The 56,077-nt window shown below is 55.4% G+C and carries 58 protein-coding genes, 1 pseudogene and 1 riboswitch (2 of these 60 only partly in view); of the genes and pseudogenes, 32 read left to right on the forward strand and 27 right to left on the reverse strand.

What is annotated here, in order from left to right; all coding sequences use genetic code 11:
* Together AAC632_RS03785 and serA are read left to right on the forward strand one after the other, a co-directional pair.
* A protein-coding gene (locus AAC632_RS03785; RefSeq protein ID WP_340298034.1) for a phosphoserine transaminase crosses the window boundary here: on the forward strand, positions 1-984 show its 3' portion. It extends 171 nt beyond the left edge of the window; the window shows 984 of its 1,155 coding nt (coding positions 172-1,155); its start codon lies off the left edge, out of view; its stop codon occupies positions 982-984.
* A gap of 78 nt (positions 985-1,062) precedes the next feature.
* A complete protein-coding gene (serA, locus tag AAC632_RS03790; protein ID WP_340298033.1) occupies positions 1,063-2,658 on the forward strand; it encodes a phosphoglycerate dehydrogenase in 1,596 nt (531 codons plus the stop codon).
* A gap of 125 nt (positions 2,659-2,783) precedes the next feature.
* Here serA and AAC632_RS03795 read toward each other — a convergent pair whose 3' ends face one another.
* Entirely contained in the window at positions 2,784-3,806 is a 1,023-nt protein-coding gene (locus AAC632_RS03795) for an asparaginase (RefSeq protein ID WP_340298032.1), read from the reverse strand.
* Between the two features lie 173 nt (positions 3,807-3,979).
* Here AAC632_RS03795 and AAC632_RS03800 point away from each other — a divergent pair, with 173 nt between their 5' ends.
* On the forward strand, positions 3,980-4,510 hold the full coding sequence (locus AAC632_RS03800) for an invasion associated locus B family protein (RefSeq protein WP_317657000.1): 531 nt from the start codon (positions 3,980-3,982) through the stop codon (positions 4,508-4,510).
* A 74-nt stretch (positions 4,511-4,584) separates the two neighbouring features.
* Complete coding sequence (rlmN, locus tag AAC632_RS03805; protein WP_340298031.1) at positions 4,585-5,772, forward strand: 23S rRNA (adenine(2503)-C(2))-methyltransferase RlmN; 1,188 nt, start codon at positions 4,585-4,587, stop codon at positions 5,770-5,772.
* A gap of 64 nt (positions 5,773-5,836) precedes the next feature.
* Here rlmN and AAC632_RS03810 read toward each other — a convergent pair whose 3' ends face one another.
* The 7 genes from AAC632_RS03810 to AAC632_RS03840 form a co-directional block, all read right to left on the reverse strand.
* Positions 5,837-6,016, reverse strand: coding sequence for a hypothetical protein (locus tag AAC632_RS03810; RefSeq protein WP_340298030.1), 180 nt, complete (start codon positions 6,014-6,016; stop codon positions 5,837-5,839).
* Positions 6,017-6,321: 305 nt separating this feature from the next.
* Complete coding sequence (locus AAC632_RS03815; RefSeq protein ID WP_340298029.1) at positions 6,322-6,816, reverse strand: L,D-transpeptidase family protein; 495 nt, start codon at positions 6,814-6,816, stop codon at positions 6,322-6,324.
* Between the two features lie 88 nt (positions 6,817-6,904).
* The gene (locus AAC632_RS03820) at positions 6,905-7,762 is read right to left on the reverse strand and encodes an SDR family oxidoreductase (RefSeq protein WP_340298028.1); all 858 of its coding nucleotides are present in this window, start codon (positions 7,760-7,762) and stop codon (positions 6,905-6,907) included.
* The gene (queG, locus tag AAC632_RS03825; RefSeq protein WP_340298027.1) at positions 7,759-8,793 is read right to left on the reverse strand and encodes a tRNA epoxyqueuosine(34) reductase QueG; all 1,035 of its coding nucleotides are present in this window, start codon (positions 8,791-8,793) and stop codon (positions 7,759-7,761) included. Before queG ends, AAC632_RS03820 begins: the two co-directional genes overlap by 4 nt.
* Positions 8,790-9,461 (reverse strand): FtsZ-binding protein FzlA, encoded by a 672-nt coding sequence (gene fzlA / locus AAC632_RS03830; protein WP_340298026.1) that lies wholly within the window; start codon positions 9,459-9,461, stop codon positions 8,790-8,792. The genes queG and fzlA overlap by 4 nt, the downstream gene beginning before the upstream one ends.
* A gap of 57 nt (positions 9,462-9,518) precedes the next feature.
* Positions 9,519-10,232, reverse strand: coding sequence for a monofunctional biosynthetic peptidoglycan transglycosylase (mtgA, locus tag AAC632_RS03835; protein ID WP_445322657.1), 714 nt, complete (start codon positions 10,230-10,232; stop codon positions 9,519-9,521).
* Positions 10,233-10,330: 98 nt separating this feature from the next.
* Positions 10,331-10,519, reverse strand: coding sequence for a YgaP family membrane protein (locus AAC632_RS03840; protein WP_340262435.1), 189 nt, complete (start codon positions 10,517-10,519; stop codon positions 10,331-10,333).
* Between the two features lie 121 nt (positions 10,520-10,640).
* Here AAC632_RS03840 and AAC632_RS03845 point away from each other — a divergent pair, with 121 nt between their 5' ends.
* Genes AAC632_RS03845 through AAC632_RS03855 form a run of 3 tightly spaced genes read left to right on the forward strand, consistent with a single transcriptional unit; the run spans position 10,641 to position 13,090 of the window.
* Positions 10,641-11,018: a hypothetical protein gene (locus AAC632_RS03845; RefSeq protein WP_340263050.1), complete on the forward strand. Its 378-nt coding sequence runs from the start codon at positions 10,641-10,643 to the stop codon at positions 11,016-11,018.
* On the forward strand, positions 11,015-11,635 hold the full coding sequence (cobO, locus tag AAC632_RS03850) for a cob(I)yrinic acid a,c-diamide adenosyltransferase (RefSeq protein ID WP_340298025.1): 621 nt from the start codon (positions 11,015-11,017) through the stop codon (positions 11,633-11,635). Before AAC632_RS03845 ends, cobO begins: the two co-directional genes overlap by 4 nt.
* 6 nt (positions 11,636-11,641) lie before the next feature.
* Complete coding sequence (locus tag AAC632_RS03855) at positions 11,642-13,090, forward strand: cobyric acid synthase (protein WP_340298024.1); 1,449 nt, start codon at positions 11,642-11,644, stop codon at positions 13,088-13,090.
* Here the strand turns inward: AAC632_RS03855 and AAC632_RS03860 are convergent.
* On the reverse strand, positions 13,087-14,511 hold the full coding sequence (locus AAC632_RS03860) for a Hint domain-containing protein (protein WP_340298023.1): 1,425 nt from the start codon (positions 14,509-14,511) through the stop codon (positions 13,087-13,089). The two genes, AAC632_RS03855 and AAC632_RS03860, sit on opposite strands and share 4 nt — an antisense overlap.
* A complete protein-coding gene (locus tag AAC632_RS03865; RefSeq protein ID WP_340298022.1) occupies positions 14,512-14,643 on the reverse strand; it encodes a hypothetical protein in 132 nt (43 codons plus the stop codon).
* 288 nt (positions 14,644-14,931) lie between these two features.
* Between AAC632_RS03865 and dapE the strand changes: the two genes are divergently transcribed.
* Together dapE and AAC632_RS03875 are read left to right on the forward strand one after the other, a co-directional pair.
* On the forward strand, positions 14,932-16,086 hold the full coding sequence (gene dapE / locus AAC632_RS03870; protein ID WP_340298021.1) for a succinyl-diaminopimelate desuccinylase: 1,155 nt from the start codon (positions 14,932-14,934) through the stop codon (positions 16,084-16,086).
* A gap of 56 nt (positions 16,087-16,142) precedes the next feature.
* Positions 16,143-19,052 (forward strand): error-prone DNA polymerase, encoded by a 2,910-nt coding sequence (locus AAC632_RS03875; protein WP_340298020.1) that lies wholly within the window; start codon positions 16,143-16,145, stop codon positions 19,050-19,052.
* Here the strand turns inward: AAC632_RS03875 and pip are convergent.
* On the reverse strand, positions 19,047-20,036 hold the full coding sequence (pip, locus tag AAC632_RS03880) for a prolyl aminopeptidase (protein WP_340298019.1): 990 nt from the start codon (positions 20,034-20,036) through the stop codon (positions 19,047-19,049). The two genes, AAC632_RS03875 and pip, sit on opposite strands and share 6 nt — an antisense overlap.
* A gap of 70 nt (positions 20,037-20,106) precedes the next feature.
* Here pip and ubiG point away from each other — a divergent pair, with 70 nt between their 5' ends.
* Positions 20,107-20,850: a bifunctional 2-polyprenyl-6-hydroxyphenol methylase/3-demethylubiquinol 3-O-methyltransferase UbiG gene (gene ubiG, locus AAC632_RS03885; protein WP_340262426.1), complete on the forward strand. Its 744-nt coding sequence runs from the start codon at positions 20,107-20,109 to the stop codon at positions 20,848-20,850.
* Here the strand turns inward: ubiG and AAC632_RS03890 are convergent.
* The 3 genes from AAC632_RS03890 to AAC632_RS03900 form a co-directional block, all read right to left on the reverse strand.
* Entirely contained in the window at positions 20,847-21,302 is a 456-nt protein-coding gene (locus tag AAC632_RS03890; protein WP_317656966.1) for a MarR family winged helix-turn-helix transcriptional regulator, read from the reverse strand. The genes ubiG and AAC632_RS03890 overlap by 4 nt on opposite strands.
* A gap of 63 nt (positions 21,303-21,365) precedes the next feature.
* Positions 21,366-21,623: a glutaredoxin 3 gene (gene grxC / locus AAC632_RS03895; RefSeq protein ID WP_340298018.1), complete on the reverse strand. Its 258-nt coding sequence runs from the start codon at positions 21,621-21,623 to the stop codon at positions 21,366-21,368.
* An 18-nt stretch (positions 21,624-21,641) separates the two neighbouring features.
* Positions 21,642-22,397 (reverse strand): ComF family protein, encoded by a 756-nt coding sequence (locus tag AAC632_RS03900; RefSeq protein ID WP_340298017.1) that lies wholly within the window; start codon positions 22,395-22,397, stop codon positions 21,642-21,644.
* A gap of 44 nt (positions 22,398-22,441) precedes the next feature.
* On the opposite strand from AAC632_RS03900, the gene AAC632_RS03905 reads away from it, so the two are divergent.
* On the forward strand, positions 22,442-23,290 hold the full coding sequence (locus AAC632_RS03905) for a methyltransferase domain-containing protein (protein WP_340298016.1): 849 nt from the start codon (positions 22,442-22,444) through the stop codon (positions 23,288-23,290).
* Between the two features lie 69 nt (positions 23,291-23,359).
* A complete protein-coding gene (gene hemH, locus AAC632_RS03910; RefSeq protein WP_445322656.1) occupies positions 23,360-24,418 on the forward strand; it encodes a ferrochelatase in 1,059 nt (352 codons plus the stop codon).
* Here the strand turns inward: hemH and mutT are convergent.
* From mutT to AAC632_RS03925, 3 genes are read right to left on the reverse strand one after another with little or no spacing between them, the layout of a single operon-like run.
* Positions 24,415-24,813 carry an 8-oxo-dGTP diphosphatase MutT gene (gene mutT, locus AAC632_RS03915; protein ID WP_340253229.1) on the reverse strand — a complete coding sequence of 133 codons (399 nt, stop codon included), beginning with the start codon at positions 24,811-24,813 and terminating at the stop codon, positions 24,415-24,417. The genes hemH and mutT overlap by 4 nt on opposite strands.
* A complete protein-coding gene (gene argJ / locus AAC632_RS03920; protein WP_340298015.1) occupies positions 24,810-26,069 on the reverse strand; it encodes a bifunctional glutamate N-acetyltransferase/amino-acid acetyltransferase ArgJ in 1,260 nt (419 codons plus the stop codon). The genes mutT and argJ overlap by 4 nt, the downstream gene beginning before the upstream one ends.
* Positions 26,070-26,091: 22 nt before the next feature.
* A complete protein-coding gene (locus AAC632_RS03925; protein WP_340298014.1) occupies positions 26,092-26,922 on the reverse strand; it encodes a peptidylprolyl isomerase in 831 nt (276 codons plus the stop codon).
* A gap of 209 nt (positions 26,923-27,131) precedes the next feature.
* On the opposite strand from AAC632_RS03925, the gene secA reads away from it, so the two are divergent.
* A complete protein-coding gene (secA, locus tag AAC632_RS03930; protein WP_340298013.1) occupies positions 27,132-29,834 on the forward strand; it encodes a preprotein translocase subunit SecA in 2,703 nt (900 codons plus the stop codon).
* 2 nt (positions 29,835-29,836) lie between these two features.
* Here the strand turns inward: secA and AAC632_RS03935 are convergent, their stop codons facing one another.
* Together AAC632_RS03935 and map are read right to left on the reverse strand one after the other, a co-directional pair.
* Positions 29,837-30,517: a JAB domain-containing protein gene (locus AAC632_RS03935; RefSeq protein WP_340298012.1), complete on the reverse strand. Its 681-nt coding sequence runs from the start codon at positions 30,515-30,517 to the stop codon at positions 29,837-29,839.
* 43 nt (positions 30,518-30,560) lie between these two features.
* Positions 30,561-31,388 carry a type I methionyl aminopeptidase gene (gene map / locus AAC632_RS03940; RefSeq protein WP_340298011.1) on the reverse strand — a complete coding sequence of 276 codons (828 nt, stop codon included), beginning with the start codon at positions 31,386-31,388 and terminating at the stop codon, positions 30,561-30,563.
* A 127-nt stretch (positions 31,389-31,515) separates the two neighbouring features.
* Here map and AAC632_RS03945 point away from each other — a divergent pair, with 127 nt between their 5' ends.
* Together AAC632_RS03945 and AAC632_RS03950 are read left to right on the forward strand one after the other, a co-directional pair.
* The gene (locus AAC632_RS03945) at positions 31,516-32,244 is read left to right on the forward strand and encodes a competence/damage-inducible protein A (protein ID WP_340298010.1); all 729 of its coding nucleotides are present in this window, start codon (positions 31,516-31,518) and stop codon (positions 32,242-32,244) included.
* Entirely contained in the window at positions 32,201-32,995 is a 795-nt protein-coding gene (locus AAC632_RS03950; RefSeq protein ID WP_340298009.1) for a GNAT family N-acetyltransferase, read from the forward strand. The genes AAC632_RS03945 and AAC632_RS03950 overlap by 44 nt, the downstream gene beginning before the upstream one ends.
* Before the next feature lie 8 nt (positions 32,996-33,003).
* Here the strand turns inward: AAC632_RS03950 and AAC632_RS03955 are convergent.
* Positions 33,004-33,909: pseudogene (locus tag AAC632_RS03955) on the reverse strand (LysR family transcriptional regulator).
* A 244-nt stretch (positions 33,910-34,153) separates the two neighbouring features.
* Positions 34,154-34,984, reverse strand: coding sequence for a 2,3,4,5-tetrahydropyridine-2,6-dicarboxylate N-succinyltransferase (gene dapD, locus AAC632_RS03960; RefSeq protein WP_340298007.1), 831 nt, complete (start codon positions 34,982-34,984; stop codon positions 34,154-34,156).
* A 136-nt stretch (positions 34,985-35,120) separates the two neighbouring features.
* On the opposite strand from dapD, the gene AAC632_RS03965 reads away from it, so the two are divergent.
* The gene (locus AAC632_RS03965) at positions 35,121-35,948 is read left to right on the forward strand and encodes an LOG family protein (protein WP_340298006.1); all 828 of its coding nucleotides are present in this window, start codon (positions 35,121-35,123) and stop codon (positions 35,946-35,948) included.
* An 11-nt stretch (positions 35,949-35,959) separates the two neighbouring features.
* Here the strand turns inward: AAC632_RS03965 and mepA are convergent, their stop codons facing one another.
* Together mepA and AAC632_RS03975 are read right to left on the reverse strand one after the other, a co-directional pair.
* Entirely contained in the window at positions 35,960-36,874 is a 915-nt protein-coding gene (gene mepA / locus AAC632_RS03970) for a penicillin-insensitive murein endopeptidase (RefSeq protein ID WP_340298005.1), read from the reverse strand.
* 13 nt (positions 36,875-36,887) lie between these two features.
* On the reverse strand, positions 36,888-38,234 hold the full coding sequence (locus AAC632_RS03975; RefSeq protein WP_340298004.1) for an MFS transporter: 1,347 nt from the start codon (positions 38,232-38,234) through the stop codon (positions 36,888-36,890).
* 183 nt (positions 38,235-38,417) lie between these two features.
* Here AAC632_RS03975 and AAC632_RS03980 point away from each other — a divergent pair, with 183 nt between their 5' ends.
* The 14 genes from AAC632_RS03980 (at position 38,418) to AAC632_RS04045 (ending at position 49,794) form a co-directional block, all read left to right on the forward strand.
* The gene (locus AAC632_RS03980; protein WP_317657298.1) at positions 38,418-38,705 is read left to right on the forward strand and encodes a YggT family protein; all 288 of its coding nucleotides are present in this window, start codon (positions 38,418-38,420) and stop codon (positions 38,703-38,705) included.
* Positions 38,706-38,709: 4 nt separating this feature from the next.
* Positions 38,710-39,963 carry an NAD(P)/FAD-dependent oxidoreductase gene (locus tag AAC632_RS03985; protein WP_340298003.1) on the forward strand — a complete coding sequence of 418 codons (1,254 nt, stop codon included), beginning with the start codon at positions 38,710-38,712 and terminating at the stop codon, positions 39,961-39,963.
* Between the two features lie 57 nt (positions 39,964-40,020).
* Positions 40,021-41,250: a UDP-galactopyranose/dTDP-fucopyranose mutase family protein gene (locus tag AAC632_RS03990; protein ID WP_340298002.1), complete on the forward strand. Its 1,230-nt coding sequence runs from the start codon at positions 40,021-40,023 to the stop codon at positions 41,248-41,250.
* Positions 41,220-42,746 (forward strand): 2,3-bisphosphoglycerate-independent phosphoglycerate mutase, encoded by a 1,527-nt coding sequence (gene gpmI, locus AAC632_RS03995; RefSeq protein ID WP_340298001.1) that lies wholly within the window; start codon positions 41,220-41,222, stop codon positions 42,744-42,746. The genes AAC632_RS03990 and gpmI overlap by 31 nt, the downstream gene beginning before the upstream one ends.
* Positions 42,747-43,125: 379 nt before the next feature.
* The gene (locus tag AAC632_RS04000) at positions 43,126-43,263 is read left to right on the forward strand and encodes a hypothetical protein (protein ID WP_340298000.1); all 138 of its coding nucleotides are present in this window, start codon (positions 43,126-43,128) and stop codon (positions 43,261-43,263) included.
* 27 nt (positions 43,264-43,290) lie between these two features.
* Entirely contained in the window at positions 43,291-43,653 is a 363-nt protein-coding gene (locus tag AAC632_RS04005; RefSeq protein ID WP_340297999.1) for a hypothetical protein, read from the forward strand.
* Entirely contained in the window at positions 43,653-43,871 is a 219-nt protein-coding gene (locus AAC632_RS04010) for a hypothetical protein (protein ID WP_340297997.1), read from the forward strand. Before AAC632_RS04005 ends, AAC632_RS04010 begins: the two co-directional genes overlap by 1 nt.
* Before the next feature lie 41 nt (positions 43,872-43,912).
* Positions 43,913-45,241 (forward strand): S41 family peptidase, encoded by a 1,329-nt coding sequence (locus AAC632_RS04015; protein ID WP_340297996.1) that lies wholly within the window; start codon positions 43,913-43,915, stop codon positions 45,239-45,241.
* On the forward strand, positions 45,238-45,729 hold the full coding sequence (locus AAC632_RS04020; protein ID WP_340297995.1) for an RNA pyrophosphohydrolase: 492 nt from the start codon (positions 45,238-45,240) through the stop codon (positions 45,727-45,729). Before AAC632_RS04015 ends, AAC632_RS04020 begins: the two co-directional genes overlap by 4 nt.
* 19 nt (positions 45,730-45,748) lie before the next feature.
* The gene (locus AAC632_RS04025; protein ID WP_340253181.1) at positions 45,749-46,357 is read left to right on the forward strand and encodes a glutathione S-transferase family protein; all 609 of its coding nucleotides are present in this window, start codon (positions 45,749-45,751) and stop codon (positions 46,355-46,357) included.
* Positions 46,354-46,809 carry a GNAT family N-acetyltransferase gene (locus AAC632_RS04030; RefSeq protein WP_340297994.1) on the forward strand — a complete coding sequence of 152 codons (456 nt, stop codon included), beginning with the start codon at positions 46,354-46,356 and terminating at the stop codon, positions 46,807-46,809. The genes AAC632_RS04025 and AAC632_RS04030 overlap by 4 nt, the downstream gene beginning before the upstream one ends.
* 222 nt (positions 46,810-47,031) lie before the next feature.
* Positions 47,032-47,610, forward strand: coding sequence for a ubiquinol-cytochrome c reductase iron-sulfur subunit (petA, locus tag AAC632_RS04035; protein ID WP_317656923.1), 579 nt, complete (start codon positions 47,032-47,034; stop codon positions 47,608-47,610).
* 15 nt (positions 47,611-47,625) lie between these two features.
* Positions 47,626-48,975, forward strand: coding sequence for a cytochrome b (gene petB, locus AAC632_RS04040; RefSeq protein WP_340297993.1), 1,350 nt, complete (start codon positions 47,626-47,628; stop codon positions 48,973-48,975).
* Between the two features lie 18 nt (positions 48,976-48,993).
* On the forward strand, positions 48,994-49,794 hold the full coding sequence (locus AAC632_RS04045; protein WP_340297992.1) for a cytochrome c1: 801 nt from the start codon (positions 48,994-48,996) through the stop codon (positions 49,792-49,794).
* A 69-nt stretch (positions 49,795-49,863) separates the two neighbouring features.
* Here the strand turns inward: AAC632_RS04045 and AAC632_RS04050 are convergent, their stop codons facing one another.
* Genes AAC632_RS04050 through thiB form a run of 3 tightly spaced genes read right to left on the reverse strand, consistent with a single transcriptional unit; the run spans position 49,864 to position 53,061 of the window.
* Positions 49,864-50,553 (reverse strand): thiamine ABC transporter ATP-binding protein, encoded by a 690-nt coding sequence (locus AAC632_RS04050; RefSeq protein ID WP_340297991.1) that lies wholly within the window; start codon positions 50,551-50,553, stop codon positions 49,864-49,866.
* Positions 50,546-52,099, reverse strand: a complete 1,554-nt coding sequence (locus AAC632_RS04055; protein ID WP_340297990.1) for a thiamine/thiamine pyrophosphate ABC transporter permease ThiP — start codon at positions 52,097-52,099, stop codon at positions 50,546-50,548. The genes AAC632_RS04050 and AAC632_RS04055 overlap by 8 nt, the downstream gene beginning before the upstream one ends.
* Complete coding sequence (thiB, locus tag AAC632_RS04060) at positions 52,075-53,061, reverse strand: thiamine ABC transporter substrate binding subunit (RefSeq protein WP_340297989.1); 987 nt, start codon at positions 53,059-53,061, stop codon at positions 52,075-52,077. The genes AAC632_RS04055 and thiB overlap by 25 nt, the downstream gene beginning before the upstream one ends.
* A gap of 55 nt (positions 53,062-53,116) precedes the next feature.
* Positions 53,117-53,225, reverse strand: a riboswitch (TPP riboswitch).
* 96 nt (positions 53,226-53,321) lie between these two features.
* On the opposite strand from thiB, the gene aroC reads away from it, so the two are divergent.
* Both aroC and AAC632_RS04070 read left to right on the forward strand, forming a co-directional pair.
* Complete coding sequence (gene aroC / locus AAC632_RS04065; protein ID WP_340297988.1) at positions 53,322-54,422, forward strand: chorismate synthase; 1,101 nt, start codon at positions 53,322-53,324, stop codon at positions 54,420-54,422.
* A gap of 166 nt (positions 54,423-54,588) precedes the next feature.
* On the forward strand, positions 54,589-55,227 hold the full coding sequence (locus AAC632_RS04070; RefSeq protein WP_340297987.1) for a hypothetical protein: 639 nt from the start codon (positions 54,589-54,591) through the stop codon (positions 55,225-55,227).
* On the opposite strand, the gene AAC632_RS04075 is transcribed toward AAC632_RS04070, so the two are convergent.
* Positions 55,224-56,077, reverse strand: partial view of a DMT family transporter gene (locus AAC632_RS04075; RefSeq protein WP_340297986.1) — the 3' portion only. It continues 31 nt past the right edge of the window; 854 of the gene's 885 nt are visible here — the last part of the coding sequence; the start codon falls outside the window, past its right edge; the stop codon is at positions 55,224-55,226. The two genes, AAC632_RS04070 and AAC632_RS04075, sit on opposite strands and share 4 nt — an antisense overlap.

Here is a 56,077-nt window from a genome sequence, read left to right on the forward strand (position 1 = left end):
GAAATTCTAGGCGTGCCTGCTGACTATCGCATTGGCATCGTGCCCGCCTCTGACACAGGTGCGGTTGAGATGGCCATGTGGTCGCTCTTGGGTGCGCGCCCCTGCACAATGGTCGCTTGGGAAAGCTTCGGTGCAGGTTGGGTCAGTGATGTCGTCAAACAACTGAAACTCGATGCGACTGTTCTGAACGCAGATTATGGTCAGATCGTTGACATGGGCGCGATCGATTATGACACGGATGTTGTGTTCACATGGAACGGCACCACCTCAGGTGTAAAGATGCCCCATGGTGACATGATCCCTGCCAATCGCGCCGGCTTGACCATTTGCGATGCAACCTCGGCGGCCTTTGCGCAGGAATTGCCGTGGGACAAGCTCGATGTCACCACCTTCTCTTGGCAGAAGGTCATGGGCGGTGAAGCGGCCCATGGCATGTTGATCCTCAGCCCGCGCGCGGTTGAGCGGCTTGAAAGCTACACACCTGCATGGCCATTGCCCAAGATTTTCCGCATGACAAAAAGCGGCAAATTGATTGAGGGCATCTTTAAGGGGGAAACGATCAACACCCCGTCCATGCTCGCCGTTGAAGATTATTTGGTCGCGCTTGATTGGGCCAAATCCATCGGTGGGCTGACTGCCTTGATGGCACGAGCCAACGCGAACGCCCAGGCAATTTTTGATTTCTGCGCGTCTCGCGATTGGATTGACAATCTGGCCGAAGATCCCGCGACACGCTCGAACACGAGCGTATGCCTGAAATTCACGGATTCGCGCATTACGGATGGCGCAGCCTTCGCCAAGGCGGTTGCAAAACGTCTCGAAGGCGAAGGTATCGCGCTCGATATCGGGGCCTACCGAGACGCGCCTGCTGGTCTGCGTATTTGGTGCGGTGCCACGGTGGAAACCGCTGATATCGAAGCCATGCTGCCATGGCTTGATTGGGCGTTTGAAACCGAAATCGCGGAGCTTTCTGCTGCGGCTTAAACACCTTTTTCTGGCCGCAATGCGGGTGTGATCCCTGCGGCCAGACCCTTTCCAATTTCGAACATATGAGGCCCTATCATGGCTCCTAAAGTATTGATTTCCGACAAACTCTCGGATGCAGCCGTTCAGATCTTCAAAGATCGCGGCATTGATGTGACCTTTGACCCAAGCATCGGCAAAGATAAAGACAAGCTGCTTGAGGTCATCGGCCAATATGATGGTTTGGCAATTCGTTCTGCGACCAAAGTTACTGAAAAGATCATCGCGGCTGCAGATAACCTAAAGGTCATTGGCCGCGCAGGGATCGGCGTAGATAATGTGGATATCCCTGAAGCCTCGAAAAAAGGTATCATCGTGATGAATACGCCGTTTGGCAACTCCATCACCACCGCAGAGCATGCGGTTGCGATGATGTTTGCCGTTGCCCGTCAAATCCCTGAGGCCAACGCCTCAACCCATGCTGGCAAATGGGAGAAATCCCGTTTTATGGGGGTTGAGCTGACAGGCAAAACCTTGGGCGTTATTGGCGCGGGCAATATTGGGGCGATCGTCTGCTCACGTGCGCTTGGCCTCAAGATGAAGGTTGTGGCTTATGACCCGTTCCTCTCTGAAGAACGCGCCACGCAAATCGGTGTCACCAAGGTAGAACTGGACGAGCTGTTGGCGCGCGCTGATTTTATCACGCTGCATGTGCCCTTCACCGAAAAGACGGCAAATATCCTATCGGCTGAGAATTTGACCAAAACCAAGAAAGGTGTGCGCATCATCAACTGCGCCCGCGGTGGTTTGGTGGATGAGGCTGCTTTGGCTGAATTGATTAAATCAGGCCATGTGGCAGGCGCCGCCTTCGACGTTTTCAAAGAAGAACCTGCAACCGAGAACCCATTGTTCAATCTTGAAAACGTGGTCGTGACCCCGCATTTGGGCGCTGCCACGACCGAGGCACAGGAAAATGTGGCGCTGCAAGTGGCCGAACAAATGGCGGATTATCTGCTGACAGGTGCCGTAACCAACGCGCTGAACATGCCCTCTGTGACAGCGGAAGAAGCGCGTGTCATGGGGCCATGGTTGAAGCTGGCCGAGCATCTGGGCAGTTTTGTTGGTCAGTTGACTGAAGACGCGATTGAGACAATCGAGATCACCTATAATGGCGTTGTCAAAGATATGAACCTCAAGGCGCTGAATTGTGGCGCGATTGCAGGTGTCATGAAGGCGACCAACCCTGACGTGAATATGGTGTCCGCACCGATTATCGCCAAAGAGCGCGGCATTGAGTTATCGACTGTCACACAGGATAAATCGGGTGTGTTTGACGGCTATATTCGCCTCAATGTGAAATCAGCCTCGAAGGAGCGGTCTATTGCAGGCACGGTGTTCTCGGATGGTAAGCCACGTTTCATTCAGATCAAAGGCATCAACATTGATGCCGAGATCGGTGAACATATGCTCTATACCACCAATGAGGACGTTCCAGGCATCATCGGCACATTGGGCCGCACGATGGGTGAGATGAACGTCAACATCGCTAATTTCACCTTGGGCCGCGCCTCAAAAGGGCATCAGGCGATTGCGATGCTGTATCTGGACGAACAACCCCCCGCTGCTGCGGTTAACGCACTCAAAGCGACTGGGTTGTTTCAACAGGTGCGCCCACTTCGCTTCAGCGCACATTAATCTGCACTGGATATCTGGAAATTTCTGTCCCGCCTCCCGTCTTGGGAGGCGGGTTTTTCAGTAGTTTTTTGTATAAATCTGTACAAACCAACGCAGACCTTTTTACCTAAAAATTTAGCAAAGGCTCAGGATAACCGCCAATCTTTCACGCTTGCGACAGGGCGAATAAAACCTGTTTCGACATCACGGCGATTGGTGATTGGGCCATGGGTTAAGCGCTTTGCAACGGGGCTGGCTGCATTCAACACACCCGCCCCGATCAGCAATTGCGTGATCACGGCTTCTGAGGCGCGGGTGCCACCATCTTCAATTTTCAGGGCAATGCCGATTTTCTTTTCGGGAATGATTGCCACAAAAACGGCCTCGGCCCCTGTTTTCACCGCAACGCGGCCCCCCATCGCCTCCATCAGGGTCGTGCAGGCGCGCCCTTCACCCGCAACCAAAATGGGGTGGGTGGCCATAGCGCGATGCAGTTTTGCCATTGCCGCCTCGCGGGCCGCGCCATCAGGGTTTGCACCTGCATAACGCGCCATCGCCCGACCAAGCCCCAAAAGGGAGCAGGCAAAATTTGGGGCAGAGCAGCCATCAATCCCATAGCCTGCACTGGTTTCGCCTGTCACATCTTCAAAGGCTTCAAGAACCGCTTTTTGCACGGGATGATCAGCTTCAATATATTCGCTGCCGCCGCCCAAATGTTTGTTCAGCGTCAAGAATCCTGAATGTTTGCCCGAGCAATTATTATGCCCCTGATCTGGCGCACAGTCGCATTTGATCAAATCCTCTCGCGCGGTGCGATCATCGGGCATTTGCGGGCCACAGCGCAAATCTGCCTCTTGAAGGCCCAAATGATCCAACCATCCTGCGACCATATCTGTATGCACCTTTGCCCCATTATGGGAGGCACAAGACAAAGCCAGATGCGCTTGGCTCAGGCCAAAGTGATCCGCCGCACCGCTTTCAATGAGAGGTAAGGCTTGGATCATCTTGCTGCTTGAGCGGGGCAAAATAATTTTGGACGGATCGCCCCACGCCCCCAAAATTGTCCCTGCATGATCCACCACAACAGCATGGCCGCGATGTTGGCTTTCGGCAAAAGGGCCGCGATGCAATTCAACGAGAATTTCCGCCGTATCATCTGGCAGGGGCATGAGCGCTTCCTTTTGATCAAGATTTTGGAGTTTCACGCGCGAAGGGCTTTCGCGGGATCGTGATTTCAGGTTATTCTGCGTCCGAGTAATGGTAAAGGCGCAATAGAAGGGATGATGGCGACATACATCTCGCGCTTGAGGCAGTAACAAGCAGATCAGGAGGCGTATCGGCAATGGCTGGTCGTAGAATAGCAGTTTTGGTGGCAGCAGCATTGGCTTTCACGCCCGCAGCCATCGCACAAGAGACATCGGATAACCGTGTTAACGCGCAAACGGATTGGAGTGTCTTTGTCCAATCTGACCCTGCCGTGTGTTGGGTTGTGAGTGCGCCGCGCGAAACCGTCAATACGCGTGACGGAAACCCAGTTTCGGTGAACCGCGGCGAAATTTTGCTGTTTGTCAGTTTCTGGCCGAATCAAGATCGCCGGTTTGAGGTATCCTTTACTGGTGGCTATCCTTTTGCCGAAAATTCCACTGTTGAGATGGAAATTGGCGATGCGTCTTATTCGCTGTTTACCCAAGGGGAGATGGCATGGGCCGCGTCCCCGCAGGATGACCAATCCATTGTGACCGCTATGAAGCGTGGCGCAGAAGCGGTTTTGACCGCTCGCTCTAGCCGCGGCACGCAGACAGAGGATACATTCTCGCTCTTGGGCTTTACCGCTGCGGTTGAGGATGCTGAAACACGCTGCCAAGGCAATTAAGCCAAACATGTTCTTTGATTTGCTTTGAGGCGGATTTGCGGCTATGTGTGCCGCCGCCTCAAAGGACAATGAAGATGACCCAAGCCAGCGCCCCGATCACGCAGGATGTTTTGACAATTCCGCGCAAACTGCCCGAAACAGGCCTGACAAATATCGTTGGCCTCAGCCGTGATGCATTGCGCGCGGCCCTAATCGCAGGAGGCACGCCCGAGAAACAGGCCAAGATGCGGGTTAATCAAATCTGGCAATGGGTCTATGTCTGGGGCGCGCGGGATTTTGACGGGATGACCAATCTCGCCAAGTCCTATCGCGCTGAATTGGCAGAAAATTTTTACATTGGCCTGCCTGAAATGGTCAGCCGCCAAATCTCAAGCGATGGCACGCGGAAATATCTGGCGCGGATTGCGGGCGGCCATGAGGTTGAGGTCGTCTATATCCCCGAAGAAGATCGCGGCACATTGTGTATTTCAAGCCAAGTTGGCTGCACCCTGACATGTTCTTTCTGTCACACGGGCACGCAGAAACTGGTGCGCAATCTGACGGCGGCTGAGATTGTCGGGCAGATCATGATGGCGCGCGATGATTTGGATGATTGGCCGCGTCCAGGCGAGGCCTATGGCGAGCGGCCGCGTTTGATCTCAAATATCGTGCTGATGGGCATGGGTGAGCCGCTCTATAATTTCAATGCGGTGCGCGATGCGATGAAAATCGCAATGGACGGCGAGGGGATCAGCCTCAGCCGCCGCCGCATTACCCTTTCGACCAGTGGCGTTGTGCCAGAAATTGCACGCTGTGCCGAGGAAATCGGCTGTATGTTGGCCATCAGCTTTCATGCAACGACAGACGAGGTGCGCGATCGTCTTGTTCCGATTAACAAGAAATGGCCTATCGCGGAGTTGCTTGAGGCCTTGCGGCAATATCCAAAGGCCTCAAATTCTGAGCGGATCACGTTTGAATATGTGATGCTCAAGGATGTGAACGACAGTGATGAAGATGCGCACCGGTTGATCAAGCTGATCAAAGGCATCCCCGCGAAGATCAATTTGATCCCGTTCAACGAATGGCCTGGCGCACCTTATCAGCGGTCAGATTGGGCGCGGATTAAGCGGTTTGCAGATATTATTTACAAGGCGGGCTATGCCAGCCCCATTCGCACGCCCCGTGGTGAAGACATCATGGCGGCCTGTGGTCAGTTGAAATCTGCAACTGAACGCGCGCGCAAATCACGCGCTGAAATTGCCGCCGAGATTGGCGAAGCCTAAGGCACAAAAAAAAGACGGCTCCCTGACCAGGAAGCCGTCCTTTGTTCTGCAGCCGAAGGCAAAATTAGTTTGAAGCTGCTGCTGCAAGCAAAATCAGAGAAAGAACTGGAACGAGAACGCCACCAGCAGAAGACGAAGTGTCATTCGCAATAGCTCGAGGGTCCATTGATGGAGCGGAAGTACTATTTGCAACAGCGCCACCTGCAACAAATAAGAGAAATGCTGCGAATGCGAGTTTTGTCATATTATGTTCAAACTTACGCTTAAATGGGTGTTGTGACGCATCAGACCTGTTATTAACGCTAATTCCAGCGTTATACGTACATGAACACACATAATTATCAATGTAATTTTGGCAAAAAACCGCCTATAGTGTTGCGCGTCGTCAAATTAGCAACAGCGTTTTCAATAGAGTGTCAATTTGACCTGTGTTTCAAGTTTTCCTGGTTAGACCGTTTGAGTGTTAGGGGGGCGGAAGTATCAGAGATGACATTTTCGATCTATGGCGCCCCTGCATGCCACTAAACCAACACATAAATGGTTCTTGCCTCAACGGAGGATATCAATTGGCGTGCGCAAGTTCACCATTGAGTAAATCTCGCGCATTTCAGCGTTTGAGACAGCAATACACCCCGCCGTCCAATCATTGCGAAACATCACGCCCGCTGGGGTTCCGTGGATGAAGATATCGCCCCCAGGTGATCGGCCACGCGCGCGCGCGAAGGCGCGGTCTTGGGCGTTCGGATAACTTAGCCCGATTGACAGGTAAAAGGCTGAATTGGGATTACGGCGATCGATGTAATATCGCCCTTCTGGCGTGCGACCATCGCCTTCGAATTGCTTATGCCCTTCGGGTGCAAAGCCCAGTTCCACATCATAGCTGCGCAGCACTTGGTCATTATGGAACAGCGTCAATTCGCGCTCGTTTTTGTCGAGCACAATGCGCGTTACCTTAGGGCCTGTATAAGTCGGAATTGATTTTGACACACACCCGCTCAGGGCAGTGGCAAAGACAAACACGATAAAACCGCGGCGTATACTCATGACGGGCCTGAAATATGAAAAGCTGCTCTTGTGGCTGCGCATACTTGAATTTGGGCGCTCGCAAAACTGAAATTTTGCGCGCTAAAGATTACCCCCCCGCCGCAAGAATGGCCTTTAGCCCTGATTTATAGTCGGGATAAAGCCATGAAAGGCCAAGATCAGTTTTGACATGGTCATTCTTGACCCGCTTATTTTCTGAATAAAAACTGGCTGCCATCGGCCCCAAATCGGCGTGTTCAAACGCGATTGCAGGTGGAATTGGCAGGCCCAGTAACTCGGCGCCATAGGCAATCACATCTTCGGGAGGGCCGGGCATGTCATCGCATATATTGTAAACAGCCCCACGCTTTTGCGCCGTCATCGAGGCCTCTAGCGCCATCGCGATATCCTCAACATGGATCCGTGAAAACACTTGTCCCTCTTTGATAATGCGCCGCGCTGTACCGTTTCGCAGTTTTTCAAACGGGCCACGATGGGGGCCGTAAATTCCTGCAAGACGGAAAATATGTAACGGCGCCTTGGTTTGGCGGCAAACGGCGGCCCATTCGCTTTCCGCCACAACGCGGGCGCGTCCGCGATCCGTGTTGGGGGTGAGCGGGCTGGTTTCATCCACCCACGCCCCCCCGTGATCGCCATAAACGCCCGTGGTCGACAGATACCCAATCCATGCTTTTCCATCCAAGCAAGGTGCAAGCGCCCCGCCCCATGCGCCCAAAACAGGATCTCGACCTCCCTCAGGGGCAATGGATGATAGAATATGAGTAGCACGCGCGATATCGCCAGAGAGATCATCGTGCCCCCAAACCCGAGCAGATAACCCCCGCGCGCGCAGTGCCTCTGCCTTTTTGGGGTCGCGGGTCGTGGCGATAATCTCCCAGCCTTGTGGCAGCAATCGTCGTTCAAGCGCGCTTGCGCTATAGCCGTGGCCAAAAGACAAGAGGATCATGGTCGTTGCTCCAAAGCCCATTTGGCGGCATCCGATACGGCCGCGTCAGGATCATCCACCAAACTGCGCGCCATTTCAATCAGGCCTGCATCGCCGCTATTGCCAATTGCATAAAGCACATTGCGCACAAACCGATCCCGCCCAATGCGTTTAATCGGTGATCCTGAAAACCTATCGCGGAACCCTTGATCATCGAGCTGCACCAACTCCGCTAAATTGGGCGCGCGCAGATCATCGCGCGGGGCATAGCGCATCTCGGTCGCCGTTTGAGCAAATTTATTCCAAGGGCAAACGGCCAGACAATCATCGCAGCCATAAATACGATTTCCCAAAGCTGATCTCAGGTCAGGATCAATCGGGCCTTTATGTTCGATTGTTAGGTAAGAAATGCACCGCCGCGCATCCAATTGGTAGGGCGCGGGGAAGGCCTGTGTTGGGCAAATATCAAGGCAGGCTGTGCAACTTCCGCAATGGCTGACGTCTGGGCTGTCTGGTTCGAGAGGAACCGTTGTGAAAATCGCACCCAAGAAAAAGAAATTGCCCAAATCCCGCGCCAAGAGATTGGTATGTTTGCCCTGCCACCCCAGCCCTGCAGCCTGCGCAAGGGGTTTCTCCATCACGGGGGCCGTATCAACAAATACCTTGATCTGATGGTCTTCGCCTGCTTGCTCCAGCAGCCACCGCCCGAGGCGTTTGAGCCGTTTCTTGACGGCATCATGATAGTCTTTGTTTTGCGCATAGACCGAAATCGCAGCGCGAGATTTCTCTTGCAAAATCGCAAGTGGGTCATGGTTTGGCGTGTAAAGATCAGCCAACATGATCATCGATTTCGCTTCGGGCCAAAGCGCGCTTGGATCAGAACGCCACTCAATGCGATCCGCCAACCATTCCATTTGGCCATGATGCCCTGCCGCCACAAACGCGTGCAACCGCGCCCCTGCTTCAGCGATATCTGTGGGTCGACAAACACCAATTTTGGCAAAACCTATGGCTTTGGCCTCGGTCGTTAGGGTCTGCTTCAGCGCGCTCAAAAGTCCAAATTCGCGTAATGGGGCGGCTGCGGGAAACCCGAGATTTGATCCGCCAAAATGGAACGAAATGCAGGCCGCGATTTGACCTTTGCATACCAGTCTTTGACGATCTCAGATCGGTTCCAATCCACATCGGAGATGTAATCAAGACAAGATAGGTGCGCCGCTGCGGTGAAATCGGCCAAGGTCATGCGATCTCCCGCCAACCAACGGCGATGATCTAGCAGCCATGCCATGTAATCCAGATGGAATTTGATCTGGCTTGCGCCAGTTTTGACCGCCCGCCCATCAGGGTATCCCGCGCGCATCAGCTTTTTGTTCACGCGTTCATAGACGAGGTTCTTGGTCACATCATGGTGGAATTTATCATCAAACCAGAAACACAGGCGGCGCACTTCGGCGCGGGCTTTGATGTCTTTTGGGATCAGTTCTGGCTCAGGATGTTTTTCCTCGAGATATTCGCAAATGGCTTGGCTTTCACTCAGGAAGACGCCGTCAATCTTGAGAACGGGCACCTTACCTGCAGGGTTGCGGCGCAGGTGATCCGGCGAGCCTTCCCAATAGCGTTCTTCCACCAATTCGACTTCGATTTTTTTCTCCGCCAGAACCAAGCGCACTTTGCGGCAAAAGGGCGATAGGGCGAAGTGGTAGAGGCGCGGCGTGTTCATTTGGGTTTTGCTCTAACTCATTGGTTGCGAAGGTTTTGCCCTGTCTGGGTGGGGAATTCAATTCGCAAAGCAATCATCGCGCCCATCATTGGCGATGGTCGCCGCCCCATCGGCAATGCGTGCAGCGCGCTCCAACAGCCATGGGGAGGGGTTTGCAGCAGATCGATCCTTTGGTGCTGGCAGCGCCGCTGCGAGGCGCGCGGCTTGTGCCAATGTCAAATCAGCGGCACTCACCCCAAAATAATGCTGTGCGGCGGCCTCTGCCCCGAAAATGCCCGCATCAAATTCCGCGATATTGAGATAGACCTCTAACACCCGCGATTTTGGCCAGATCAGCTCGACCACGGGGGTCAGCGCCGCTTCTAGCGCCTTGCGCCCCCAATTTCGGCCATGCCACAAAAACGCATTTTTCACAGTTTGTTGGCTGAGCGTGGATGCGCCGCGCTGTGCGCCATCTGAAATTGCGTCACGAATTGCGCTCATGTCGAACCCCCAATGGGCGCAAAAATTTGCATCCTCTGCCGCGACCACGGCCCGTTGTAAATTTGGGGAAATCTCTTCTAGCGGACGCCATGTCTGGTCGATTGTACCGATGCGCCGCGCCTCACTGAGCATATAGGCCGTGGTTGGCACAGGAAGAAAGCGATAGGCAATGATCCACAGCAGCACTAGGGCGACCGCCCAAAACCCGACACGCCACAAAACGCGACCCACGCGCCGCGTCAGGCCACGATCTTCGTGGGATTTTTTATCTTTGCGTTTGCGGGCCAACCTGCTTGCTCTGCCAATTTATCTGGTTTTGGGCAAACTACGCGGATCAGCCCGCAAGGTAAAACAATTTTACCGTGTCCCGTCTGGCGGAAAACGCCCTAGCAGGCCTTACAGGTCTTGATGCCCAAGATCGTATAAAGAGGGCAATTGCCCACCAAACCTGTCAAGAGAGGTACCAGACCCACCCAACCCCAAGCGGTTTGCGGGCCAACAAATACAATGGCAATAAGAGCCACGCCTACGATCACGCGAAGCGCGCGGTCGATCATCCCAGCATTGCGAGTCATATATAAACTCCTTTCTATAGCCGACGCGAGATCATCGCATACTGGCCCCTGATGGTCTGTGACCATGTCACATGCGCTGGTTTGCTTGACTTGTTCTGTGAAATCAGGCCATGCCGCAGCCATGAGCAAAGAAAATACACCAAAGCCAAGCAAAGATGCCGCTGCCAAGCCTAAGCGCGCGCAGGATGTTTATACGCTTGTTGTTGAACTAGGTCGCCGCGAGGGGGATGGCCTGCCTGCCAGCGCAACGGGGGCGGGGCTGTTGTGCTATGCGTCAGGCGTGGACGAGGCCGAAGCGGTGCGCGAGACGGTTGCAGTGCTGAAAACGGCGGATATGAACCCGCTTGAGGTCACGGGCTATGGCACCTTGACCGAACGCGAGGCGCAGGGGCTTGAGATTGATGAAGAAGAACGCGCTTTGATGATGCGCGCTTTGGAAGAAAACTCGGTCATAGTCGCGCAGATGACACCTTATTTTGCCGAGGATGATGAGACATGAGCGAGGAAGACCTTAACGCGCGCCACAAGGCAAAGATGCAGAAGATTAAGGCCGCGCGCGATCGTATGATGGCGAAGAAAAAGCGCGAGAAGAAAGGTCTGGTGATTGTTCATACAGGCAATGGCAAGGGCAAAAGCTCGTCTGCTTTTGGGATGATTATGCGCTGTATCGCCCATGGGATGCCTTGCGGTGTCGTGCAATTCATCAAAGGCACATGGGTGACAGGCGAAAAGGAATTCCTACGCAAACATTTCGCGAATGAATGCAAGTTTGTTGTGTCGGGCGAAGGATTTACGTGGGACACCCAAGACCGCGAGCGCGATATTGCAGCGGCGCGTGCGGGTTGGGAAGAAGCCAAAGCGATGATCAAAGACCCCAATATGTCATTGGTTGTTCTAGACGAGATCAATATCGCTCTGCGCTATGATTATCTTCCGATCCTAGAGGTGGTAGAGTTTTTGGTCACGGAGAAGCCAGAAATGACCCATGTTGTTTTGACGGGTCGCAATGCCAAGCCCGAATTGATTGAGATTGCCGATCTTGTGACCGAGATGACCGAGGTCAAGCATCCATTCCGTGAGCAAGGCATTGTTGCGCAAAAAGGCGTGGAGTTCTAAGGTCTTATGCCCGCTGTCATGATCCAAGGCACAGGGTCGAATGTGGGCAAATCATTGCTTGTTGCGGGGCTGTGCCGTGCTGCGCGCAAGCGCGGCATCAATGTTGCGCCGTTTAAGCCACAAAATATGTCGAACAATGCGGCTGTCTGCCCTGAAGGGGGCGAGATTGGTCGCGCACAGGCGGTGCAGGCTGAGGCGGCAGGTCTTGCGCCTCATGTTGATATGAACCCTGTTCTGATCAAACCCGAAAGCAGCACAGGCGCGCAGATTGTGGTGCAAGGCGCGCGTCTGACCCGCGCCGAGGCGCAGGATTACCAAGGGTTGAAGCCGCGCCTCTTGGCGGCCGTGCAAGACAGTTTTGCGCGGCTGTCCGCGCAGCATGATCTTGTGATTGTCGAAGGGGCAGGCAGCGCTGCCGAGGTCAATTTGCGTAAAGGTGATATCGCCAATATGGGCTTTGCCTGTGCTGAAAATATCCCCGTGATCCTCGCAGGCGATATTGATCGTGGTGGGGTGATTGCACAGATCGTAGGGACGAAAGCCGTATTGGATGACCAAGATCGCGCTCAAATTGCGGGGTTCTTGATCAACCGCTTTCGGGGTGATCCGCGCCTCTTTGATGAGGGCTATCGCTATATTGCCGAGCAAACAGGATGGCCTGGGTTTGGAGTGGTGCCTTGGTTTGGGGATGCTTGGAAATTACCCGCCGAGGATGGCGTAGATCTGGGCAAAACCCCGACCCATGATGGCGCGTTTCATGTTGCGGCCCTCGCATTTCCACGGATATCAAATTTCGATGATCTTGATCCGATTGCCCAAGATCCCAAGCTGCGCCTCACTTGGGTTGAAGCGGGGCGTGTGATTCCAGCGGATGCTGATTTGGTCATCCTGCCTGGATCAAAAAGCACGCGGGCCGATTTGGAATTTTTGCGCGCGCAGGGTTGGGATGTTGATCTGGCCGCACATCGGCGGCGCGGCGGCGCAATCTTGGGCCTATGTGGCGGCTATCAAATGCTTGGCTGCAGGATCAGCGACCCTGAGGGGCTTGATGGCGCAGTTGGGGTGACTGACGGCTTGGGTCTGTTAGAGATTGAAACCCTCATGCGACCCCAAAAGCGTCTGGCGCTCAGCGCGGCGCACCATGGTCCAACGGGGGCCGCCGTTTCGGGCTATGAAATCCATATGGGCGAAACCTCAGGCCCTGATTGCACCCGTCCCTTCGCTGCTTTGGCCGGTCACCAGGATGGCGCGATAAGTGCCGATGGGCGGGTAATGGGCAGTTACCTGCACGGGCTTTTCCAAGAGGACGGGTTTCGCACCGCGTTCTTCGCGGGTCTTGGTGCCAAGATTAGCACGGGCGGCTATCGGGCGCAGATCGGTGCAGTCTTGGATGATTTGGCACAGCATCTGGAGACGCATTTGGATGTTGATGCCATTTTTGATCTGGCCCGCTAAGCCATCATCGCCCGCGCCTCATAGCTGCGCAGCGGCATCCGCACCAATTCGCCATAACCCGCGCCACAGCTCTCTTGCAGGGCAGGAAAGAGGTCGAACAATTCGGCGCGGATCGCATCATCAAATTCGGGCAAGACCTGATTTCCGGGGTAAAAGCTTTCGGTCAAAAGCCCTTCGGATGTGATGATCTGGTGGTGGTCAAACAGGATGTGAAAATATTCCACATCCCCGCCTTCGCGGCGATAGATCGTGACATCATTGATCAAATCTTTGGCCGCAACCAAGACCTCCTCCTCGCCGAACATTAATTGTGCGCGAATATTGCGCACAAGCACACGGTGTTGGTGCGATAACACCAGCGTGCCGTGAAACCCAAGGCTGCCTTCCTCAATGACAATCGGGGCGTGATTGCCGATCGCGGGCACTTTGCGGCATCCAATCCAACGGATTGGATGCGGGCCATCATCATGGGTTTCGACCATCATACCGACCCTTAGCTTTTCAATCGCAATATCCCCCTCGGTCGTTCTGATTTTTGTGCCGCGGGCAAAGCAAGGCACAGTGGTGATTGTGACAAAGGCGGTGTCGGTGATGCCGTCTGAATTGGTCGCGGTATAGGTGAAATTGCGGATAACTTTGTCACCCTTGGGAAGGGCGGGTGCTGTGACCGACAATTTGCCATCGGGCAAGAGTGTGATCTGATGACCAGAGGCAAGGGTTATTGTTTCCCCCGCGCGAATGTCTTGGCCGTTGATTTGGGTGACAGCCATTGTTGCGCTGTCATTGGCCAAAACATCTAAAGTGCTGGTGGCGCGCTGTGCGATGCGCAGGCTGTCATCAGCACTCAGCGCCATGCCTTGAATACTGCCACCCGCGATGAGGATTGCTGAATCAAGGGTTGGATCACCAACATCGGTGATGCCAATTTTGAGCGTATTGATCGCACCGACCGAGACAGGGAAACTCACGCGAAGCGTGGCGGTGAACCCATCCATTTCGGTATTATAGGTGCCGCTGGCATTGTCGATGTAGAGCGTGCTGTTAGAGTTGTCAGAAACAGAATTGATTGAGGCCAAGGTAAAGACAGGGGACGTGACCTTGGTGCCGTTGATCCAAATGCCGACCTGATCATTGAAAATCGAGCCTGCAAATTCGGGATATTCTTCTGAGGCGAAGGTAAATTGCAGCGACATTTGCGCATTGTCGGGGATAAAATCCACCTCCAAGATGCTTGCGTCATATGTGCGCCGCGCGGCGATGGTTTCAAAATCAGTATCACGCCCGCCGCCCGTTATGCCTGTCGTATCAAGGGATTGGTTGGTGGCCCCTGAGCCATTGGTTAAATCGCTGACAAAGCCCGTATACAGAACAACGCCCGTATCGGATGGGATCAGGCGCGATGAGGTGCTGTCACCCCCCATCTAAATCGCTGACGAGGCATTATTGCCATAATAGCGGGCATCCAGGATGGAAACGTCATCGTGGAAGATGGTATATGCCATTTTGAGCGCAGATGCGCCTGTATTGAGCGCCAGTTCCTGTGCGCTTTCCATACCCCTAGCCCATGCCCCGTGCCAAGGCATGGTAAATTCAGGCAAATCAGGCGCCCCTAAGCACCTTCATGTCCGTCTGATTTACAGCGGATTTTCCGCTCGGCCTGCCTCGGCTTATTGTTATTGGTATGATGCTATCACAAAATTATCTCTATTGTTAATATACTTATGAGATGCGCCCTGTAATTCTTCTGCATATAGTGGTTTGACCAAGATATCGGTTTTCTGTTTGTCTCTTGGCCAAGGGGCGCGTAACCCTAGCGCCTGACGCCTTTGGAGAAATCGGATATGGCCGAAACCCGCCTTGATCCTGTTCTATTGACCGCAGATTTGCTGCGTTGCCCCTCTGTCACGCCAGAGGAGGGCGGCGCATTGGTGCTGTTGCAAACTGTGTTAGAGGCAGCAGGGTTTGAGTGCCGCCGCGTAGATCGAAATGGCACAGCAAATCTTTTTGCGCGCTTTGGGCCCAAAGGTCATGCGCGCAGTTTTGGCTTTAATGGACATACTGATGTTGTGCCAATTGGGGCCGAAGCGGATTGGAGCCACCCGCCCTTTGACGCGGTGCGCGAGGGGGATTGGCTTTATGGGCGTGGCGCGACCGATATGAAATCGGGCGTTGCGGCCTTTGTCGCGGCTGCGGTCGATATGGTGCAAACCGCCCCGCCTGATGGCGCGATTATTCTGGCCATTACGGGCGATGAGGAAGGCCCCGCCACGGATGGAACAGTGGCGCTTTTGGAGTGGATGGAGTCTCAAGGCGAAGCGATGTCGGTTTGCCTTGTGGGCGAGCCGACCTGTCCAGAAACCTTGGGCGATATGATCAAAATCGGGCGGCGCGGGTCAATCAATGCGCAGATTACAGTGGCGGGCAAGCAAGGCCATGTCGCCTATCCGCATAAGGCGCAAAATCCAATGCCTGCCATGGCCGCGCTTGCGGATCGTCTGTCGCGCCATGTTCTGGATGAGGGGACAGCGCATTTTGACCCGTCCAACCTACAAATTACGGCGATTGAGACAGGGAATCCCGCCAGCAATGTGATCCCTGCGCGCAGTGAAATGCGGCTCAACATTCGTTTTAATGATTTGCATTCAGGCGCATCTTTGGATGCATGGTTGCAACGTGAATGCGCCGAAGTTGCGGCTGTGCATGGCGTTCATATTGCCTGCGAAACCCGTATTTCGGGCGAGGCGTTTTTGACCGAGCCTGGCGCGTTCTCTGACCTGATCGCGGCGGCAGTGGCGCAGCAAACTGGACTTCAGCCTATTTTGTCGACCACAGGCGGCACATCGGATGCCCGATTTGTGCAGCGCCATTGCCCCGTGGTGGAATTTGGTCTTGTCGGCCATCGGATGCATGAGGTTGATGAGCGGGTATCTTGTCAAGATATCCAAGGCCTGACCGTGATCTATTCCGACATTTTGCGCCGCTATTTCGAAGGCTAAGGCTGGCCTCAAAAATCCCTCTCGAAAAAAGAACAAAACGTGAATATCTTTGCGGTATGGGATTCGCAGAGCTTGCCGCATTGTCCAATTTTTCTTTTCTTCAGGGTGGATCGCATCCTGAAGAATATGCTGTGCGCGCGGCAGATTTGGGGCTTCATGCTTTGGCGATTGCTGATGTGAATTCGGTTTCGGGCATCGTGCGGGCGCATAGCGAATTGCGCCGTATCGCGCGTGAGATTGCGGCGCGGCGCGCGGCGGATGCTGATTTGCACGGGCCACCGCGCCCCGCCCATATTCCCTCCGCCCCGCGCGCACCAATTTTCACCTGTCCGCGGCTTTTGCCTGCCGCGCGATTGGTTTTCCCTGATGGGCTAGAGATTGTTGCCCTCGCCCGCACGCGGGAAGGTTGGGGAAATCTGTGCCGTATTCTGTCCAAGGGTCAGTTGCGCGCAGAAAAAGGGCAGTGCTTGCTTGCTCTCGAGGATTTGCTGTCGCATGCAGCAGGGCTGGAATTGGTTGTGCTCAGTGATCGAAACGCCCATTTCTTACCGCATCATGCAGGGGCTTGGCATAATGCGCTGCCCCAATTGGCGGCGCGGTTCGCGGGGCATATTTGGCTTGCCCTTAGCCCCTATTATGACGGGCAGGACGCGTTACGTTTTGCCGCGATTGCACGGCGGGCAGAGGTGTTATCCCTGCCGCTTGTGGCCTCTGGTGCGCCGATGATGCATCACGCCCGCCGCCGCCGTTTGGTGGATGTCCTTAGCGCCATTCGCAAAGGCATTCGTTTGGTTGATCTCGGACGTCATGCGCAGGTCAATGCCGAACAGCGGTTGCGCAGCCTGTCGCAGATGCGCCGCTTGTTTCACGATTATCCCCGCGCTCTTGCGGCAACGCGCTTGATCGCGCGGCGCTGCCAGTTTCAACTGGATCAATTGCGCTATGAATACCCATCCGAGATTTCTGATGGCGAAACCCCACAGTCCCGCCTTGAACGATTGGCGTGGAAGGGGCTTGCATGGCGCTATCCAAGGGGTATCCCTGAGCGTGCGCAGACCCTCATGACCCATGAATTGGCGCTGATCGATAAGCTTGGTTATGCGCCCTATTTTTTGACAGTGCATGATATTGTCGGTTTCGCGCGCGGGCGTGGGATTTTGTGTCAAGGGCGCGGGTCTGCGGCCAATTCCATCACGTGTTATGCTTTGGGCGTGACCTCTGTCTCTCCTGAAATTGGCACGATGGTGTTTGAGAGATTTGTCTCAGAGGCTCGTGATGAGCCACCCGATATTGATGTTGATTTCGAGCATGAACGCCGCGAGGAGGTGATCCAATGGATTTACACCCGCTATGGTCGTCACCGTGCAGGGATTTGCGCCACAGTGATCCATTATCGCGGCAAGCGTGCCATTCGTGAAGTTGGCCGCGCAATGGGTTTGAGCGAAGATATCCTATCCGCACTTTCAAGCCAGATTTGGGGATCATGGGGGTCAGGTGAATTGCAGGATGCCCGACTGCGCGAAATCGGTCTTGATCCTGATAACCCCCATTTGCGCTTGGTGATGGATTTGGTGGGCCAGATTATCGGCTTCCCCCGCCATCTCAGCCAGCATGTGGGGGGCTTTGTGATTACCGAAGGGCGGCTTGATGCGCTTGTGCCCATAGAAAATGCCACGATGGAGGATCGCACCATCATCGCATGGGATAAGGATGATATCGACGCCTTGGGCATTTTGAAGGTCGATGTTTTGGCCTTGGGAATGCTCAGTTGTTTGCGCAAATCCTTTGATCTTTTGCGGGGTCATTATGGATGGGATTTTGATATGGCCACCCTGCCCGCCGAGGATGGCCGCGTCTATGATATGCTGTGCAAAGCAGACAGTCTGGGTGTGTTTCAGGTGGAATCGCGCGCGCAGATGAATTTTTTGCCGCGTATGCGCCCACGTTCTTTCTATGATTTGGTGATCCAAGTGGCGATCATCCGACCTGGGCCTATTCAGGGCGATATGGTGCATCCCTTCATTCGCCGCCGCAATGGGGAGGAGGCGGTCGAGTTTCCCTCTGATGCGTTGGGCGCAGTGTTGCGCAAGACCTTGGGCGTGCCCTTGTTTCAAGAACAGGCAATGCAAATCGCAATTGTCGGGGCCAGTTTCACCCCGACCGAGGCCGATGCGCTGCGCCGTGCCTTGGCCACGTTCAAGAAAAAGGGTCATGTCTCTGAATTTCGGGCGCGGTTTTTGCGAGGCATGCAGAATAACGGATATGATCCCGATTTCGCCGCGCGCTGCTTTGCGCAGATCGAAGGGTTTGGCGCCTATGGTTTTCCTGAAAGCCATGCCGCAAGTTTCGCGCTTTTGGTTTATGCCAGCGCATGGATCAAATGCCATTACCCTGCCGTTTTTGCCTGCGCTTTGCTGAACAGCCAACCGATGGGGTTCTATTCGCCTGCACAGATTGTGCGTGATGCACAGGCGCATGGCGTGGAGGTGCGACCTGTCTGTGTCAATCTCAGCGCATGGGATCACACGCTCGAACCAGATGGGACAGGCGCGCTTGCACTAAGATTGGGGCTGCGGCAGATCAGAAGCCTATCCGAGGAGGACGCGCATTGGGTCATTGCCGCGCGTGGCAACGGCTATCTCAGTCCGCGTGATTTATGGCGTCGTGCGGGTCTGTCGCAAAAACCTTTGCGGGCCTTGGCCGAGGCAGATGCTTTTGCCGCGCTTGGGTTTGATCGCCGCGCGGCACTTTGGGAATTGCGCGGGCTTGGCCCTGCACAAGATTTGCCGCTTTTTGCCCGTGACCTTGAGGGCGAGGCGCATAACGAGGCCACGCCAAATTTGCCACAGATGACCGAAGGTGAAGCCGTGATCGAAGATTACGCGAGCCTGCGGTTGACGTTGAAACGTCACCCCGTTGCGTTTTTGCGTGGAAAACTGAGCCCAAATTGGGTGGCGCGCTTATAGGCCGAATTTTGTGGCGTGCTCGCCCACAGATTTCATCACCCGCACCAATTCTTGGCTGATACCAGGCTCAGACAGGGCATGGCCCGCAGCCTTGACCATCTGCAAACGACCTGAAGGCCAACGCGCGGAAAGGCTATAGGCGGATTGGGGCGGACAAATCATGTCATAGCGCCCTTGCACGATCACGCCGTGAATATGGGCGATGCGATGCATATTCTTTAAAATCTGTCCGTCTTCTTCGAGAAAGCCGCGATTGATGAAATAATGGTTCTCAAGCCGCGCGAAGGCGCGGGCGTAATCAGCGGGGCAATCGCCCCCTTGGCCATCGCTTTCGATAGACGCCAGTGCGTTTTCCCATGCGGCCCAAGCCCGCGCATAACGGGTTTCCACCATCATATCGCCTGAGAAAAGGCGGCGGTTATAGGCGGCAATTAAATCGCCACGCTCATCTTCGGGGATCAGCGAAACGAAGCGCTGCCATTGTTCTGGCCAGAATTGACCCGCGCCGCCGCCATAAAACCAATCCAACTCGCGTTGCATCGACAAAAATACACCGCGCAAGGCCAAATAGGCCACAGATTGCGGATGGGTTTGCGCATAGATCAAGGCAAGGGTCGCACCCCAAGAGCCGCCAAATACGGCCCATTTTTCAATGCCAAGTGTGTTGCGGATGCGCTCAATATCTTCGACCAGATGCCATGTGCTGTTGCCTCGGATAGCCGCATGGGGCCGCGAGCGGCCACAACCGCGCTGGTCAAACAGGATAATTCGCCAGACCGAAGGTTCAAAATAGCGCCGCATGGCAGGGCTACACCCGCCGCCTGGGCCGCCATGTAACACCACAACGGCAGGGCCGTTTGGGTTTCCGCATTGCTCCATATAAATCTGGTGACCTTCGCCAACGTCCAACATTCGCTGATCGAACGGGTCGATCGGCGGAAAGAGATGCTGCACTGCGCGCTTTTGGCCCGTGAACTTATCCATAAGCTTCCTATATAGGACGTAAGACCCAACCTAACAGTCCCAAACCCCTTGGCAAGGCTTTGAGCATAGAATGACGGACAAGACTGGCACAATTGACCCTGCGGAAATCGCAAAATTCGAGGCGATGGCCGCCGAATGGTGGGATCCAAACGGGAAATTCCGTCCGCTGCACATGATGAACCCTGTGCGGCTTGACTATATCACGCGCCAGATCGCGGCCGAATTCGGGCGGGATCTAACGGTTGAGCGACCCTTAGAGGGGCTGCGTCTCTTGGATATTGGCTGTGGGGGTGGGCTTCTATCTGAACCCATGGCACGGCTTGGCGCCGATGTGGTGGGTGCAGATGCGGCTGAGCGCAACATTCCTGTGGCACGGGTTCATGCCGAGCAATCAGGCCTGACGATTGATTATCGCCACACAAGCGCTGAGGCCCTTGCCGCAGCAGGTGAGCAATTCGATGTCGTCCTCAATATGGAAGTGGTTGAGCATGTGGCCGATCCGCAGGCCTATTTGACTGCTTGCCATGATTTGCTGAAATCAGGCGGGCTGATGCTGTGCTCAACCATCAACCGCAATCCCAAAAGCTTTGCCATGGCGATTGTGGGCGCGGAATATATCATGCGTTGGCTGCCAAAAGGCACGCATGAATGGTCAAAATTCATCACGCCCGATGAGTTATTCAAAATGATCGAGATTGCAGGGCTGAGGCCCGTGGATCGCAAGGGCTATGTGTTCAATCCGATTTCTTGGGGTTGGTCGATCTCGGATCGCGATTTGTCGGTGAATTACGTCACCGCATCCATTCGCCCCTAACCGCGCAGGTCGGCATCATCTTCAAGGCGCACCCGCATCTCGCGCAAAACAGGCAGGGCTGCGCGAACTTTGGCCGCACCGATGGCTTCGATCGTATCCGACAAAATAGGTGCAATCGCCTGTAGCGCGGCATCGCGCGCGGAACGCCCCGCGGGGCTGATGGTCACAAATTTACGGCGGGCATCGTCCCAATCGGGACGGATATGGATATGTCCCGCCCATTCCAAGCGGTTCAGCGTGTTGGTCATCGCACCACGGGTGACGTGAAACAGCCGCGCAAGCTGAGCAGGTGTGCGCTCCTCATTGGCACGGGCCAAGTGGTTCAGCACAGAAAAATGGCTCAGTTCCATACCTTTTGGCAGCGCCTTGGACAGGCGGTTTCGGGCCAATTGATCAGCCATGAACAATTCGCTGAACAGCGCGATAGAGAGGGGATCACTGGTGTCACTCATGGCGCGGACTAGACCCTATGCCAGCCTTTTGGTGCAAGGGAAATCGTTAAAAACACTAGAAATTTACGCAGAAAGTAATGGATCAAGCTTGCCCTGACGCTCAAGTGCCGCGAGATCATCATAACCGCCTATGTGTTGGTCATTGATAAAGATCTGCGGCACAGTGTGACGACCATGGGCGCGTGCCATCATATCTTGGCGCAGTTTTGGGTCACTGCTGACATCAGTCTCGACAAAGCTGACATCCTTGCTTGCCAAAAGGCGTTTGGCAGCGTGGCAATAGCCGCAAAGTGGGCTTGTGTAGATTTCAATCTGTGCCATCTGCCTGTCTCCTATCTGCTACGCTGCTTTTGTCGCGCGGGCCATAACCAGCACATATATCGGCCCTGCGACGCCCAAGCGCAAGGCGTGGGTTGCAGACCAAAGGGTCGCGCCTGAGGCCATCACATCATCAATCAAAATGACCGCCCGTCCCCGCAACCTTTCACTATGGCGCGGGGTTAGGGCCAGCGCCTCGTCTAAATTGGCAAAACGGGCTTCCGCGCCCAGCCCATCTTGGGAGGCCGTTATGCGCAGACGATATAACGCATCAGGCAGGTAGGTGATTGCGTGTTCAAGGAACTGGGGCGTTCTACAGATATGCTGCGCGAGGAGAGCGGATTGATTGAACCGCCGCTGCAGCAAACGCAACGTGTGTAGGGGGATGGGAACCAGAAGTGGGTTTTGACCAAGCCACTCTTGCGCCTTCTCGGCCATCCAAGAACTGAACGCACGGCAAATATCGGCGCGGTCGCCATGTTTGAGCGCAAGCACAAGCGCGCGTCCTGTCCCCTCATATCGCAGCACGGCGCGGCCTGCATCCCATGGCGGCGGGCGCATGAGACATGCATCACAAAGATCACTCGGCGCAGCCTCCTCGCCAATCAATTCATCGCCGCAGGCGTGACAGCAGGATTTGCCAATAAATTGAGCCTCCGCCCAACAGGGGCCACAAAGACCATAAGGGATTTCAACCCTGTCACCGCAGCGCAGGCAATCAGGTGGAAAGGCCCATGTTTTGGCCCGATCAAGGATTTGCAAACGGGACGCGAACACTTACATAACCCCTCTAAGTTTTCAAAAAGCCTGAGACCATAGTCGTGACTGAACCCCTTCCGCCAAAATTGACCGACCCGCAGGCCTTGGCCCGTGCCCGCGCCCGTGCGCGATTGGATCGGGCTGGGTTCTTGCATGACGAGGTCAAGCTTGAGCTTGAAGAAAGACTGGCAGACGTTAACAGGCGCTTTACCGCGCCCGTTTTGATCGCGCCTTTTGTGGCGTATTGGGCAGATTTTATGCCCGAAGCCGCTCGCGTTCTGCCCCAAGATGACTTGGGCTTGACCGAAGGGGCCCATGATCTGGTGATCCACGCGATGGCGTTGCATTGGGCCGATGATCCCGTGGGGCAACTTGTGCAAGCGGCCCGTGCGCTGAAACCTGATGGGCTGTTTCTCGGGGTGTTTTTTGGCGGTGAAAGCCTGACCGAATTGCGAGATGTTCTGCGCCAAGCCGAAATTGCTGTAATGGGCGGCTTGTCGCCGCGCGTGGCCCCGATGGGGGACTTGCGTGATATGGGCGGGCTCTTGGGGCGTGCGGGTTTTGCCCTGCCTGTGGCCGATACATTGCGCAAAACCATCAGTTATCGAGATATTTTTCACCTGATTGGCGATTTGCGCGATATGGGGGAAACCAATGTGCTTGACGCGCGTCACCGCGCCGCCCCCCCGCGTGATTTATTCACGCGCGCCGATGAGATTTACAAAAAAACTTATCCGTTCGAAGAAAATAGCATCCGATCCACTGTTGAGATCGTATTCCTTTCAGGATGGAAACCAGATGCCAGTCAACAAAAGCCGCTTCGACCTGGATCGGCGCAGGCGAGATTGGCAGACGCGCTTGGCGTGACCGAATTTGATGAAACCGCCCGACCTGTGGAAAACGGGTCGTAAAAGGGTGGCCGTTTTTTGTTGTCTGGGTTAGTCAGGCTGAAGAAAGAAGTGCGATAAAAGATGAATATGATGCAAAACGCGACCGAAGCTGCTCTGCCCCACGCACCCGCTGATCACCCAAAGGTGAAGTTCGGCAAGATTGGTGTGCTTTTGGCAAATTTGGGCACGCCAGATCATTATGATTACTGGTCAATGCGCCGCTATTTGAACGAATTCCTCTCGGATCGCCGCGTGATTGATTACAGCCCGTGGATTTGGCAACCGCTTTTGCAATTGGTGATTTTGACCAAGCGTCCGTTTTCTTCGGGGGCGGCTTATAAATCTATTTGGAATGAAGAGCAGGGCGAAAGCCCGCTGATGACCATTACCAAAGATCAGACCGCAAAGATTAAGTCTGAAATGGCGGCGCTTTATGGCGATCAGGTCGAGGTGGATTTCTGCATGCGGTATGGCAACCCATCGACCAAGTCCAAAGTGGATGAAATGGTTGCAAAAGGTTGCACGAAAATCTTGTTTTTCCCCCTTTATCCTCAATATGCGGGCGCGACTTCAGCCACAGCTTGCGACCAATTCTTTCGCGCACTGACGGATATCAAATGGCAACCGACCGTGCGCACAGTCGAGGCCTATTACGAGCATCCGCTCTATATTGAGGCTTTGGCGCAGTCGGTTGAGCGGGCCTACGCAAAGATTGAAGACCGCCCCGATGTCTTGGTGGCCTCCTATCACGGCGTCCCCAAGCGTTATTTGATGGAGGGCGATCCCTATCATTGCCAGTGCCAAAAAACCTCACGCCTGCTGAAAGAGCGTTTGGGTTGGTCTGACGGTGAGATTGTCACGACATTCCAAAGTCGTTTTGGCCCCGAAGAGTGGCTCAAGCCCTACACAGTCGAAGAAGTGGCGCGGTTGGCCGAAGCGGGCAAGAAAAAGATTGCGGTGATTGCCCCTGCATTCTCGGCCGATTGCATCGAGACTTTGGAAGAGATCAACGAAGAAATCCACGAAAGCTTTGAAGAGGCGGGCGGCGAGCAGTTTACCTATATCCCCTGCCTCAACGATGATGACGCGCATATCAAGGCATTGGTTGCTATCGCGCAGGATCACCTCAAAGGGTGGATTGGCGGCTAAAGCCAGTCGCGCAGGATCGGAATCAAAGGGATATCTGCAGGTGGCATTGGGTAGTCGCGCAAATCTTTTGCGCGGACCCATTTCAGCGCCTGCCCTTCGCGCGATTGCGGGATACCGTCCCATTTGCGGCAGGCAAAGAGCGGCATAAGAAGATGAAATTTCTCGTAGCTGTGGCTGGCAAAGCATAACGGCGCAAGGCAGCTTTGCCACGTTTCAATGCCCAATTCTTCGTGCAATTCTCGGATCAAGGCGGCCTCGGGCGTTTCGCCCTCTTCGACCTTACCGCCTGGAAACTCCCAAAGACCGGCCATGGATTTCCCCTCAGGCCGTTGCGCCAAAAGCACACGGCCCTCGCCATCAATCAAAGCCGCTGCAGAGACAAGCACCGTTTTCATGAGCGATAATCCGCATTGATGCTGATATAGCCATGGGTCAGGTCGCAAGTCCAAACTGTGGCCGCCCCCATGCCAAGGCCCATATCCACGGCGATCCGCAATTCCTGCTGTTTCATATAGGCGGCCCCTTGCTCTTCGCTGTAATCGGGGCTGACCCAGCCATTTTCGGCCACCAAAATATCACCGAACTTGATGGTCAGGCGGTCACGATCTGCGACTGCGCCAGATTTCCCGACCGCCATGACAACACGACCCCAATTTGGATCCTCGCCCGCAGCCGCGGTTTTTACGAGTGGGCTGTTGGCAATCGCGCGGGAAACACGATCTGCATCCGCGTCATTTGCCGCGCCTGTGACCTGCACTTCAATCAGTTTGGTTGCGCCTTCCCCATCGCGCACCAATTGCAAGGCGAGGTCTTTGAGAACCGCCTCAAGGGCCGCATAAAATGCCTTTGCATCTGTGCCGTCCAAATCGGCAATCTGGGGATTGCCTGCCTTGCCTGTCGCGGCAACCATCAAACTGTCCGAGGTTGAGGTGTCGCTGTCCACTGTTACCGCGTTAAAGCTGCGTTTGGTGGCTTGCGATAACATGGATTGCAGCGCGCCACGCGAAATCGCGGCATCGGTAAAGACATAGGCCAACATTGTGGCCATATCTGGTGCGATCATGCCCGAGCCTTTGGCAAAGCCCGCGATTTTCACCTCATGGCCTGAGAGGGTCAGGGTTTCTGTCGCGCCTTTGGGGAAAGTGTCGGTGGTCATAATCGCCCGCGCCGCACCATCTGCCCCGTCAGCATCCAGTTTGCCCGCCAATTCCGCCAAGATATGCGTAATTTTTTCGGGGGCGAAGGGCTCACCAATCACCCCCGTTGACGCGCTGAACACATGAGCGGCTGGAATACCCAAAACACGGCCCGCCTCGGCGGTTACCGCCTCGACCGTTTGATCGCCTGCGCGGCCTGTAAAGGCGTTGGAATTTCCGGAATTTACAACAATTCCAAAGCCTTGATCGCTGCTTTTCCCCAAAGCGGTCAACTTGCGCTCACAATCGAGGACAGGTGCGGAGCGCGTGGAGGATCGTGTAAAGACACCTGCGACTGACGCCCCTGCACAAATCTCGACCAACATGACATCGGTGCGGTTTTGATACCGCACCCCCGCCGCGCCACTGGCAAAGCGCACCCCATCAATGCGGGGCAACGCAGGAAACCCACCTTTTGGGGCGAGGGGGGAGACAGGAAGTGGGGCTTTTGCCATGATCGGGCCTATGTGAGAGGGGTTACTGTGTCAAAAGATCAATGTTGCGGATGAGGCTCATGTCAATCTCAACCTCTGGCCGCGCGATCTCGGCCGCTTCGGTCAATTCCGCAAGATAGGCGTCAACGCGCTGACGGCGCAGTTCTTCCTCAAGATCGGCGCGCACATCTTCTAGCGCGGGGGGCGCACTGATGCGCGACTCGTTCAGTTTCACAACATGCCAACCAAATTGGGTTTGGACAGGCGCGGAAATTTCCCCCGCCTCTAGGCTTGCTACGGCAGTTTCAAATTCTGGCACCATCATGCCCGTGCCGAACCACCCCAAAGCGCCGCCATTTGGGCCAGAGGGGCCTGTTGAGAATTCTTGCGCCAAAGCAACAAAATCAGCGCCGTCATTCAATTGATCAATCAGGCTTTGCGCCTCTTCTTCGGTTGCGACCAGAATATGGCTTGCATTCCATTCCAGATCACCGCCTGCATCTGCGAAATTTGCGTCATAGAGGGCTTGGACATCCGCATCTGCGATTGTGTCAAAGGCAATCGCATCAATGGCGACACTGGCCAAAAACGCACGATCTTCGTTTTCCATGGTCAGTTTGGTGCGCGCGTCTTCCGAGCCGCGTAGCGAGTCTGCGACAACCTCCTGTTGGATCAGCTGATCCAACATTCCATTATAAAGAACCTCGTCTGGCAATTCTTGATATTGCGCGGGCAGCATCGTGCGCATTGCAATCAAATGACCCAAAGTGATATCGGTGCCGTTGACCGTTGCCAAGACCGTGCTGGCGTCTTGCGCCGCGACCGGGGCTGCGAGGGAGAGGGAAATTGCGGCGGAGACAAGCAGGCGTTTCATAGAACAGTCCTTTTATTACGGGCGTAATCCTTCGCGCCCACGTTGACAGGCCAAAAGCGGGCGCTTATGTCCCATTGCGGTTGGGGACGTTGGCACAGCTTCCTTGATGGGTCTTCTAGACCGCCGCGCGGATGCAAACAACCCGAGCGGAGATCACATTCTATTGGGTCTGCCACAGCGTGGATCAATTCTGACATAAGGCGTTTTGCATGCTTGGGCTTGGATCTATCGCAAAGAAGATTTTTGGCAGTTCAAATGATCGATTGGTCAAGGCTCAAAGGCCGCTTATTGCAAAGATCAACGCACTTGAGCCTGAGTTCGTCGCCCTCGATGATGCAGGGCTGATAGCTAAAACCGAAGAACTTCGCCAGCGCCACGCCAATGGTGAGAGCCTTGATGCGCTATTGCCCGAGGCCTTTGCGAATTGCCGCGAAGCCGCCAAGCGCGCTTTGGGTTTGCGCGCCTTTGATGTGCAGTTGATGGGCGGCATTTTCCTTCACCATGGGAATATTGCCGAGATGAAGACAGGCGAAGGGAAAACTTTGGTTGCGACCTTTCCCGCCTATCTCAACGCTCTGAGTGGCGAAGGTGTGCATGTTGTCACTGTGAACGATTACCTTGCACGGCGAGATGCGGAATGGATGAGCAAGGTTTTCGCCGCGCTTGGCATGACAACGGGTGTGGTTTATCCGCGCCAGCCCGAAGCCGAAAAGCGCGAGGCTTATGCCGCCGACATCACCTATGCGACCAATAATGAGCTTGGGTTTGATTATTTGCGTGACAATATGCGCGGGTCGCTGCCTGAGATGGCGCAACGCGGTCACAATTTCGCGATTGTGGACGAGGTCGACTCGATCCTCATCGATGAGGCGCGCACGCCATTGATCATTTCTGGCCCATCTCAAGATCGTTCCGATCTTTATGTGGCGATTGACAAGGTGATCCCTGAGCTGACCGAAGATCACTACACGCTGGACGAGAAAACGCGAAACGCGACCTTGACCGAGGAAGGCAATGACTTTCTTGAGCAGCGCCTTGCCGAAGCGGGCCTCTTGCCTGAAGGGCAAAGCCTCTATGACCCTGAAAGCACATCGCTTGTGCATCACGCGACCTGCGCGTTGCGGGCGCATAAGGTGTATCTAAAAGATCGCGATTATCTGTTGCGCGGTGACGAGGTGGTCTTGGTCGATGAATTCACGGGCCGTATGATGCCAGGTCGGCGCCTGTCTGATGGTCTGCATCAGGCCATCGAAGCCAAGGAAAGCGTTGCTATCCAACCTGAGAATGTGACCTTGGCTTCGGTGACATTCCAAAATTACTTCCGCCTCTACAAAAAATTGGGTGGCATGACGGGCACAGCGGCAACTGAGGCCGAAGAATTTTTTGAAATTTACAAACTTGGCGTTGTTGAGGTTCCAACCAACCGCCCTGTGGCGCGGATTGATGACCATGATCAAGTCTATCGCACCGCCGCCGAGAAATATAAGGCCATCGTAGAGTCGATCCGCGAAGCGTATGAAAAGGGCCAACCTGTTTTGGTCGGCACAACCTCGATTGAGAAATCCGAGATGCTGAGTGGCCTTTTGACCAAGGCAAAGTTGCCGCATAATGTTTTGAACGCGCGTCAGCATGAGCAGGAAGCGCAGATTGTGGCAGATGCGGGCAAATTGGGCGCGATCACTATTGCGACCAATATGGCGGGGCGCGGCACCGATATTAAACTGGGCGGCAATGTCGAGTTGAAGGTGATGGATGCCATCGCCGCAAATCCTGATGCTGACCCTGAAAAACTGCGCGCTGAAATTGAAGAAACCCACAAAGCCGATGAAGAGGCCGTGAAGGCCGCAGGTGGTCTGTATGTTCTGGCAACAGAGCGTCATGAAAGCCGCCGTATCGACAACCAGTTGCGCGGTCGTTCGGGCCGTCAGGGCGATCCGGGTCGTTCAGCGTTTTACCTATCGCTCGAAGATGATCTGATGCGGATTTTTGGATCAGAACGTCTTGAAAAGATGTTGACCACGCTCGGTCTGGCCGAGGGTGAGGCAATTGTGCATCCTTGGGTCAACAAATCCTTGGAGCGCGCGCAGGCCAAGGTTGAAGGGCGCAACTTCGACATCCGCAAGCAGTTGCTGAAATTCGATGATGTGATGAATGAACAGCGCAAAGTCATCTTTGGCCAGCGCATGGACATTATGGCCTCCGATGATATCGAGGATATCGTCAAGGATATGCGCTATGAGGTGATCACTGATATGGTCGACACTTATATGCCGCCGCGATCCTATGCAGATCAGTGGGATGTTGAGGCGATGGCACAGGCTTGCCGCGAGACATTGTCACTCGATCCTCCGATCCCAGCATGGGCCGAAGAAGACGGCGTGGATCAGGATGTGGTGATTGAACGGCTTGAGGAAGCCGCCGATAAATTCATGAATGACAAAGCCACTGCCTTTGGTGCCGAGCAGATGCGCAATATTGAAAAACAGGTATTGTTGCAGACAATCGACCAGAAATGGCGCGATCACCTATTGAAATTGGAACATTTGCGTTCGGTCGTGGCATTCCGTGGTTATGCGCAGCGTGATCCTTTGAACGAATATAAATCCGAGGCGTTTCAATTGTTCGAGGGCCTGTTGGATGGGCTTCGTCAGGAAGTGACGCAGAAACTTGGCCGCATCCAACCGCTCAGCCCCGAGCAGCAGGCAGAATTGATCCGTCAATTGCAGGCACAGGCCGCAGCGCAGCAGCAAGCCGCCTTGAAAGCCGCGGATGAGGCTGAAGCGAAAGCAAGCGGTGATGATACAGGCTTTGATGAGACGCGTCCTGAAACATGGGGCAATCTTGGCCGCAATGATGCCTGCCCCTGTGGATCGGGAAAGAAGTTCAAGCATTGTCACGGGCGTTTGGCCTGATTTTAAATCAGACCCTCCGCGCGAAAGCTAACCTCGCCGCTTGGCGTGATGATGATGTGGTCATGCGGGGTCAGACCCATCATTTTGCTTGCCTCGCCCAACTGTCGGGTCAGGGCAATATCGCCTGTGCTTGGGGTCGGGTCGCCTGACGGATGATTATGAACCACCACTAGTACCGAGGCGCTCATCTCAAGCGCGCGCTTGATAACTTCGCGGGGATAGAAGGGCGCGTGATCCACGGTGCCGCGGCTGTGCTGCTCATCGGCGATGAGGCGGTTTTTGCGGTTAAGGTAGAAAACCCGCACCTCCCCAACATCACGGTGCGCCATGGTTGCGCGGCAATAATCCATCACCGTTTGCCATGAGCCCAAGATCGGGCGGTCATCAAGCTGTTTGCGGGTAATCGTTTCCGCCACAGCCTGCGTTAGGCGTAAATGGGCAATCGTATCTTCGGTCATATGGCTGACGGATTTCAGGCGTTGGTCACTGGCGCAAAGAACGCGTGCAAGGCTGCCATGTTGTCGTAACAGCGTGGCCGCCATCCGCGCAGAGGGTGCGTTTGGAGCCGCCGCCGCCAATAGCCGCGCGAGAAGATCATGCTGTGCGGCATCAACCGCAACCCTGCGCAATTTCGGCAGGGGCGCGGTGCGGCTATGGGCAAGGGTCAACTCGGGCTTTGTCATGCCCGCACCATCCATCAGAATGGTTAATCAGCGATTAAACGCGTCAGCGCCACGTGGGGTGGAATTTCCCACAGTGTGACAGGGTGAAAATTTCAAACCCGTCCGCTGTCACGCCAACCGAATGTTCAAACTGTGCGGACAGGGATTTATCCCGTGTCACAGCTGTCCATTCATCTGCCAAAACTTTGGTTTCGGGACGGCCAAGGTTCACCATGGGCTCAATGGTGAAGAACATCCCCTCTTCCAAGACGGGGCCTGTGCCCGCGCGGCCATAATGAAGAACATTTGGTGGTGCGTGAAAGACCTGACCCAACCCATGACCGCAGAAATCACGCACCACGCTCATGCGATTGGCTTCGACATAGGTTTGAATCGCATGGCCAATATCCCCGAACGTGGCCCCAGGACGCACGATTTCAATCCCTTTGAAGAGGGCGTCATGGGTCACTTGGATCAGGCGTTCTGCTTTGCGGTTCAGATTGCCTGCCACATACATGCGGCTTGTGTCGCCAAACCACCCATCCACGATGACGGTCACATCAATGTTCAGGATGTCCCCATCCTTAAGGGTTTTGGGGCTGGGGATGCCGTGGCAGACCACATGGTTCACCGAGATGCAGCTTGCGTGTTTATACCCACGATATCCGATGGTCGCAGATTTCGCGCCCGCCGCATTGACCATATCCTCAATCGCTTGATCTAAGGCTTCGGTCGTGACGCCTGGCTCTACCATGGGCGCGATGTCGTCAAGAATGCGCGCGGCCAGTGCGCCCGCTACATGCATCCCAGCAAAGCCTGCATCATCGTGAATGCGAATTCCGTCTTTGGTCACGCGGCCTTTGAAATCGTCCAAAACATCTGCTCCTGTCATCTCGCACCAGATTACGGTTTTTGGCGCTTGAATTCTAGCCAAGCCCGCCACGCGATGACGCGTTGCGGCATGACAGGGCTTGGCCTATACCGCAGGCAGGGTGCATGACAAGTGGGGGGTTCTCAAAATGGCACAACCAACCGCAGCGATGTTGGTGATCGGGGATGAAATCCTATCGGGACGCACACGCGATGCGAATATGCACCATTTGGCCAATGAATTGACCGCAAAAGGGATTGCGCTGAAGGAGGTGCGCATCGTCTCTGATGATCATCCGGGCATTGTTGAGGCCCTCAATGCGCTGCGCGGGTCTTATGATCATGTGTTCAGCTCTGGCGGTATTGGGCCAACTCATGACGACATCACCGCTGATGCGGTTGCGGGGGCTTTTGGCGTGCATATTGATGTGCGGGCGGATGCGCGGGCCTTGTTGCAAGCCCATTATGATGCCCGCGGGCAAGAGTTAAACGAAGCCCGCCTGCGCATGGCGCGTATTCCTGATGGCGCGGCTTTGATCGACAATCCCGTCTCCACCGCACCCGGGTTTCAGATCGAAAATGTCTATGTGATGGCGGGGGTGCCTTCGGTCTTTCAGGCGATGGTGGCTTCGGTCATGCCGCGCTTGACAGGTGGCGCGCCCTTGATCAGTCACAGCATCCGCCTAGAGATGGGTGAAGGCGATATTGCAGGGCCATTGGGCCAAATTGCTGCCCAATTCCCCGATGTTTCAATCGGCTCTTACCCCTATCAATTGAACGGGGTGTACGGGGCAAATATCGTGCTGCGCAGTTCTGATGAGGGGATGCTTCAACGTGCCATCGCAGAAATGGCGCGCGCTTTTCCGCAGGGCGTTTGATATGGGCGCGGCCTGTTCCGACATGCTGCCTGATGAGGGCCGTTTGTTTATGGCGTTAGATGCCACTTGGCCCACCAAAACTTACCAAACTGATGGGCTTTTGACCTTTCGTGAGGGGGCAGGCGGCGGCAGTCGTGTATCTGCGGCCAGTTGGGACGGCCAAGATGCGCCCGATGAGACAACGCTCAACAAGGCCGAGGCCCGTATGCAGGCTATGGGGCAGCCGCGCTTATTTATTATTCGCGAAAGCCAATCCGCTTTGGATGCCGCCCTTGGGGCGCGTGGCTATCAGGTCAAAGATCCCGTATGGTTTTACGCGATGGATCTGCGCGGGCGGGATCTGTCTGCGCTGTCTGAGTGCTTTGCTCTTTGGCCGCCCTTGGCCGCGCAAGCGGCAATTTGGGCTGATGGCGGGATAGGGCCCGCGCGCCTAGAGGTGATGGCGCGGGCGCCCACCCCGAAAACCACAGTTTTTGCGCGGCAGCAGGATCGCATTGCAGCGACTGGCTTTATCGCCTGTGATGGAGATATCGCCATGCTGCATGCGGTCGAAACCGCCCAATCGGCCCGCCGTCAGGGCGTGGGGCGGCGTGTTATGTGGCAAATGGCGCATTGGGCGCAGGCGGAAGGGGCGCAGTGGTTAACACTTGTGACGACCAAGGCCAATCAAGCGGCAAATGGGCTTTATCAATCCATGGGCTTCGAGGTGGTCAGTGCTTATCACTATCGAATCCACCCCGAAGATGCATGAGAGATTGATCACCAATCCATTGGGCCTTTGTCTTTGAACTGATCAACCAGAAAATCAATGAAGGCGCGCAATTTGGGCTGTGTATAGCACCCAGGTGGGTAGACTGCGTGCAGGCTTTTTAGTTCCATTGGCAGATGTGGCATCGCTTCTTCCACTTCGCCTGCCCGCAGCGCCTCGCCGAAGAGGAAGCTTGGCAAAAAGGCGATACCAAAACCGCCGATTGCCGCTTTCAACAAGGCTTGCCCATCATTGACGGTCAATGCGCCTGGGGAGCGCACAAAACGCCGCTCCCCTGATGGGGCCAAGAGTTTCCAAACATTTCCCTGCGCTTCATTCGAGAAGTGCAGCAAGCGATGTTCATTGAGGTCTTCAATCCGTTCGGGATGACCATGTGCCGCGAAATAGGCAGGGGATCCAATCATGCGCATTGTGGTGTCACAGATACGGCGGGCTTTGAGTGTGCTGTCCTCCATCTCACCCATGCGAATAGCGACATCAAACCCCTCTGAAATCAGTTCTACATGACGATTCTCCAAAACCATGCTCACGGACACTTGCGGATAGGCTTTGAGGAAACCGCCAATGAGGGGCGAGAGATGACCAGACCCAAAATCAGTGGGGACGGTCACGCGTTACAGCCCCGATGGTGCAGACTGCATAGAGGAGACCATCGCATCTGTATCGCCCGCATCATTGAGAACGCGACAGGCGCGGTCATAATAGGCTAGACCGATCTCGGTCGGGCTGACGCGGCGGGTGGTGCGATTCAAAAGCCGCGCACCCAAACGGGATTCGAGCGATGAAATATGCTTGGACACGGCGGATTTCGAGATACCCATCTTACGCGCCGCATCGGTGAAGCCGCCTTGGTTCACAACCATTGCGAAGGCTTCCATTTCGGTCAATCTGTCCATCTTTCGTCCTTTGGGCATTGTTCGACTTCCCTCGCAGCATCGTTTCCAAATGGGGCGCTATTGGGGAAAGGAACGGACTAAAGGCGGGAATTATGAGGGAGTGTTGAGGGCAAAAAGGCAAATTTGGGCGCAATTTCCGTGATTTGCCGCAATCCTGCCGATTTTGTTGCCGCATCGTTAACAGTTGCCACAAAAAACGGGCCGCGCCTGCGACCCGTTTTGAATGTGATACCTGCTTCGCGATTTAGTCCCGCAGCAACTCGTTGATACCCGTTTTAGAGCGGGTTTTCTCATCAACGCGTTTTACGATGACAGCACAGTAGAGGTTGATCCCGTTCTTTGAGGGCATAGAGCCTGCAACAACCACTGAATAAGGTGGAACCTCACCGTAAAAGACTTCGCCTGTTTCGCGATCCACGATCTTGGTGGATTGGCCGATGAAGACGCCCATCCCCAAAACCGAGCCTTCACGCACGATCACGCCCTCGACCACCTCGGAGCGCGCCCCGATAAAGCAGTTATCTTCGATGATGGTGGGGCCTGCCTGCATTGGCTCCAAAACGCCGCCAATACCTACGCCGCCCGACAGATGGACATTCTTGCCAATCTGGGCGCATGACCCGACCGTGGCCCATGTATCAACCATCGTGCCGCTGTCGACATAGGCGCCAAGGTTTACGAAGGACGGCATCAGAACAACGCCCGGCGCGATATAGGCAGACCGGCGCACAATACAATTTGGAACTGCACGGAAGCCTGCGGATTTCCAATCGCTGTCTGACCAGTCCTTCCACTTGCTGTCGACCTTATCCCACCAACTGCCGCCTTGAGGGCTGCCCGATTGCATTTCCATATCCTTCAGACGGAAGCCCAAAAGAACGGCTTTCTTTGCCCATTGATTGACATGCCATGTGCCATCACCCCCGCGCTCTGCAACGCGCAAGCTGCCTTGGTCGAGGGCGCTGAGGGTTTCTTCAATCGCATCACGGGTTTCGCCAGTGGTTGCAGGCGTGATGCTGTCGCGCGCTTCCCACGCGGCTTCAATCGCCGTTTCCAGTTTCTGAATATCGGTCATAAGCTTTATCCTTAGCTCGGGCTGTTTGACAGGCGCTATAGCGCCAAGGGGGACTTTGCGCAACGCGCCGCCCTCTGGCCGCATGGTGCGAATATTGGTATGAGATAAATATGGCCAGAACAGGGGGAGACAAGCGATGAGCAGCAAGAAACATCTGATGCGGGATGCAGGTTTGGATCTGCGCGAAGCCGACCTCACGCCAGACACGCCACAAACCCAAAGTCCCGCCTATAGGCTTGCCTTCGCAGACCCAGATTTTCTGTGTCAGTACGCGCTGCGCCCTGTGCGCCTTCAGCTTGAGCTTTTAAAGACCGAAATGGGGATGGATGCAGAAGGCATTCGGTCAACCATTGTTCTGTTTGGCGGTGCGCGCATTCCTGCGCCTGACGCCACAGACGGCAAACCCCCCGCGATTGCGGCAATGGCTCGTTATTACGAGGAGGCCCGCCGTTTTGCCTATCAAATCACACAGCGCGGTGCCCGTGGTGAGAATGTCATTGTCACGGGCGGTGGCCCGGGCGTGATGGAGGCGGGCAATCGCGGCGCGCATGAGGCGGGCGGTGTTTCTGTTGGGCTTAATATCGTGCTGCCCCACGAGCAGGCCCCTAATGCTTATGTCACACCTGAGTTGAGCTTTAATTTTCACTATTTTGCCATTCGCAAAATGCATTTCCTGCTGCGCGCGCGTGCGCTTGCGATTTTTCCAGGCGGTTTTGGCACGATGGATGAGCTTTTCGAAAGCCTGACCTTGATCCAAACAGGGCGAATGGAGCAGGTGCCCGTGCTGCTGTTTGGCCGAGATTATTGGACGCGCCTTGTCGATTGGGACATGCTGGTCGAGATCGGTACGATTTCACCTGAGGATCTCGACCTCTTCCGCTTCGTGGAAACCGCGGAAGAGGCGTTAGACGTCATCGACACATGGCCCCTATCAGGACGGCGCGCCGGCATTCCAGGCCGTTAAGGTTTCGGGCGCTACAACTGACTGATTGCCTGACATTGCGCAGGCAAATCACCAAGCCTCAGGGCGCGGCGTGGTGCGGGATCAGGCGCATCGGGGTCAGGGGGCGGCGGGTTCAAAATATTGTTGACCCAAGCCTGCGCATCCGCGCAGCCATCCCCCACAGGAGGCGCATCTTGCGCCTCGCAATCGCTTGCGCCAAGCGGGCAGTTTAGGCGCAAATGGATATGGTAGTGATGGCCAAACCACGGCCGGATTTTCCGCAGATAGCTGCGATCCCCTGTCTCATTTTCGCACATCCAGACCTTTGCGGCTGGAAAGACGAAAATGCGCGACACGCGCGGATCACTGGCGGCAAGGCGGATCAGCGTGGCGTGTTCCTCCGTCCAATTTTCATTCACGGCTGCCCCGCGTTGCGCCTGCATCGAAATAGAGGACAGGTTTTCACGCGCGGCTTGGGATAGGTTCAGATTGCGCGCGGGCAAGAGCCAGATATCCGCATCAAGCCCCGATTGATGGCTGGCATGGCCTGACAGCATAGGCCCGCCGCGCGGCTGGCTCATATCGCCAATATATAGACCGCTCCAAGAGGTTGCAGCCGCCATTCTTACGCTTAGGTCTTGGACGAACGTCACTGTGTCAGGGTGGGCCCAGTTGCGATTGCGCGACAGGCGCATTGCCTGCCACGTCGGCCCTGTTTCGGCCAGTTGCACGGCCCCTGCCACGCATCCGCCTGCATAGGCGCCGAACACATTTGCGGTTGTTGTGGTGGGCGTTGGCAGATTGCCAAAGACAAGCCGTGCTTCGCGGCTCAGATCGGCACTTGAGAGTGTCACCTGCGGCAGATCATTGGCCACAGGCGGTGCGCTTGGGGCGCAGGCCGTAATGGCGATGAGACACAAACCTATAGAGGCGATATATTTGCGCATGGCCCGATTTCCCCTATTCATGCTGCCGCGGATCGGCATTCACCCCGCGCAACAACCATAACCCCAGTAAGAATAGCATAATCAGCGGTGTTACACCCCAATTTTGACTGTTGGTGAGGGAGGTCATCACCGCAATGAGAAATGGGGCGAGGAAAGCTGTGGCCTTTCCTGCGAGGGCATAAAGGCCAAAATGCTCGGTTATTGCGGCAGGATCCGCTTGGCGCAGCATCATATGGCGGGATGCGCTTTGCACGATACCACCTGCCGCGCCAATGCCGATGCCGATCAGGTAGAACATCAGGCTTGGCAGGTTTGAGCTTTCGGCAAGCGCAAGACCAAATAGGCTATTGCGCCCGATAAAGGGGATGAGAAGAGATAGACCGGTTAGGCAGAGAACTGACCACCAAATGATCTGGTATGGCCCGAAACGATCATCCCATTTGCCGCCTATCCATGCCGCAACGGCCCCCGAGATGATGGCAAGAATCCCGAAAATTCCGATATCTGTGATCGACCAACCCAAGACACCCGCCGCATAAATGCCGCCAAAGGCATAAAGACCGTTCAAAGCATCGCGGTAGAACATAGATGAGAGCAGATAGCGCAGCAGGCTTGGATGATGGCGCAAGGATTTCAGCGAGCGTGCAAGCTCGGGCAGTGCTTGGCGCATGGTTTGACCAAGGCTTGGGCCAGAGTGCGGCTTGGGCCTGTGCGGTTCTCGCACCCAAAGAAAGAAGGGGATCATAAAGATCACATACCAAAGCGCGGTAAAGGGCCCCACGGCGCGTGTCCCTTCGCGCGCGGCGGCGTCCAGACCAAAAGCGGGTGATAGGCCAAAAAGCGTGCGCCCCGTTTCGGCGTTTTCGGCGAAAAATCCGAGCATCAGGATCATCGCCACCAATCCGCCCAGATACCCAAGGGCCCACCCTGTCCCAGAGATGCGCCCCATTTGCGCGCGTGGGGCAAGGTCAGGCATCAGCGCATTGGTGAAAATCGTGGCGCATTCCATCCCAAAAAGGCCGAGGGCAAAGAGGATCAAAACCACCCAGATTTGCATTCCATCGGGTGCAGCAAACCAACAGCCCCATGCGCCGATGACGTAAAAGGCGGAAAACACCCAAATGAATGGCAATTTGCGCCCAGTTTGATCTGCGATTTTGCCTAATATGGGCGCAGCGATGGCAATCAACAGGCCTGACGCCCCGATGCTATAGCCCCAAAGGCTTTGGGCGCGGGTGCCATCGCCTAAGACTTGCGCGATATAGGGCGCGAAAATGAAGGTCAGAAGCAGCGTATTATAGGGCTGACTTGCCCAGTCAAACGCCCACCATCCATAGATGCGTTTCTTACTTTCGGTCATCCTGCCCGCCATGGCCGTTCTATTATCGTTACTGTGGAGGGCTTTCTAGATTTGGCAAAGGGAATCCGAAAGAATGGTATAAAAGCAGCTTAAAAATCGGCAAAAATGCCCGATCCCTTGCGCTTAGGTTGGACAGGGCTTAGATCATTCGAACTGGGATTTCCGATGTAAGGGGCCTTTGCCGTGACTTCGCTCTTCATGATCTTGATGTTGCTGCTCAATGTGGCGACCTATATCATCATCGCCCATATTATCATGAGCTGGCTGATCAATTTCGGTGTGCTGAACATTAGGCAGCCTTTGGTCTATCAAATTTGGCAAGGTCTTTCGAACCTCCTTGAGCCGATTTATGGCCCCATTCGCCGTGTTTTACCCCAAATGGGTGGGCTAGACTTAGCACCGCTGATTGTGATTTTGGGGATCTACGCGCTTGAGATCATCCTGCGCAACAATGCCATGATGTTCATGTAGGCCTATGTCCACGCCCCGGTCCCATTTTGACGCCGTTATTGTTGGCGCGGGTGTGGTGGGCGTGGCCAGCGCGCTTTGGGCGCAGATGCGTGGGCAATCGGTGGCCTTGATTGATCCTGCTGCTGTTGGATCAGGGGCGAGTTCGGGCAATGCCTGCACTTTAGCCACCTATGCCTGCCTGCCCGTCAACGACCCATCCGTCTTTGCAAATCTGCCCTATTATCTGTTTTCAAATGACAGCCCGCTTGCTTTGTCTTGGGGTCATGCGCTGCGCCATCCGATCTGGATGATGAAATTCTTGGCGAATTGTCGCGCTGCGAAATCCCGCCAGATTGCGCAGGAATTGGCGGCGTTGTTGGCCCATGCCGATGCGGGGTTGAACCCCCTGATTGAGGCCGCCACGGCAGAGGATTTGATTATTGCAAATGGGCAATTGACAGTCTGGCGCAGCGCGACTGCCGCCGATGCAGATCGGGCGGGCCTCAAGTTTCGCCGCGACCAAGGCATTCCCTTTGAGGAATTAAGCGGGGCCGAAGCTCATGCGATGGAACCTGCCTTGGCCTTTCAACCCGCGCGTGGGGTCTATTATCCGCTCGCGCGCCATATCCGCGATCCGCTGCTTTTGACGCAAAGATTGCATCAGAAATTTACAGAATTGGGCGGGCAGACGATCGCCAAAGCGGTGACCGAACTCAGCGATGAAGGCGCGCAAGTGCGGGTGCATCTTGGGCAGGATGATGTCACCGCGGTGCGGGTTGTTCTGGCCGCAGGGGCCTATTCGACGCAGATCAAAGGCGGCGGTGCGGAGCATCTGCCCCTGCAAACCGAACGGGGCTATCACCTGATATATAAAGATCTTGGCCATTATGCCACGCGCCCCGTGGGTTGGGTTGAGGGTGGGTTCTATACCGCCCCTATGGCGCAAGGTCTGCGCTTGGCGGGAACTGTTGAGATTGCGGCCCTGAACGCACCACAAAACCCGCGCCGTTTGGATTATATCGCGCGCAAAGGGGCCGAGTTATGGGGCGATTTGCCCGCGCCTGATGCCACATGGATGGGATGCAGGCCTACCTTGCCTGATGCCTTGCCTGTTATTGGGCCAAGCCCAAGCTCCTCAAAGATTATCCACGCCTTTGGCCACCAGCATTTGGGCCTCACTATGGCGGGTGTGACGGGACGGATTGTGGCTGATCTCCTTGAGGGGCGGCAGCCCAATTTGGCGATTGGCGGATTATCGGCGGCACGCTCTTTTCTTTGATTCATGGCCCATTAACCCCTGACCCTCATTCTGCCCTCGGCAATATGGAGGCGCAGAATGCCCGTTTTGGTGGTTGGTGCAGGGTTCTCAGGGGCCACGCTTGCGCGTGAATTTGCGGAGGTGGGGCTGAAGGTTACCGTGATTGAAGCGCGCAATGATGTGGGCGGGCATTGCGCCACAAAAATCGACCCTGAGACGGGGGTCATGATCCATTGCCATGGGCCGCATATCTTTCACACGGCCGACCTCGCAACTTGGGCGTTTATTCGGCGCTTTGGGGCGTTTATGCCCTATCGGCATCGGGTGGCAGCGTCTTTACGCGGTCAGATCTTTCCCTTGCCAATCACCCTTGCCACGATCAACCAATTCTTTGGTCACAACTTTACCCCAGAGTCGGCGCGCCGCTTTATCGCGGCGCAGTGTATCCCCATTTCAAACCCACAGAATTTTGAGGAGGCGGCCCTGTCGCAGATTGGTCCCGCTCTCTATCAGGCGTTTTTCAAACCCTATAACGAGAAACAATGGGGTCGCCCCGCGCGCGCCCTGCCTGCTTCCGTTTTTGCGCGACTGCCTGTTCGTTTCACGATGCAGGCAGATTATTTCAATCACCCGATCCAAGCGATCCCTGCCGAAGGATATAGCGCCGTTGTCGCGGCGATGCTCGCTCATCCGAATATTGCCCTGCATTTGGGTCAGCCTGTGACGGCACAGGATAGTATGGGATTTGATCATGTGTTTTGGACTGGGCCGATTGATGCCTATTTTAAGCATCAGCACGGGCATTTGGCCTATCGCAGTCTGCGGTTTGAGCATGAGCGCCTGCCTGAATCTGCCCAAGCGCTTGCCGTGATGAATTATCCCGCCCACGATGTGCCATGGACAAGGATCACCGAGCATCGCCACTTCGCGCCTGAAGGTGCGGTGCGGGGCAGCGTTATCACCCCTGAATATCCGTTTGAGGCGGGGCCGAATGATACCCCACATTACCCTGTGCGCCTTGCGCGCGAGAAGGCGCAGCTTGGGCGGTATATCGCGGCGGCCTTGGGTCAACATGGCGTCAGTTTTGCGGGTCGCCTTGGCACTTATCGCTATTTAGACATGGATGTTGCCATCCGCGAAGCGCGCAGTTTAGCGCGCGCAGCAGTGGCCGCATTGCGCATGGGGCAGCGCCCCCGCGTCTTTGCGCCTGAGGTTGAAACTTGCCTCTCTGCCCAACCCATCCTAGAAACAGGGCAGGTTGGCAGAAAGGCACCGCAATGCGCGTGGATACCCAGAAAAAACCCGTGATTTTGTGCATTTTGGATGGGTGGGGCATCGGCACAGAGGCCGAAGGCAACGCGCCGTTGCAGGCCAAGACCCCAAACTTTGATCGGCTGATGTCCACCTGCCCCAATGCGACCTTGGTGACCTTCGGCCCGGATGTTGGTTTGCCAACGGGGCAAATGGGAAATTCCGAGGTGGGCCATACCAATATCGGTGCAGGGCGCGTGGTGGCCATGGATTTAGGTCAAATTGATCTGGCGATTGAGGATGGCTCCTTCTTTCGCAACCAAGCGTTGCAAGAGTTCATCGCGACTGTGAAGGCCGCGAAGGGGCGCGCTCACATTGCGGGGCTTGCCTCCCCAGGTGGTGTGCATGCCCATCAGGCGCATATTTTGGCTGCTGTTCAGGCCTGTGCAGATGCGGGGCTAGAGGTGGTGATCCATGCGATTACCGATGGGCGGGACGTTGCCCCGAAATCCGCAAAAGATCAGATCGCGGGCCTTGAGGCGGGATTGCCCGACCGCGCGCGCATTGTAACTGTCAAGGGGCGCTATTTTGCGATGGATCGCGACAATCGGTGGGAACGGGTCGAAACCGCCTATCGCGCAATGGTCGAAGGCAAAGGCGCAAAAGCCCCGTCCGCGCAGGCGGCGATTGATCAAGGCTATGGGGCTGAGAAAACCGATGAATTCCTGCCCGCAACAGTGATTGGTGACTATTCTGGCATGGCGGCAGGCGATGGCCTGTTCTTTGTGAATTTCCGCGCAGACCGCGCGCGCGAAATATTGGCCGCAATTTGCGCGCCTGAGTTCACAGGATTTGCGCGTGGCCCTCGCCCTGATCTCTCGGCGCGATTGGGGATGGTGAATTATTCGACCGACCATGATCGCTACATGCAGGTGGTTTTTCCCAAGCAGGAATTGAAAAACACGCTCGGCGAATGGGTTGCGGCCCATGGCTTGCGTCAATTTCGGATTGCTGAAACAGAGAAATATCCTCATGTGACCTTCTTTCTCAATGGCGGCCAAGAAAGTGCGGCTGAGGGGGAGGATCGGTTTATGCCGCTCTCGCCAAAAGTGGCGACCTATGATCTGCAACCCGAGATGAGTGCCGCCGAGGTGACCCAAAATTTGGTTGCGGCGATTAATGCGGAGTATGACCTGATCGTGGTGAATTACGCCAATCCTGACATGGTGGGCCATACGGGGGATTTGGGCGCCGCAATCGCTGCTTGCGAGGCGGTGGATCAGGGCCTTGGCGCGGCCTTGGCGGCCCTTGAGGGTAAAGGCGGTGCGATGATTGTGACGGCGGATCATGGCAATTGCGAAACAATGATCGACCCTGTGACAGGTGGCCCTCATACGGCACATACCGTCAATCTCGTGCCTGTTGTGGTGTATGGCGGGCCCGAAGGCACAAGCCTTGCAGATGGTCGACTGGCGGATTTGGCGCCAACTGTTCTTTCCCTAATGGGCCTGCCGCAACCGCCTGAAATGACGGGGCAGTCGCTGTTGCGATGAAAGCGCGCTTTAGCCTTCTCTTGTCGGTGTTTTTGATTTGCGCGCCTGTGGCGCTGCACGCGGAGATTGGCCCAAGCGAGGCGGCTGAAGCGGCTATCCTTGAATTAGAAGCCGCGGCCACAGCCCTTGCCAACGCCCAGAGCGCCAGTGATCGCATTACGGCCCTGACCCAGACGATTAAGGGTTATGAACATGGTTTATTGACCCTGCGCGAGGCCGTGCGCCGTGTGGCGCTTGCACAAAGTGCAATCGAATCGCGTTTGGATACGGAGAGCACCGAATTATCTGGGCTGCTTATGGCCATGCAGCGGATCGCAGCCGAGCCAAGCCCCGTTGGTTTGATGCACCCCAATGGGCCCGTTGCTTCGGCCCGTGCGGGATGGTGCTTGCGGATGTCACCCCAGCGCTTGCCGCTGAAGCGATTGCGTTGCGGCAGGAATTGGAACAGATCGCCACCTTGTCCCGTTTGCAATCGGGTGCGGTGCTGCAGATGGAGGCGGCTTTGTCCGAAGTGTAAACCGCCCGCGCCAGTCTCGCCGCCGCAGTGGCGGAACGGCGTGAAGCCCCTGATCGCTTTGCGCTGAGTGAAGATGCATTGCGCCAGATTGTCGAAGCGGTTGACACATTGGACGCGTTTCTTGATTTATTGGCGCAAGCCCCTGCGCCCGAAGATAGCGCTATGCGCGGGTTCAGTGATGCACGCGGCGCAGTGCCTTTGCCCGTTTTTGGGGTGTTGCTCAATGGGTTCGAGGCCCAAGATGCGGCAGGCATCAGCCGCCCTGGTTTGTTATTGGCCACGGCCCCTGCGGCGCTTGTGACATCCCCGTGGTTTGGAACAGTGCGCTATGCGGGGCCTTTGTTGGACTATGGTAATGTGGTGATCCTTGAACCTGAAGGGAAATTTTGATGATTCTCGCGGGGCTTGGTGATCTTTATGTGACCGCGGGCACTGTGATTGCACAGGGCGCGCCCTTGGGAATGATGCCAAGCGCCGCAGGCGCGCGCGCAGATTTGATCACTGAGACACCAGATCAGACTGGCGCTGCGCTTTCAGAAACTATTTATATTGAATTGAGACAGGATGGCAGTGCGATTGATCCGCAGCCATGGTTTGATTGGGAATAAGTGCACCGCGCCAGATACGCGGTCGGAAAGGACGGATAAAGATGAATAAACTGGTCATTGCGGGCTTAGGGGGCGCGGTTGCTGGGGTCATCTTGGCATCCCAATTTGCCGCCCCGCTCTTGGCGCAAGAGCAGGAACAGCAGCGCAGCGTTTACGAGCAGCTTGATTTGTTTGGAGATGTATTTGAGCGGATCCGCTCGAATTACGTTGAGGAGGTCGATGAATCCGCGCTGATTGAAGCGGCGATCAACGGAATGCTGATCTCGCTTGATCCGCATTCAAGCTATCTGCCGCCGCGTGATTTCGACTCGATGCAAGTGCAGACCCGTGGCGAGTTTGGTGGTCTGGGCATTGAAGTCACCCAAGAAGACGGGTTTGTGCGCGTCATCACGCCAATGGATGACACCCCTGCAATGGAAGCGGGCGTTGAGGCGGGTGATTTCATTACCCATGTGGATCGCGAGGCACTGCTCGGCCTGACATTGGAAGAAGCCGTTGATCTGATGCGTGGGCCTGTTGGTTCGGAGATAGTCATCACTGTCGTGCGAGAGGGGGTTGATGAACCCTTTGACATCTCCATCATCCGCGACCGCATCCGTCTTACCGCTGTGCGCACGCGCCTAGAGGGGAACACCGCGATTTTGCGCGTCTCGACCTTCAATGATCAAACCTACCCCAACTTGGAGGAGGGTCTGTCTGATGTCATCGCAGAGCTTGGCGGGATCGAAAATCTGAACGGTGTCGTGCTTGATTTGCGCAACAATCCTGGGGGTCTATTGACCCAAGCAATTCGTGTGTCCGATGCCTTTTTGGAACAGGGCGAAATCGTTTCCACCCGTGGTCGCAATGGCGCGGATGGGGATCGCTACAATGCAACGGCAGGCGATTTGATTGACGGATTGCCGATGGTGGTTTTGGTCAATGGCGGCTCTGCCTCAGCCTCCGAGATCGTGGCGGGTGCGTTGCAAGATCATCGCCGCGCTGTGGTCGTAGGCACAAATACATTTGGCAAAGGGTCGGTGCAATCTGTGATGCCCGTGCAGGGCGAGGGAGCCATTCGACTGACCACTGCGCTGTACTACACCCCTTCAGGCCGCTCGATTCAGGCATTGGGCGTGGCCCCTGATATTCTGGTAGAACAGCGCGACCCTGTTGAGGAGACGCTAACCGAAGATCGGTTCACCCGTTCCGAAGCCGATTTGCGCGGTGCCTTGCGCAACACCACCCTGACCGAAGATGAGCAGCGACTTCGCGATGAGGAGCAAGCCATTGCCGAGGAAACCGCACGCCTGCGCAATCAGGATTATCAACTTGCCTATGCGATTGATATTCTGACGGGGCTAAACGCCTTGGGGCCAAACGCCCGATGAGCGCGGCGCTGTCGCCTGCTGATATCGCTGCGCTGCCCTATCGGCCCTGTGTTGGCATTGTGATGGTCAATGCCGCGGGCGGTGTTTTCGCGGGCACGCGCGCGGACATGGACAAACCTGCATGGCAAATGCCGCAGGGCGGTATTGATGCGGACGAAACCCCACGCCAAGCCGCTGCCCGCGAATTGCTTGAGGAAACTGGTATCTCAGAAGATCAAACGCGGTTTCTAAGGCAGACCGCTGATTGGTTGACCTACGATCTGCCGCCAGAAGTGATCCTCTATCGTTGGGGCGGCAAATTTCGTGGACAAAAGCAGCATTGGGTTATGGTTGAATTAACCGGCCCGGATGACGCGATTGACCTCAGCTATCAGGATGTTGAATTCTCCGATTGGCAATGGATGCGGGCGCAGGATCTTTTGGTGCAGATTGTGCCGTTCAAGCGCGACATTTATGCCGCCGTGTTTCAAGAATTTGGTTTAATCTAAGCCTAAAGGGACAAGACAAATGGCGCAATTTCAGGTTCTCGGCTCTGCTGCATCCCCCTTCGTGCGGAAGGTTCTTGTGATGGTTAAAGAGGCAGGTATGACAGATGTGGTGTTCGAAACTGTCAAAGCCTCACCCATGGGCGGGGATGCCCATCTCAATGCCGCCAATCCTTCAGGACGTATTCCTGTTCTTTTGCGCGAAGGGGATAGCCCGATTTTTGACAGCCGTGTGATCACCCGCTTTTTGGATCAGCATGCGCAAGCGGGGCTTTACCCCGAAAGCCGCCTTTGGGAGGTGCTGACCACCGAAGCGGCGGCAGATGGTATGATAGAGGCTGTGGTGGCCATGGTGTATGAAAAACGCTTCCGCCCCGAAACACATTGGTATGAGCCTTGGTATGAAGGCCAATGGGCCAAAGTAGAGCGCGCGCTTGATTATTTCGAAACCCAAGTGCCGAGTTTTGATCAGGTGCTTGATATGGGCCAAATCGCGGTTGGTGCGGGCTTGGGCTATCTTGATTTTCGCCAAGGCCAATTTGATTGGCGCGCGACACGCCCGAATTTGACCGCTTTTTTTGATCGTTTAAGCGCGCGTTCCTCTTTCAAAGACACATTCCCAGTTGGATGAGTGGTTCGCCCGAATTTAGCCTTGTGCAAACACAGGCTGATTTGGATCTGTGCTGCGAGATCCGCCGCGCTGTCTTTGTGGTCGAGCAATCTGTGCCGCTTTCAGAGGAATTTGATACGATTGACGCAAAAGCCACTCATGTTTTGGGTCGTCTGGCGGGGCGGGCTGTGGCGACAGGGCGGTTCTATCGCACAGGGCAGGCGTGGCGGATCGGACGCATCGCGGTTGTCGCAGATGCGCGGGGCGCGGGCCATGGTGCGGCACTTATGCGGTTCGTGATGGCGCATATACGCCACATCACCGCGGAACCAGATCCGCACCATATGGAATTGGACGCGCAATTGAGCGCGATTTCCTTTTATGAGCGCCTGGGATTCACCGCCACAGGCCCCGAATTTGATGATGGATCGGGTATTTTGCACCGAAAAATGTCCCTAAGCTTCGGGAAATAGGCGGGCTTTGCGAAATTTTTTTCGTGTGAAACCTTCATGTTTTTCGCGCAGAGGTTGAAAATTCATCACAAACCGCGACATTTCGGCCAAACTGCGCGCGTTTGTCCGCTAGACGCTTATCATTTCATTGCATAAACAGCCCGAGAAAAGCTGCGGGGGATTCCTGTGGCTTCGATTCAATTGGCCCCGTTTGGTGGGTCGCTGACAAGGGAGACGCTTTCAGTGTCACACGCAGAAGACCAGTCCAGCACACGCCGCGACTTTCTGTACTATGCGACAGGCGGTGTAGGTGCTGTTGTAACCGGCGCCGCCGTCTGGCCGCTGGTCAATCAAATGAACCCTTCGGCAGACGTTCAAGCCGCATCCACGATGCGCGTTGATGTCTCGGGTGTGCAGGAAGGAACGCAGCTGACCGTTCTGTTCCTCGGCAAGCCCGTTTTCATCCGCCGCCGCACACAGGATGAGATTGAAGCGGCGCGCGCTGTTGACATGAATGACCTTGTCGATACCGATAGCCGCAACCCCAACATCGCGGCAGGATCGGATGCGCATGACGAAAACCGCAGCCTAACCACCCCTGAGGGTGAGAACACAGGCGAGTGGTTGGTGATGCAGGGCGTTTGCACCCATTTGGGCTGTGTGCCCTTGGGTGATGGCGCAGGCGAGTTCGGCGGTTGGTTCTGCCCTTGCCATGGTTCGCATTACGACACGGCAGGCCGTATCCGCAAAGGCCCCGCGCCGCAGAACCTGCACATTCCGAACGCGTCTTTCGTAGACGATACAACAATTTTGCTCGGTTAACGGAGGAAACGACCGATGTCTGGCATTCCCCACGACCATTACGAACCGAAGTCCAACGCCGAGAAGTGGTTGCATTCGCGCCTTCCCATCGTGGGCCTTCTTTATGACACACTGATGATCCCAACCCCCAAGAACCTGAATTGGATGTGGATTTGGGGCATCGTTCTTGTGTTCTGCTTGGTCATGCAGATTGTCACAGGGATCATCCTTGTGATGCATTACACTCCACATGTCGATCTCGCTTTTGCAAGCGTTGAACACATTATGCGCAACGTGAACGGGGGATGGGCGATCCGCTATATCCACCAAAACGGCGCGTCTTTGTTCTTTATCGCGGTTTATCTGCACATTTTCCGTGGTCTTTACTACGGCTCCTACAAGGCGCCACGCGAAGTCACATGGATTGTCGGTATGCTGATTTACCTGCTGATGATGGGAACAGCCTTTATGGGCTATGTTCTGCCTTGGGGTCAGATGTCCTTCTGGGGCGCGACCGTGATCACGGGCCTATTTGGCGCGATCCCCTTTGTGGGCGAAGCGATCCAGACATGGCTCTTGGGCGGGCCTGCGGTGGACAACGCCACGCTGAACCGCTTCTTGTCGCTGCATTACCTGTTGCCATTCGTGATCTTGGGTCTGGTGATCGTTCACGTTTGGGCCTTCCACACCACGGGTAACAACAACCCAACAGGTGTTGATGTGCGCCGCGCATCTAAGAAAGAGGCCGAAGCCGATACGCTGCCATTCTGGCCCTATTTCGTGATCAAAGACCTGTTCGCCTTGGCGGTTGTTCTGGTGGCTTTCTTTGCCATCGTGGGCTTTATGCCGAACTATCTGGGTCACCCCGATAACTATATCGAGGCAAACCCAATGGTCACGCCTGCACACATCGTGCCTGAATGGTATTTCTTGCCCTTCTACGCCATCCTGCGCGCCTTTGACGGTGAAGTTTGGGTTGTGATTGCGGCGGACTTCCTGACAGGCGGGATTGTTGACGCGAAATTCTTCGGTGTTCTCGCCATGTTTGGTGCGATCATCGTGATGGCCTTGGTGCCATGGCTTGATACATCTTCGGTGCGCTCTGGCCGCTACCGCCCAATGTTTAAGCCTTGGTTCTGGGTTTTCGTGATCAACTTCTTCGTGCTGATGTGGGCGGGTGCAATGCCTGCAGAAGGGATTTACCCCTACATCGCTTTGATCGGGTCGGCCTATTGGTTCGCCTATTTCCTCGTGATCCTGCCGCTTCTGGGGGTTCTGGAAAAGCCAACTATACCGCCTTCGACCATCGAAGAGGATTTCAACAGCCATTACGGCAACGCAAGCGTGGGCACTGGCCCCGCCTCTGCGAAAATTCCTGCTGAGTGAGAGAAAGGATAGTCTGACATGTTCAGGAAACTTGTGATCAGCACAATCGCTGCGCTGAGCCTCTCGACCGGAGCGGGACTTGCAGCAGGTGCATCGGGCCATGTCGAGAATTATGAATTCTCGTTCCAAGGACTATTCGGTCGCTATGACCAAGATCAGCTTCAGCGTGGGCTTCAGGTCTTCACGGAAGTATGCTCTGCCTGCCATGGTCTGCAATATGTGGCCTACCGTAACCTCGCCGATGAAAATGGCTTGGGATATACCCCCGAACAGGCTCGCGCCTATGCGGAACAGTTCGAGGTGTATGACCCATCGATTGATGATTGGCGCACTGCGACCCCGAATGACCACTTTCCCCAGTCGGGTTTTGAAGGTGCGCCTGATCTGAGCCTAATGGCCAAGGCACGCGCTGGTTTTCATGGACCATATGGCCTAGGTCTGAACCAGTTGTTTAACGGTATTGGCGGCCCGGAATATATTGCATCTCTTCTGACCCATTATACGGGCGAAGAGGTAGAGCAGTATGGGGCATACTTTTATGAGAACGAAACTTACCCTGGCGGCTTGATCGCCATGGCCCCTCCCTTGTGGGATGGTGCGGTTGAGTTTGCAGATGGCTCACCCAATGATATCGAAAGCATGGCCAAAGATGTGGCATCGTTCCTGACTTGGGCAGCAGAACCCCGCATGATGGAGCGTAAGCAGCTTGGCTTTACCGCTATCATAATGCTCGGCATTCTCGCTGTGATGCTTTATCTGACTAATAAGAAACTTTGGGCGCCGATCAAATCGCGCGCTAAAGCGGGCGCAGCGAAATAAGCAGCGCCCCTGAACGGACGATAGAAACCTAAAAGCGCCTCTGATGTCAGAGGCGCTTTTTTCTTTTGGCTAAAGCCACGGCACCAAACCTGCAGGGGGTGCGGCGCGTAGGCCTGCGATTGGGTAATCTCCTGTAATCTGCCCTTCGGTCAAAAGCATCACGCGATTACACATCCGCTCGGCATCTGTAAAATCATGAGACGCTAGGATCAAGGTCAGGCCCAAATCGTGGCATAATGTGCTGATCAATTCTGCCATCTCGCGCCGCAAAGTGGGATCTAGGGCTGCAAACGGCTCGTCCATCAGCAATATTGGACGATTTTGCAAAAGTACCCGCGCAATGGCTGCGCGAGATTGTTGTCCGCCTGACAGGCTTGCAGGGCGGCGCCCCTCAAACCCGCGCAAACCGACTTGCGTCAAAGCGGTGCTGATCTGCGCCTCCATCGCCGCGTTCAAGGCCAATCGTGGTGAGAGGGCCAGGCCTAAATTTTCCCGCAAAGTCAGATGGGGGAAAAGATTGCTGTCTTGAAACAGGATTGAAATTGGTCGTTTGGATGGATCGCACTGGGTGAGGTTTGCACCGCCAAACCAGATCTCTCCCACATTTGGACTGAGAAACCCTGCGATAAGGCTGATCAACGTTGATTTCCCCGCGCCTGATTGCCCCATCAAAGCCAAGCGTTCCCCCCGCTGCACGCGGAAGACGGCTTTTAATTCAAAGCCCGCGTTGCGATAGTTTAGGTTTGTGATCTCAAGCACGGTAACGGCCCCCACGGTCAAATATCCAAAACAAGCCAAGGCTTAGGATCAAGAGCAGCAATGCAGCCCCTTGGGCATCCGCCATACGATAGGCCCCCATCAGGCGCAGCATCTCTAGAGGCAAAGTGGCTTGATCAGGTGCCGCGAATAGGGCGATCACGCCCAAATCCCCCATGGATAAGGCCGCACATAAACCCGCCGCAAAGCCCAATGGACGGACAAGGCGGGGCAGGATCGCGTGCCGAAATCTGTGCCAGCCGACAAGGCCCAGCGCCGTGGCAAGGCGGGCTTGGCTTGCTTCGGCCTCACGAAGGGCGGGCAGAACGGCACGCAGCACGAAGGGCAGCGCCATCAGGGCATTGACGCATATAGTGACGGGCAAGGCCCATGTTATGGGATTGGTAAGTGGGCGTAGAATCAAAAACCATCCTGTGCCGAGGGCCAAAGGTGAAATGACCAAGGCAAGCAGGCAAAGAGCCTCAAACATTGCGGCGCGGCGCAAGCGGAGCAAGGCAAAGGCGATTGGCAGCGCCATCGCAATCGACAGAGCGGTCGCAGATAACGCCATGATCAGCGAGCGCAGCGCCGCAATCCAAACGGCTGTGGGTAGTTCTGTAAGATTTGGCAGGCCAAGGATCACGATCCGCGCCAAGGGCAATGCGAGAAATACACCCGCAGCCACGATCACCAGAGTATCGACAAACGCGCGCCCCTCAGTGGGCAGGGCCAATGTGCGATCCAGCCCCGTGCCAAGTCCCGTGCCACGGGCTGACAGCCGCAGTGCAAACGCGCCGAGGCCGAGGCACAGCAGGGCCTGCACGGCGGCTAAACTCGCGGCGCGCCCAAGGTCAAAATCAAATCGAAAAGCTTGATAAATGGCCAATTCAATCGTGGTGGCGCGCGGGCCACCGCCCAAGATCAATGCGACTGCGAAACTTGAGCAACAGAGCAGAAAAATCACCACAAGGGCGCCCGGTGCAGTGCTACGCAAAATCGGCCATTCAATATGCCGAAAGAAAGCGCCGCCCTTAAGCCCCAAAGACTGTGCAAGGCTTATGCGTTCCTGTGGGATGGCTTGCCACTCTTGCAGGATTAAACGCGCGGCAAGGGGGAGGTTAAAAAACACATGCGCGAGAACAACGCCGTGCAGCCCGTAAATTTCAGGGAGGTCTAGGCCAATGACCTGTAAGGCGCGCGCAAGCCACCCGTTATGCCCATAGCTTGCAATCAGCCCGATCACGGCAACGATGACGGGAAGGATAAATGGGGCGCCCATCAGGCTGATGAAAATGCCCCTGCCAATAAACCTCCGCCGCGCAACAGCGCGGGCCAGTGGAATGGCAATTGCAAGGCTCAGGCTTGCGGAGAGGAATGCCTGAAGGAGCGTAAAGCGAATCGCGGCCCAGTCGGCCGCGCGTAGTTTAAACCCATCGTCCGCCGTGACGGCAATCGCCACAAGCGGGGCAAGGGTCACGGTCAGGACAAGCGCCAAAGCGCCCGTCCCGACCCAAACCAAGGCACTTAGCGGCTGAGTGCGGTTTGCCATCTGTCAATCGCTGCATCGCGAAGCGCCGCAGCCTCATCCCCCGAGAAGTGCAGCACTTTTTCAGGGGCAATCAAGGTTTCAAATCCATCGGGCAGTGCCGAAGCGGGTAAAGCCGCAGGATACATCCAGTTTGTCGTGGGGATTACGGATTGGAATTCGGGCGACAGCATGAAGGTCATAAACGCACGCGCTAAATCGGGTTGATCGCTTGCCGCAGTGATGCCTGCAATTTCAATTTGCATATAATGCCCTTCGTCAAAGGCAGCGGCAGATTTGCTTGGGTCTTCCTCAGCAATGAGGTGATAGGCGGGGGATGTTGTGTAGGAAAGCACCATATCGGCCTCACCCTCTAGGAACAGGCCGTAGGCCTCTGACCATCCTGGGGTAACCGTGACGATGTTATCCGCCAAATCCTGCCAAATCTGCGCAGCACCATCGCCATAAGCGGCCTCAATCCAATAAACGAGGCCCAAACCTGGGGTCGAACTGCGTGGGTCTTGGATCAAGATGCGCAGATCACTTGCGCCCAATTCCTCAAAACTTTGTGGGGGATTGGGCAGATCAGCATTATGGACAAAGGCGAAATAGCCCCAATCAAAGGGCAGAAATTCTGCATCATCCCAAGCGATTGGTAGGGTCAGCCCCTCAACGAAGATATCATGCGTGGCGAATAGGCCCGTATCGCGTGCGGCTGTCATCAGGTTTGTATCAAGGCCTAAGACCACATCCGCTTCGCTGCGGCTCCCCTCAAGCTTAATCCGCGACAGCAGTGCTGCGCCATCGCCCGCACTGACGAATTGCAGATCACAGCCACAGCTTTCTTCGAAAGCAGCCTTAATCTGGGGCCCAGGCCCCCAATCAGCGACAAATGAATCATAGGTATAGACATGCAAAACAGGGTTTTCGGCCATTGCCGCCCCTGCAAAGATGCTCATACCCGCTGCTATGATGGTGCGTTTCATTTCCTCACTCCTCCATTGCGACGGGCGAAGTGAAGATGGAGCTTGGGCAAATTGCCCTCTGTTCCAAAGCCTTCCCTCCGCCGGTCCTAACCGGTTCAGGTTCAACGGGTTTACGCAGGATTGCGCATCTCAGGCCCAATAACAGGCCACCCCGAGACAAGGACTGATGTAAGCAGGTTTTCTGCGAAGGGCAAGGGTCTTGGCATTTTGCCTCAGGAAGGCTAACCCCTGTGAAGGCTAAAATTATGTAGGTCACGCCAATGTCGATGAACACATTCGGTCATCTTTTTCGGGTTACTACTTGGGGCGAAAGCCACGGGCCAGCCCTTGGCGCGACTGTTGACGGATGCCCCCCAGGTGTTGCGATAGATGCCGCAATGCTGCAGCATTGGCTTGATCGCCGCAAACCAGGTCAGAATAAATACACCACGCAACGCCGCGAACCTGACGAGGTGGAAATTCTTTCGGGCGTTTACGAGGGCCAGACGACAGGCACGCCGATACAGTTGATGATCCGCAACACGGATCAGCGGTCGAAAGATTATTCTGAAATTGCCGAAAAATTCCGTCCAGGCCATGCCGATATCACCTATTGGCAAAAATACGGTATCCGCGATCCGCGCGGGGGTGGGCGATCAAGCGCGCGAGAAACCGCTGCACGCGTGGCTGCAGGCGGGGTTGCGCGCGCGGTTTTGGCCACGCTGCTGCCTGATCTGCAAATCACGGGCTTCATGGTGCAAATGGGCCCAAATCAGATTGACCGTGTGCGGTTTGACTGGGATCAGATTGAGCAGAACCCATTTTGGACGCCTGACCCCAAGGCAGCGGCAGATTGGGCAAGCTATTTAGATGGCCTTCGCAAATCGGGCGACAGTGTCGGCGCGGTGATCGAGGTGGTCGCGCGCGGTTTGCCCGCAGGTCTTGGCGCGCCGATTTATGGCAAGCTTGATACGGATTTGGCCGCAGCGATGATGTCAATCAATGCCGTGAAAGGTGTTGAGATTGGCGAGGGCATGAACTCCGCTGCCTTGCGGGGTAGTGAAAACGCGGATGAAATCACGATGGGCGCAGATGGCCCGCAATACGCCTCTAATCACGCGGGCGGGATTTTGGGTGGAATTTCCACTGGCCAAGATGTGGTTGTGCGTTTTGCAGTGAAACCCACCTCCTCCATCCTGACACCGCGCCAAACGATCACGAAATCGGGCGAATCGGCTGAGATCATCACAAAAGGGCGGCATGATCCTTGTGTGGGTATTCGTGCCGTTCCTGTGGGTGAAGCGATGATGGCCTGTGTGGTTCTAGATCATTTGTTGCTGCATCGCGGACAAATCGGCGCAAATCGTGGCAACATCGGCTGATCGTTTCTTAGATTAGTTTCAAATTCCGTAAAATTTTCTTGGCCTTGCCGCGTTTTAACCAAGTTTCCTTGCGATCTTGAGGGGGTAAACGAGTAAGAGGTTAACTATGCGACAGGCCAAGCGAACATGGGCACTTCTGAGATCCTTTCGGGTGGATGGAAGAACGATGATCATCGCGCTCATGGCGCTTGGCCTCCTCATTGGGATGGTTTGGCGGATCGGCCCGACCCCCGATGTCTGGGCAAGCACCAATGACAGCACGGCGGGTTTGCGGGTGTTCTCGCAAGACGACCGACTGGTCTCTTTCGAAGATCTCGAGTTTAACGAAGGCGGCTTTAGTGGTGCGGCCCAATCAAATCAATCCGTGATAACGGGCGGTATTCTGGGCCCTGTTGCAGCAGGGTTGGTGATCCAAAAACCGATCCTTTTGCCACTTGGTTTTCGCAATGCTGTGCTTGAGTTAGACCTATGGCTTCTTGACGGATGGGAAGGTGCAGCGGTTGAACTCAGCTTTGCCGATGCAGCCTTGCGCATTACAGGCGAGGCGCACGCCCCCGTGATCGAGATCGCGCAGCAGAGCCCAACAGGCACGCGGTTTCAATTGCTTGACGCGCATCCCAAACCCGATGGGTCAGCGCAATCGGGAGAGGAAACCACAAGATTATCTTTGCGCATTGGGGTCAGCAGCTATGACGCAGAGAGCGAAATCAGCCTATTTGGCAGCGATGATACGGATACGCCCTATCGCATCGCTATTGATAATCTGCGCGTCATTGTCAGCGATACGCCGCTTGACGGGGCCTAGCTGCTTGGCGGCGTTGGGGTCACGCGGGCCAGCTGCACCGCCAAAATCCCGCCTGCGATGATGGCAACCCCAATTATGTCAGCTAAAGATAATTGTTCCCCAAGGAGCGCTGCCGCAATCGCCACGCCAAAAAACGGATTCAAGAAGTGAAACGTTGCGGCGCGGGTTGCCCCAATGCGAGCCACCAGCAAAAACCAAATCCATGTCGCCAAAAGACCTGGGGCTAAAGTTGTATAGGTGAAGGCCCAAAAGAGACGCTGCGACATGTCAAATTCTGGTGTTTCAAAGATTAAGGCAAAGGGCAGCAAGACAATCGAGCCAACTGCCATTTGCAAGCCAACGGTCATCATCATATTTCCGCCCGAGGCTGAAGCACTGCGCACGGCCAATGTTGCGATGGTCAGCGCCACGGCAGCTATGACGCAGAGTGCAAGGCCCATGACATCCGCCCCGCCTGTTAATCGCTGTGACATAATCAGCGCCACCCCAGTAAAGCCCGCAATTAGGCCGAAAATCCCTAGCTTTGGGAGGGTTTCGCGGAAAAACGCCCAATTCGCAGTCGCTACCAACAGCGGCATACTGGACGCGATAATGGCTGCAAGCCCCGCTTCGACCGTTTGCATGGCGATAAAATTCAGGCCCAGATAGATCGCGTTTTGGCAGGTGCCAAAAATCAAAATGCCGCGCCATTGCTTGGCTGAAAATTTCCAGTGTTGTCCGAGGGCCTTGGCAATGGCCACACCAATCAGACCCGCTAATCCAAAGCGCAGAACCAATGCGTAGAGGGGGGGCGCGGCCTCAACGATCATCCGCGCAGAGGTGAAAGCCGAAGACCATATGAGGGCGAAAA

It is taken from the genome of Roseobacter sp. HKCC-CH-9351 (assembly GCF_037830295.1).
Classification (GTDB): Bacteria; Pseudomonadota; Alphaproteobacteria; order Rhodobacterales; family Rhodobacteraceae; genus M30B80.

Bases quoted from the DNA above. Each gene is read 5' to 3' on its own strand.
- serA (WP_340298033.1), top strand. From the start codon at position 1,063: ATGGCTCCTAAAGTATTGATTTCCGACAAACTCTCGGATGCAGCCGTT.
- AAC632_RS03795 (WP_340298032.1), bottom strand. From the start codon at position 3,806: ATGCCCCTGCCAGATGATACGGCGGAAATTCTCGTTGAATTGCATCGC.
- AAC632_RS03800 (WP_317657000.1), top strand. From the start codon at position 3,980: ATGGCTGGTCGTAGAATAGCAGTTTTGGTGGCAGCAGCATTGGCTTTC.
- rlmN (WP_340298031.1), top strand. From the start codon at position 4,585: ATGACCCAAGCCAGCGCCCCGATCACGCAGGATGTTTTGACAATTCCG.
- AAC632_RS03810 (WP_340298030.1), bottom strand. From the start codon at position 6,016: ATGACAAAACTCGCATTCGCAGCATTTCTCTTATTTGTTGCAGGTGGC.
- AAC632_RS03815 (WP_340298029.1), bottom strand. From the start codon at position 6,816: ATGAGTATACGCCGCGGTTTTATCGTGTTTGTCTTTGCCACTGCCCTG.
- AAC632_RS03820 (WP_340298028.1), bottom strand. From the start codon at position 7,762: ATGATCCTCTTGTCTTTTGGCCACGGCTATAGCGCAAGCGCGCTTGAA.
- fzlA (WP_340298026.1), bottom strand. From the start codon at position 9,461: ATGAACACGCCGCGCCTCTACCACTTCGCCCTATCGCCCTTTTGCCGC.
- AAC632_RS03840 (WP_340262435.1), bottom strand. From the start codon at position 10,519: ATGACTCGCAATGCTGGGATGATCGACCGCGCGCTTCGCGTGATCGTA.
- AAC632_RS03845 (WP_340263050.1), top strand. From the start codon at position 10,641: ATGAGCAAAGAAAATACACCAAAGCCAAGCAAAGATGCCGCTGCCAAG.
- cobO (WP_340298025.1), top strand. From the start codon at position 11,015: ATGAGCGAGGAAGACCTTAACGCGCGCCACAAGGCAAAGATGCAGAAG.
- AAC632_RS03855 (WP_340298024.1), top strand. From the start codon at position 11,642: ATGCCCGCTGTCATGATCCAAGGCACAGGGTCGAATGTGGGCAAATCA.
- AAC632_RS03860 (WP_340298023.1), bottom strand. From the start codon at position 14,511: ATGGGGGGTGACAGCACCTCATCGCGCCTGATCCCATCCGATACGGGC.
- AAC632_RS03865 (WP_340298022.1), bottom strand. From the start codon at position 14,643: ATGGAAAGCGCACAGGAACTGGCGCTCAATACAGGCGCATCTGCGCTC.
- dapE (WP_340298021.1), top strand. From the start codon at position 14,932: ATGGCCGAAACCCGCCTTGATCCTGTTCTATTGACCGCAGATTTGCTG.
- AAC632_RS03875 (WP_340298020.1), top strand. From the start codon at position 16,143: ATGGGATTCGCAGAGCTTGCCGCATTGTCCAATTTTTCTTTTCTTCAG.
- pip (WP_340298019.1), bottom strand. From the start codon at position 20,036: ATGGATAAGTTCACGGGCCAAAAGCGCGCAGTGCAGCATCTCTTTCCG.
- ubiG (WP_340262426.1), top strand. From the start codon at position 20,107: ATGACGGACAAGACTGGCACAATTGACCCTGCGGAAATCGCAAAATTC.
- AAC632_RS03890 (WP_317656966.1), bottom strand. From the start codon at position 21,302: ATGAGTGACACCAGTGATCCCCTCTCTATCGCGCTGTTCAGCGAATTG.
- grxC (WP_340298018.1), bottom strand. From the start codon at position 21,623: ATGGCACAGATTGAAATCTACACAAGCCCACTTTGCGGCTATTGCCAC.
- hemH (WP_445322656.1), top strand. From the start codon at position 23,360: ATGCAAAACGCGACCGAAGCTGCTCTGCCCCACGCACCCGCTGATCAC.
- mutT (WP_340253229.1), bottom strand. From the start codon at position 24,813: ATGAAAACGGTGCTTGTCTCTGCAGCGGCTTTGATTGATGGCGAGGGC.
- argJ (WP_340298015.1), bottom strand. From the start codon at position 26,069: ATGGCAAAAGCCCCACTTCCTGTCTCCCCCCTCGCCCCAAAAGGTGGG.
- AAC632_RS03925 (WP_340298014.1), bottom strand. From the start codon at position 26,922: ATGAAACGCCTGCTTGTCTCCGCCGCAATTTCCCTCTCCCTCGCAGCC.
- secA (WP_340298013.1), top strand. From the start codon at position 27,132: ATGCTTGGGCTTGGATCTATCGCAAAGAAGATTTTTGGCAGTTCAAAT.
- AAC632_RS03935 (WP_340298012.1), bottom strand. From the start codon at position 30,517: ATGACAAAGCCCGAGTTGACCCTTGCCCATAGCCGCACCGCGCCCCTG.
- map (WP_340298011.1), bottom strand. From the start codon at position 31,388: ATGACAGGAGCAGATGTTTTGGACGATTTCAAAGGCCGCGTGACCAAA.
- AAC632_RS03945 (WP_340298010.1), top strand. From the start codon at position 31,516: ATGGCACAACCAACCGCAGCGATGTTGGTGATCGGGGATGAAATCCTA.
- dapD (WP_340298007.1), bottom strand. From the start codon at position 34,984: ATGACCGATATTCAGAAACTGGAAACGGCGATTGAAGCCGCGTGGGAA.
- AAC632_RS03965 (WP_340298006.1), top strand. From the start codon at position 35,121: ATGAGCAGCAAGAAACATCTGATGCGGGATGCAGGTTTGGATCTGCGC.
- mepA (WP_340298005.1), bottom strand. From the start codon at position 36,874: ATGCGCAAATATATCGCCTCTATAGGTTTGTGTCTCATCGCCATTACG.
- AAC632_RS03975 (WP_340298004.1), bottom strand. From the start codon at position 38,234: ATGACCGAAAGTAAGAAACGCATCTATGGATGGTGGGCGTTTGACTGG.
- AAC632_RS03985 (WP_340298003.1), top strand. From the start codon at position 38,710: ATGTCCACGCCCCGGTCCCATTTTGACGCCGTTATTGTTGGCGCGGGT.
- AAC632_RS03990 (WP_340298002.1), top strand. From the start codon at position 40,021: ATGCCCGTTTTGGTGGTTGGTGCAGGGTTCTCAGGGGCCACGCTTGCG.
- gpmI (WP_340298001.1), top strand. From the start codon at position 41,220: ATGCGCGTGGATACCCAGAAAAAACCCGTGATTTTGTGCATTTTGGAT.
- AAC632_RS04000 (WP_340298000.1), top strand. From the start codon at position 43,126: ATGGTGCTTGCGGATGTCACCCCAGCGCTTGCCGCTGAAGCGATTGCG.
- AAC632_RS04010 (WP_340297997.1), top strand. From the start codon at position 43,653: ATGATTCTCGCGGGGCTTGGTGATCTTTATGTGACCGCGGGCACTGTG.
- AAC632_RS04015 (WP_340297996.1), top strand. From the start codon at position 43,913: ATGAATAAACTGGTCATTGCGGGCTTAGGGGGCGCGGTTGCTGGGGTC.
- AAC632_RS04020 (WP_340297995.1), top strand. From the start codon at position 45,238: ATGAGCGCGGCGCTGTCGCCTGCTGATATCGCTGCGCTGCCCTATCGG.
- AAC632_RS04025 (WP_340253181.1), top strand. From the start codon at position 45,749: ATGGCGCAATTTCAGGTTCTCGGCTCTGCTGCATCCCCCTTCGTGCGG.
- AAC632_RS04030 (WP_340297994.1), top strand. From the start codon at position 46,354: ATGAGTGGTTCGCCCGAATTTAGCCTTGTGCAAACACAGGCTGATTTG.
- petB (WP_340297993.1), top strand. From the start codon at position 47,626: ATGTCTGGCATTCCCCACGACCATTACGAACCGAAGTCCAACGCCGAG.
- AAC632_RS04045 (WP_340297992.1), top strand. From the start codon at position 48,994: ATGTTCAGGAAACTTGTGATCAGCACAATCGCTGCGCTGAGCCTCTCG.
- AAC632_RS04055 (WP_340297990.1), bottom strand. From the start codon at position 52,099: ATGGCAAACCGCACTCAGCCGCTAAGTGCCTTGGTTTGGGTCGGGACG.
- thiB (WP_340297989.1), bottom strand. From the start codon at position 53,061: ATGAAACGCACCATCATAGCAGCGGGTATGAGCATCTTTGCAGGGGCG.
- aroC (WP_340297988.1), top strand. From the start codon at position 53,322: ATGTCGATGAACACATTCGGTCATCTTTTTCGGGTTACTACTTGGGGC.
- AAC632_RS04070 (WP_340297987.1), top strand. From the start codon at position 54,589: ATGATCATCGCGCTCATGGCGCTTGGCCTCCTCATTGGGATGGTTTGG.